Here is a 57,671-nt window from a genome sequence, read left to right on the forward strand (position 1 = left end):
CCCATGGGTCGAGCCGGCATCCGGGGCGCCGGTGAGTTTCGGCGCGTCGCCGGTGGCCTGGCCGAGTACCGCGGTCGCCTGGCCGAGTGCGGCGGACAGGGTGGTGGGCTCGTAGTTGGTGCCGCTGGCCACGGGCTGCCGCGCCGAAGGCGCCCGGACGACCCGTGGCGCGGACGCGCCCTCGGCGTTGCTGGCGCCACTGTCGTCGGTCGTCGAGGTCAGGCCGTCGAACCCACCCGCCAGGCGACCCACCAGCCCGACTCCGCCGAGCGCGGCGACCAGCGCGAGCGCCGCCAGCGGGCGGGGATCCCGGTACCACCGACGGCGAGCACGGTCGCGTCCCCGTGCCGGCGCGGTGGACGGGTCGGACCGGGTGGCCGGGCCGGTCACGCCGGACCCCGGATCGCGGCGTGACGTGGCTGGGCCGTGTACCGGGGGGTCGACATCCGGCCAGTGCGCCGACGCCGGAGTTGCCGGGTCGGTTTCGGCCGTCGTCGCCCGGCGCGGCGGCGGGACCGCGGCGAGGGCCGCGGCGAGCCGGTCGGCCACGTCGGTGGGCATCGGTTCCGGCTCGGCGGCCCAACCGGCCAGTTCGGCGCGTACGGCCTCGGTGGCCGGCGCCAACGCGGCGTACGCGTCGGACCAGGCCGGATCGTCCCGGACGAGGTCCCGTACCCGTGCCTCGTCCGGGGTGCCCGCGAGCGCGCCGCCGAGGTAGTCGGCCAGCAGGTCGAGATCCGCCTCGCTGAGCCCGCCCGCCGTCACAGTTCCTCCTGCCCGTCTGCCACACCCTGGGTCGACCCTGATCGGACGCCGTCCGTCGGGCCGGGGTTCCCTCGGGTGACCGGCGGCACGCCCTGCCGGGGGAACCCGTCGGGCGGGCCTGCCCCAGCGGTGGTCCGGATACCGGGCCGCAGGTAGCCGAGTCGCGCGGCCAGCCGGGCGCGGCCCCGGGCGCAGCGGCTCTTCACGGTGCCCTCGGCGACGCCCAGCAGTGCCGCGGCCTCGGCGACCGGATAGCCCTGCATGTCGACCAGGACCAGCGCCATCCGTTGCTCGGGCGGCAGGTCGGCGAGCGCCTGCCGGACCACCAGGGTGGTGTCATGATCCGGGGTGGGCGCCGCCGGTTCCACCCCGCCACCCCGCCGGCCGCCGGCCGGGGCGGAACCGTCCGGCAACGGAACGGTCGGGTGCGCGCGTCGGCGTCGGAGGCGGTCCAGGCAGGCGTTCACCACGATCCGGTGCAGCCAGGTGGTGACCGCCGAGTCGCCCCGGAACCGCGCCGCCGCCCGGTGCGCGGAGAGCAGCGCGTCCTGTAGGGCGTCGGCCGCCTCCTCGCGGTCGCCGACCGTACGGATCGCCACCGCCCAGAGCCGGTCCCGGTGCCGGCGGAAGAGTTCGCCGAAGGCGTCGGGATCACCCGCGACGTGCGCCCGAAGCAGTTCCGCGTCGGTCGGTTCGTCCGGGTCCGCCGCGTCACCGGGACCGCCGGCACGCGAGCCGGTCCCGGCCGTCCCACCGGTCACCTCGACCGCCGGTACGCGGGACCGGACCTGCCGGTCACAGCCCGTTGACCGTGATCTCCTGGACGCCGATCCGGTAGCGGCCGTCGTCGGTGCGCGGCAGATCGGTGATCCAGAACAACAGGTAGCGGTACTTCTGGTCCGGGTCGAAGGCCGAGAACGACATGGTGGGCGCCTCGTACTTCTCCAGCTTCTCGCCGATCCGCTTCGTGAAGGCGGAGATGACCTGCTGGTCGGCGGACTTGCTGCTCTCGGCCGGGGCCGAGTCGCCGGTCCGCAGTTCGGCACTGGCGCCCGGCGAGGAGAGCTGGACCTGCACCGAGGAGACCGTCCGGGCCTGGCCCAGATCGATCAGGATCCCCATGCCGTCCTTCAGGTTGCCGAAGTTGGATCGACTCCGGTATCCCTGCGTCTGCCAGCCCTCGTTCGGATCACCATCGACGACCTTCTCGACGTCCCGCAGCTCGGTGCGGTCGCCCTGCGGATCGATGACCCGTACCTGGTTGCCCTTCAGCGCGATCGGCTTGGGCTTCTCCTGCGCCGCCACGGAAGGGTCGGCGCTGACGCCCGGCTGGCTCGACGGGCTTGTCCCGCCGCCCCCGCCGTCGGCCGTACCACCGCCGGTCAGCGCGTTGATGCCGAAGATCAGCCCGACCAGGGCGATCACCAGGAGGCCGGCCACGCCCACCGCGATCTTCCGCCGGCCGCCCGGGTTCGACACCGAACCGTCGTCGTCCCGCCCGGCGAACCGGAGCGGTCCGCTGTCGTCGAGGTACGGGTCGTCGACCACGTCGAGCCGGCCGAGTTCCGCCGCGAGGACATCCGACGACGGTGGTTCGAGCGTCGGGTCGAGCAGGTCCATCGTCAGATCGTCCAGGTACGCGGGCACCCCGGCCCGGGCCTGGCGCGGCGCCACGAGCGTGCCGCTGGAGTCGCGTACCGCGTCCGGCAGGTTGGCCCGACCGCGGCCCTCGGTGCCGCCGGTCAGCGTCGCCTCGGCGTGCGGCCAGTGGCCGGTGAGGGCGAAGTAGAGGATCCCGCCGATCGCGCGTACGTCGGTCACCCGGGTGTCGTTGGCGTCCGCGCGGGCGTCGGCCAGCACCACCCGACCGTCGTCGGCCACCATGATCGTGCCGGGATGGATGTTGCCGTGCACCATGCCGGTGGCGTGTACCGCCGCGACCGCGCCCGCGATCGCGTGGGCGACGCTGGTGGCGCGGGCCGGATCCAGCAGGCCGTCGCGGTTCACCAGCTCGCGCAGGGACCGCCCGTCCACCCACTCGCGCACCACGTACGCCCGGGACTGCTCGTCGATGGCGTCGTAGACGCCCACCAGGTTGGGGTGGATCACCCGGCTCGCCGTGACGGCCGCCTGGAGCATCTCGGTGGCCGAATCCCCACCGGGATAGCGCAGCACGACGGCGACGGGGCGGCGCAGGATGACGTCGATGCCGCGCCAGACCTGGCGCCCGGCGCTGTCGTCGTTGATGTGCTCGGACAGCTCATACCGCTCGGCGAGGACCTCACCGGCGGTCGGCGCACCCACGGAGGTGTCGACGGGAGCGGCTTCTTCCGCCTCCCGACCCTCGCCGACCTGGGTCACCCGTCCTCCCTTGGTGATGGTGCCGATCGATGGATTCCCCTGCTCGGCCATCGGCCTTCCGCTCCGCCGTCCCACACTGTCGCGCCAACGAGTGTCAGCTCGTAGCCTAGGCGCTGTCGGCACTCGCCGAGAGCGACCTTACCCGGCTCAGCCGGATCCCCGACATCTCAACCGGCGTTGCGCCGATCCACTCCACCTGACGGTTCGTTGCCGGACCCGCTCGCCCGTTCTCGCCCGCCCGTTCCCGTCCGCGCCGACGACGCGGGCCAGCGCCAAATCTATCGGTTGGTTTCGGCTGGTTGTTCACCGGGTGTCCGGACGGGTACGCAGCGCTGTCGATTTTCGGAGGTTGGGTGGCGTCCTTCGTTAAGCGGGGGCCCTTCCTATACAAAAAGCGATAACAAGGTGCCCTTCCTTTCACCGGCCGAGGCGGCGGCGGACCATCCCGACCACCTCGGTGATCTCGGTGATCCGCAGCACCGTGGCCAGCGCGAGGTAGGTCACGCCGATCACCCCGCCCCCGATGACCAGCCGGACCAGCGCGGCCAGCCGGCTCAGCTCGGCAGGGTCGCCGGGCAGCACCTTGAGCACCAGCCAGCCCACCAGGGCGGCGCCGAGCGAGGCCACCAGCACCCTGCCGAGGGTCCGCATGATCCGACCGAGCCCGATCAGGCCGACCCGGGGACGCAGCAGCATCGCCGAGACGACGGCCGCCGCCACGTACGACACGGCGTTGCCGAGCATCATGCCGGCCGCCGCGAAGGTGGCCGAGAAGGCGAGGTAGACCCCGATCTGGATGAGCACCCGAAGCACCACCACCGGGATGTTGATCAGCGCCGGCATCCGGGTGTCCGGTAGTGCGTAGAACGCGAAGGTGAAGAGCTGGCTGATCGAGAAGGGGACCAGCCCCACGGCGGCGACCAGCAGCACCGTCGAGGTGGCCGTGGCGTTGGCCCCGGTGAAGGCGCCGTACCGGAACACCACCACGGAGATCGGGCCAGCCAGCACGGCGTAGCAGACGGCGATCGGGGCGAGCACGGCGCTGACCATCCGGGTGCCCCGGGACAGGTCGGCGGTGAGGTCGCGGTACCGACCATCGGCCGCGGCGGCGCTCATCCGGGGCATCAGGGCCGTGATGATCGAGACGGCGATGATCCCGTTCGCCATCATCAGCAGCAGGAACACGTTGTTGTAGATGAACAGGCCGGCCTTGTCGTCACCGCCGGCCCGGGTGAGCAGGTTCACCACCACGAACAGGCCGAGCTGGTTGACCCCGACGTAGCAGAGCATCCAGGCGCTGAGCCGGCCCAGCTCGCTCAGCCCCAGCGCCCGGAAGTCGAACCGCCACCGCCACCGGAAGCCCACCTTGCGCAGTGCCGGCAACAGGCCGGCGGCCTGCACCGCCACCCCGAGCAGGGTCCCGCCGCCGATCAGCAGGATGCGGCCACCACCCATCTGACCGGGCTGGACCGCCTTGGCGCCGAAGACGGCGATGTAGAGGGCACAGACCGCGATGACGACCAGGTTGTTCAGGATCGGCGCCCACATCGGGGCCGCGAAGTGCCCCCGGGTGTTCAGCACGGCGGCCACCAGGGCGCTGATGCCGGTGAAGAACAGCATCGGCAGCATCAGATAGGACAGCGCGGTGACCAGATGCCGGTAGTCCCCGGACTTGCCACCGGCGTACAGGGCGGTCAGCACCGGAGCGCCGAGCAACGCGATCGCGACGGCGACGCCGAGGGCGAGCACGGCGAGCGTGAGCAGCCGCTGGGCGTACGCCTCGCCCCGGTCCGGGTCGGCCTTGCGGCGCCGTACCAAGACCGGGATGAGCACGCTGGTCAGCACGCCGCCGAGCAGGAACTCGTACACCTGGTTGGGCAGGAACTGGGCGGTGGTGTAGGCGTTACCCACCAGCCCGGCGCCGAGTGCGGCGCCGATCATGAGGTTCCGGACGAAGCCGGTGCCCCGGCTGACCAGGCTGCCGATCGCCATGACCGTGCTGTTCGCCGCGGCGCTGCTCTCGGCGACCTGCTCAGGCGGCGGGGCGGTGGCCTCGACGCCCGGTTGGTTGAGTGGCTCGGCCGCGATGAACGACCCGCCGTAGGGCTGGGACAGGCCGTCGTCGACCGGGCGTACGCCGTGGTGGTCGCCAGCGGCGTTCCCGCTCCGGTAGACCCGGCCGCTCATTCGTGCCTCCCGCTGGTGGCCCGGTGGTCCGTCCGACCGCCGGTGCTGCCCGAAATCCCGGTGCTGCCGGAAACCTTAGTTCCCCTTCCTTACCCGGGCCGGACGAGGCGGATCCCGGGCGGCCCCCGGCCTCCGGCGACCGATAGTCTGGCGGTCCCATGTCCGATTCATCCGTACCCTCGGCCGCCGGTTCCACCCCGGCCGCCCCCGCGTCCCTGACCGCCGCGCAGCGCACGGCGGTGGCCGAACTGCTCCGGGTCTCGCCGGTGGCCGACGAGCTGGGTCGGCGGTTCGCCGACGCCGGCCACGAACTGCACCTGGTGGGCGGTTCGGTCCGGGACGCGCTGCTCGGCCGACTCGGCGAGGACCTGGACTTCTGCACCGACGCCCATCCGGACGCCACCCTGCGGATCGTCAAGGGCTGGGCGGACGCGATCTGGGAGACCGGTCGGGAGTTCGGCACCATCGGGGTCCAGCGGGACGGCCTGCGGCTGGAGATCACCACGTTCCGCGCGGAGTCCTACGACCGGGTGACCCGGAACCCGACCGTCCGGTACGGCACGAACCTGGTCGACGACCTGGAACGCCGCGACTTCACCATCAACGCGATGGCGGTGAGTGTCCCGGGGCACCGGTTCACCGACCCGTACGGCGGGCTCGCCGACCTGGCCGCCCAGGTGATCCGTACCCCCGGAACGCCGCAGGAGTCGTTCGGCGACGACCCGCTGCGGATGCTGCGCGCGGCGCGGTTCGCCGCGCAACTGCGGTTCGCGGTCGCGCCGCCGGTCCGGGCCGCGATGGCCGCGATGGCCGCAGACCTCGACCGGATCACCGCCGAGCGGATCCGGGACGAGTTCACCAAGCTGCTCTGCGGCGCCGACCCGGTCACCGGGCTGCGGCTGCTGGTCGACACCGGTCTGGCCGAGCGGTTCCTGCCGGAACTGACCGGTCTGCGGCTGGAGATCGACGAGCACGCCCAGCACAAGGACGTCTACGAACACACCCTCACCGTGGTCAGCAACGCCGTCGGGTACGAGAAGGACGGCTGCGACTTCATCCTGCGGATGGCCGCGCTCCTGCACGACGTGGGCAAGCCGGCGACCAAGGCGGTCGGCCCGGACGGCCGGGTCAGCTTCCACCACCACGAGGTGGTCGGCGCGCGGCTGACCAAGCAGCGGATGAAGGCGCTGCGGTACCCGAAGGACGTGATCAACCAGGTCGTCTCGCTGGTCGCGCTGCACCTGCGGTTCTACGGGTACGGGCGGGGCGAGTGGACCGACTCGGCCGTCCGGCGGTACATCGCGGACGCCGGTGACCTGTTGCCGAGGCTGCACAGCCTCACCCGGTCCGACTGCACCACCCGCAACCGGCGCAAGGCCCGACAGCTGGCCGAGGACTACGACGCGCTGGAGGAGCGGATCGCCCGGCTGCGCGCCGAGGAGGACCTGGCCCGGGTCCGTCCCGACCTGGACGGCAACGCCATCATGGAACTGCTCGGCGTGCCACCGGGACCCGTGGTGGGTCGGGCCTGGAAACACCTCAAGGAACTGCGGCTGGAACGCGGCCCGCTGAGCCGGGACGAGGCCGAGGCCGAGCTGTGGCGCTGGGCCCGCGACCAGGGCATCGGCGGCTGAACCCTAACGCGCGAGCCGTGTACATCCCGGCATGCGCATGCTTCAGTGGACCCCGGCACGGATGCTGCCAGCGTCGCCCACCGCGCATCGTGGATGGACCCTGCGACGCGCTTTCGACACGGGGGTGTTGCGGATGGATCCAAAAAGGTCACGACGGACGGTCGCGGCCCTGGCCGCGGCCGTCACCGCTGGCGGAGTGGTCGCCCTGGGCGGCGGCACGGCGGTCGCGAACGGACGGCAGACCGATCCGCCGTCGTGGGGACTGGACCGGGTCGACCAGGTGAGCCCGGTGCTGTCCGGGACGTACGACTATCCGGCGACGGCCGGCAACGTCACCGTGTACGTGCTGGACAGCGGCGTCAACATCGCCCATCAGGACTTCGGCGGCCGGGCCAGCCACGGCTACGACTTCGTGGACGACGACGCGGTGGCGGAGGACTGCGCCGGCGGCACGGGTCAGGGCACGCACGTCGCCGGCACGATCGGCGGCACCCGGTACGGGGTGGCCAAGAACGTCAAGTTGGTCGCCGTCCGGGTGCTCGGCTGCGACGGGAGGGGCGACATCGCGGCGGTGATCGCCGGCCTGAACTGGGTGACGACCCACGCGACCGCACCGGCCGTGTTGAACCTGAACTTCGGGCTGACCTGTCAGTCCGCTCCCTGCAACCGGTCGGATCCGGCGCTCGACGCCGCCGTCGAGGGCGCCATCGCGGCCGGGATCACCGTGGTGGCCCCCGCCGGCGACTCGAACTCGGCCGCCTGCGACCAATCGCCGGGCCGGGTGCCGGCGGCGATCACGGTGGGCGCCACCGACAACGTCGACTACCAGGCGTACTTCTCGAACTACGGATCCTGCGTGGACCTCTACGCGCCGGGCGTACACATCGCATCCGACTCCATCGGAAGCCCCACCGCCACCGAGTGCCGGGACGGCACCTCGGTCGCGGCGGCGCACGTGACCGGGGCCGCCGCGCTGCTGCTGGCCGCACACCCGACCTGGAACCCGGCGCAGGTCCGGGACGCCCTGGTCCGCACGGGCCTGTCCGGCGGGGTACACGGCGGGGACGGGTTCCTGCCGCCCGAGGAGCGCGGGGTGAACCGGCTGCTGCATGTCGGTCCCGCGATCCTGGCCAGGAACTCGGTGGCGTTGCGATCGAGCGTCCACGGCGGCGAGTACGTGTCGGCGCAGGCCGCCGGGGCCGGGCCGCTGGTCGCCAACCGCAACACCGCCGGAGCGTGGGAGCGGTTCGACGTGCTGGACCTCGGCGGCGGGTACGTGGCGTTGCGAGCTCTGGTCAACGGCCGGTACGTCTCGGCGGACGGCGCGGGCGCCAAGCCGCTGATCGCGAACCGCACCAACGTGGGAGCCTGGGAGAGGTTCCAGATCGTCGACAACGTCGACGGCAGCTTCGCGGTGCGGGCCGCCATCAACGGCCGGTACGTCCGGGCCGACCTCGCCGGCGGTGCGCCACTGGTCGCGGACAGCACCTCGATCGGGCGGGCCGAGAGCTTCGGCTACCGGGCGCCGGATCCGACCGTCGCCATCAGGGCGGCGGTCAACGGCAGGTGGGTCACTGCGGAGAGCGCCGGGAGCAAGCCGCTGATCGCGCGGGCTACCGAGGTCGGCGCGTGGGAGCGGTTCGAGCTTGTCGACCTGGAACGGCACCTCGTCGGGCTGCGTGCCCGGACGAATGGCCGCTACGTCACCGTCCCGGCTGGTGGCGGATCGCTGGTGGCGAGCGCGTCGACGGCCGGCCTGAACGAACTGTTCTTCAACGCCGGTTACCACCCCAACGGCACTGTGTATCTCGGGGTGGATGGGACCGGGCGGGCCGTGACGGCCGAGTCTGCCGGCGCCAAGCCGCTGGTCGCCAACCGCCCGATCCCGTACGACAACAAGCTGGGCTCCTGGGAGGAGTTCTTTATCGTCCCAGTCTTATAGGGATGTGAACAGTTGACCGGGTTCAACCGAACGGGTGAGCCCGGAGCAGGGTGCTTGCCCCATTATTAGACAACCATCCCTCAGCCGCCGGCCTTGCTGCGCCGGGGCTGCGCAGTCTGCCGTCCATTCTGGACGAGCATCGAAACGGGGAGTTCCTGCATGAATCGTGGCGTATTGCGCCGCACTGCCGCGGCGGCTCTCGCCGTGGCCACCACAACCACCATCGTCGCCGCCGGGTCCGGGTCGCTCGCGATGGCCGCACCCGACCTGCCGCACCCGGTCGGTCCGCACTTCAACGCGCCAGCGCCGTCGGTACACCAGAACGCCACTCCGAGCGCGGCCGGCAAGTCGCTGGCGTCGCGCAAGCCGAGCGTGGTGAAGGACCAATACATCGTCACGCTGAAGGACAAGAAGGCCAGCCCGGCCAAGATCAAATCAACCGCCCAGGCGCTCGTCAAGACGCACGGCGGTACGGTCCGGAAAATCTACGGGCACGCCCTGAGCGGCTACTCCGCGCAGCTGACCGCAGCCCAGGCCAAGAAGCTCGTGGCCAGCCCGGACGTGGCATCGGTGGAGGCGGTCCGGGTGGCCGATCTCAACGACACCCAGAGTAACCCGCCATCGTGGGGGCTGGACCGACTCGACCAGACCACGCCGGTGCTCGACAAGTCGTACACGTACCCATCAACGAACGCCAGCAACGTCACGGCGTATGTCATCGACACCGGTATCAACCTGACACACACCGACTTCGGGGGCCGCGCGAGTTCCGGTTGGGACTTTGTAGACGATGATGCCGACGCTAGCGACCCGTGTATCGGGCATGGCACGCACGTCGCGGGCACCATCGGTGGTGCGAAGTACGGGGTAGCCAAGAACGTGAACCTGGTCGCAGTGCGGATATTCGGTTGCGATGACGAAACCCGTCCTACGAGCGAGCGGGTCGTCGCGGCCATTGACTGGGTCACGGCGCAAGCGGCCAAGCCGGCGGTGGTGAACCTGAGCATCGGCTGGAAGTGTGACCCTGTGCTGGATGCGGAGGGCCGCTTCGATCCCAACGCAGCATGCACAGACGGCCTCGTTCCGGCGGTCGACGAGGCAGTCAGACGCTCCACCGCCACCGGTCTGACGTATGTAATTGCCGCTGGCAACCAGGACGTCAAAGTGCAGTACACGTCGCCGGCGGACGTCTCCGAGGCAATTACTGTAGGCGCGACGGACAACCTGGACTCCAAGGCGATTTTCTCCAACCACGGCTCCGGGGTCGACGTCTTTGCACCGGGTGTGAATATCACCTCCGATTTCATCGGCAGCAACACGGCAACCGCGACGTGGGACGGCACGTCGATGGCTGCGCCCCACGTAGCCGGGGCTGCGGCCCTGGTGTTGGCAGCGCACCCGGCCTACACGCCGCAACAGGTACAGGACGCCATCGTGACCAGCGCCGTTCCCGGGGCCGTGCATGATGTTTATCCGGCCATTGATCCGAACTCGGTTCGGGATGCTGCTCATGGTGCCGCGAACCGGCTACTGCATCTCGGCTCCGTCGCCAACCGGTACTCGGTGGGCGTGCAGGCGTTCGCCAACGGGAAGTTCGTTTCAGCAGAAAGCGCCGGTGCCAAGCCACTGATTGCCCGCAGCGTGACTGCCGGTGCCTGGGAGAAGTTCGACGTGGTGGCACAGAGCGGCGGGTTCGTCGCGCTGAAGTCGAAGGCCAACGGCAAGTGGGTGAGCGCCGACGGCTCGGGCAGCAAGCCGCTGATCGCCAAGGCCAGCTCCGTCGGCGCCTGGGAGAAGTTCACTGTCGTCAACAACGCCGACGGCAGCATCGCCTTCAAGGCGAACGTCAACGGCAAGTACGTGACCGCGGAGAACGGCGGCAGCAAGGCGCTGATCGCCCGCAGCACCAGCATCGGGGCATGGGAGAGGTTCAACTACCTCGCCAAGGACCCGACCATCGCGATCAAGGCCAAGGCCAACGGCAAGTACGTCTCGGCGGACAGCGCCGGCGGCAAGCCGCTGATCGCCCGGGCCACCTCGGTGGGTGTCTGGGAGAAGTTCGACTACATCGACCAGGGCGATGGCTGGTACGGGCTGCGCGCCCAGGTCAACGGCAAGTACGTGACTGCAGAGAGCGGCGGCGCCAAGCCGCTGATCGCCCGGGGCACCTCGATCGGCGACTGGGAGTGGCTGTACAACTGGGACTACAACCCCGACGGGACCCGGTTCATCAGGGCCAACGCGAACTGGAAGGCTGTGACGGCGGAGAACGGTGGCAGCAAGCCGCTGATCGCCAGCCGGAACGTCGCCTGCACCTCGGGTGACTGCTACTGGCCGTACGGGCTTGGCGCCTGGGAGTCGTTCTACTTCGTGGCAGTCTGATCCGACCGTTCCAACCGGCGCCCGCCGAACCCAGCCCGGGTTCGGCGGGCGCCGTCGTCGTTTCAGTGGGTCTCGCGTTTCCGTAGGTTGACCATGATCCGCCGCTCTGTCCGGCCGATCAGCGTACGTCTTGGCCAGCGCGTTCTGTAACAGGTCCTCGACGCTGTGCCGGTCCCCAGCCAGCGCGCACGCCACCCGGAACAGCGCGTCGCCCCGCTCGGCCACGAACGCGGTGAACTCTCGGTCGACTGCCTGCCGCACAACTCCACCTCCCGGTAGTTCTGACGCCGGCCGGCGGGGATCCCTTGCCTGTCTGCCGAGAATTTTCGCGGCTCTGACACGGGTTAGATCCGCCCGGCGATGTGCGGGCCGGCCGTACCTCGAACCTGCCCGGTCGCACGGAACCCGGACCTGCCGGTCGCGTGCGGCCGGTCGACGGTTCGACGGTTCGTCAGACCGGCGGGGGACAATGGGGGGATGGACTGGGCCGTGCTCGACTCACCGATAGGGGAGTTCTCCATCGCCGCCGACGACGCGGGCGTACGCGCCGCGCACTTCGGCCGGGTGGACGGTGCCGTCACCGACCCGACCGATCCCGGGCTGCGCGCCGCGCTGGCCGAGTTGCGGGCGTACTTCGCGGGTGAGTTGACCGACTTCACCGTGCCGGTCGCGGTGTCCCAGGGTTCCGACTTCGAACGCGCGGTCTGGCGGGAGATGACGCTCATCCCGTACGGCGAGACCCGCACCTACGGCGCGGTGGCGGCCCGGGTCGGGGAGCCGGACGCGGCCCGCGCCGTCGGGGTGGCCTGTAACCGCAACCCGCTACCGGTGATCGTGCCCTGCCACCGGATCGTCGGGGCCGGCGGAAAACTGGTCGGGTTCGGCGGTGGCCTGGACCGCAAGCGTCGGCTGCTGGAATTGGAGGCGGGGGTGGCATTCCGGCTTGCCTGGACTTGACGGATCGTGAGTGGCGGGTGGATTGAGGAGCGTGCCCCTGCCCGGCACGCTTCGCCGGTCGGGCGAAAGGCCAGCCGGGAGAACTCCGGCGGCCAACAGTGCCGCAGCTCGGCTAAGTGTCACCAGCCGCAGCGCGGCGCGGGCAGGCCGGGCGCCGCGAGCAGTTTGGCCCGCAACGCGGCCGGTCGGATCCGGCGGATCGGCCGCCAGCGGAAGCCGGTCACCTCACCTGGCTGCGCGGTGAGGGCGACCGTCGCAGGCACCGTGAAGGCGAAGCAGGCGTCGAAGTGCCAGTGTCCGGGCTCGTTCCGAGCGGGATTGTCCGGGATCCGGTGTACGTCGAAGTCGAGCGGCAGCGCGTCCAGGGGCCTGGGTAGCTCGGCCGGTATCCCGGTCTCCTCAGCGACCTCCCGTAGGGCAGCGGCCGTCAGATTGGCGTCCGCCGGTTCCAGGTGTCCACCGGGCGGCAACCAGCGGTCCAGGGTGGCGTGCCGGATCAGGAGCACCCGTCGACGCGGGTCGACCAGTAGCGCCGAGCAGGTGAGGTGACCGGTGAAGGTGTTCCGCGCGGTGATGTCAGCGGGCCGATCCAGGGCGGCGAGTAGCGGTGCCAGCCGGGGCCGCTCGGCGGGATATCGGTCGAGATAGGCGGCCACGGTCCGGGACACCTCGGTTGGTGAGATCATCCCGTCCAGTGTGCCGACGGGCGGGTGCCGGACGTGCCGAGGGCCGGGTCCAGTCGGACCCGGCCCTCGGCGGTGGCTCAGCCGTGAATCAGCGGCGGTGGTTCAGCGCTCGATCTTGCCGGCGATGAAGTCCTCGACGGCCTGGTGGGCGTCGTGGTCGGCGTACTGCTCCGGCGGCGACTTCATGAAGTACGACGACGCGGAGAGGATCGGGCCGCCGATCTTGCGGTCCAGCGCGATCTTCGCGGCGCGCACGGCGTCGATGATGACACCGGCCGAGTTCGGCGAGTCCCACACCTCGAGCTTCAGCTCGGCGTTGAGCGGCGCGTCACCGAAGTTGCGACCCTCCAGGCGGATGTACGCCCACTTGCGGTCGTCCAGCCACGGCACGTGGTCCGACGGGCCGATGTGCACGTCGCCCTTGGCGATCTCGTGCGGGATCTGCGAGGTGACCGACTGGGTCTTCGAGATCTTCTTGGAGACCAGCCGGGTGCGCTCCAGCATGTTCATGAAGTCCATGTTGCCGCCGAAGTTGAGCTGGTACGTGCGCAGCAGCTCGACACCGCGGTCCTCGAACAGCTTCGCCAGCGCCCGGTGCACGATGGTGGCGCCGACCTGGCTCTTGATGTCGTCGCCGACGATCGGCAGGCCGGCGTCGGTGAACTTCTGCGCCCACACCGGGTCGGAGGCGATGAAGACCGGCAGGGCGTTGACGAACGCGCAGCCCGCGTCGATGGCGGCCTGGGCGTAGAACTTGTCCGCCTCCTCGGAGCCGACCGGGAGGTAGGAGACCACCACGTCGACCTGGGCGTCGCGCAGGGCCTGCGCCACGTCCACCGGCTCGGCGCCGGACTCCTCGATGATCTCGCGGTAGTACTGTCCGAGACCGTCGTGGGTCGGGCCGCGCTGCACGGTCACGCCGGTCGGCGGTACGTCGCACAGCTTGATGGTGTTGTTCTCGCTGGCGACGATGGCCTCGGCGAGGTCCATGCCGACCTTCTTGGCGTCCACGTCGAACGCCGCGACGAACTGCACGTCGGAGACGTGGTAGTCGCCGAACTTGACGTGCATCAAACCGGGGACGCGGTCGTTCGGATCGGCGTTGCGGTAGTACTCCACGCCCTGCACGAGGGACGAGGCGCAGTTTCCGACACCGACGATGGCGACGCGGACGGAGCCCATCGAGGTTGCCTCCTTCTTGTCAGTCACGGCCGCTCCTGCTCCTTCGCGCCTGCGCCGGGCGGAGTCGGGCTGTCTTCGTGGTGTTTTTCGCGGGCGTCCGGGGCCCGGCCGGAGCGCTCGTTGGCGATGAGCTCCTCCAGCCAGCGCACCTCGCGCTCGCAGGCATCCAGGCCATGCCGCTGCAACTCCAGCGTGTACGCGTCGAGCCGGGAAGCCGCCCGGCCCAGCACGTCCCGCAGTCCTTCGCGGCGTTCCTCGATCTTGCGGCGGCGACCCTCCAGGATGCGGAGGCGGGTCGCCTGATCGGTCCGGGCGAAGAACGCGAAGTGGACACCGAAACCGGCGTCGTCGTACGTCTCCGGACCGGCCTGGCCGAGCAGTTCGGCGAAGCGTTCCTTGCCCTCGGCTGTGATTTTGTAGACCACCCGACCGCGTCGGGTGGTGAGCACCGGCACCTCGTCCGGACTCGCCGGCGGGGTGTCGGTCGCCTCGGTTATCAGACCGTCCGACTGGAGCCGGCGCAGTGTGGGGTAGAGCGACCCGTAGCTGATCGCCGCCCGGATGGCACCGAGCTTGGCGGTCAGCTCCTTGCGCAGCTCATAGCCGTGCATCGGCGACTCCTGGAGGAGTCCGAGGATGGCGAGCTCCAGCATCGCTCTCCCTCCTCCACCGTCCGGAATACCCCTGATGCTGCCGTGGTAACCCGGGCGATGTATCGGCCCGATACATCGCACCGTAACGGGGATCGCCGCCCAGGGCAAATCCCATCTCCGCATGGAAGTGGCCACGCACTGTGACGATGGTCGCCTCGCTCGGCCGGACCGCGTACCCTGGCGCGCATGCGTACGCAGCGCCAGGTGGTGGACTACTCGCTTCAGAAGCGAGCGCTGCTGCGTGCCGTGCTGTCCGGGCGGGTCGGGACGTACGAGGTGTGCGACGCCTCGCCGTACCTGAAGAATGCTGCTCGCTTCCACGGTGAGTCCACCGAGAAGCTCTGTCCGATCTGCCAGCGGGAGAACCTGACCCACGTCCACTACATCTATGGCGACGAACTCAAGCAGTCGGCCGGGCAGGCCCGCACGCTGGCCGAGCTGTCGGCCCTGGCGATGACGCTGCGTGAGTTCCAGGTCTTCGTGGTGGAGGTGTGCCGCGCGTGTGACTGGAACCATCTCGTCGAGCAGTACCTGCTCGGCCGGGACGGTCTGGGCGCGGATCCCGCGGACGAACCACTGGCCGACGCCGCGGGTGGCGGCGCTCCGGTGCGGAACGGTACGGCTTCCCGGCGACGACGTGAGGCACAACGGTGACCAACGGTTTCCCGGTTGAGCCCGTCGGGCTGCACAGGCCAGGAGATCATGGTCCGCAACTTGGCGGACATGTCCGGAAAATTGGTATTGCTCCACGCCATCGCCAAATCGGCGGCGGTGTTCGGCGTGGTCCAACTCACGGCAACCCGGTGGCGGTTTCTCCATTCGCCACCGCGACCGGCAGGGTGTGAAGAATGAACTCGTACGGCGATCCCGGTTCCGCGCGCGGTTGGGGCCACGACGGCTCCGACGGTGAGTCTCCTCCGGCCGACGCGCGGTGGCTCTCCACCGGCGACCCGGGAAATGACGCCGGTGGTTCGGCGCGGCATGGCGGTGGCGCGGGCTCCGCACCCAGCGGCCGGGCCTCGGTCGGCGGTGCCAGCGGATCGGCTTCGGTCGGCGGCTCCCCGGCCGGCTCGGCGTCGGCCGGTCGGGCCCGGGTGGGCCGGGCGTCGGTACCCGGTCCCGTCTCGCCGGCTCCCGGCTCCGTCTCGCCGGCTCCCAGCGGTGGCGCGGGCTACGGCGGCTCGGGCTACGGGTCCGACCGTGGCGGTGCCGGCGGCTACGGCGGCAGCGGGTCCGGTCGGGCCAGTGCGGGCCGGGCCTCGGTTGGCTCAGCCTCGGTTGGCTCAGCCTCGGTTGGCTCGGCTTCGGTCGGTGGGTCAGCGGGCCGTGCCTCGGTCAGCGGAGCCCCTGCCGGCGCGGGTCGCGCGACGGTCGCCCGAGCCTCGGCCCGGCCGGTCTCCCCGGCGGGCTACGGGCCGGCCGGGGCGGGCCCGGGCGGACCGAACGGTCCCGACGGCCCAGGTGGCCCCGGATCCGACGGCCCCGGGCGGGGCGGCCGGAACAGCGCAGCGGCGCTGCGGGCCCGTAAGCGCAAGCGGCTCAACTGGATCATCGCGTCGTTCGCCGTCTTCATCATGCTGGCCGGGCTCGGCGTGGTGGTCGGCACCTACTACTCCACCACCGTGGTGCTGCCGCAGGACGTCAAGATCCCGCTGCCCACCACGGTGCTGGCCTCGGACAACAAGACGGTCCTCGCCCGGCTGGGCGAGGAGAACCGGGTGATCGTCCCGATCAGCCAGATCCCGCCGTTCGTTCAGCACGAGGTCGCCTCGGCCGAGGACCGGAAGTTCTACGAGCACTCCGGGGTGGACTACGTCGGCATCGCCCGGGCCGCCTGGAACAACTTCACCGGTGGCGACAAGCAGGGTGCCTCCACGATCACCCAGCAGTACGCCCGGAACGCCTACAAGGGGCTCCAGGACGACACGTACACCCGGAAGGTCAAGGAGGCGATCATGGCCTCCAAGCTGAACGACAAGTACAGCAAAGACGAAATCATGCAGCACTACCTGAACACGATCTACTTCGGTCGGGGTGCGTACGGGATCGAGGCCGCCGCGCAGGCGTACTTCCAGAAGCCGGTCAGCAAGCTCAACATCGCCGAGGGTGCCGTGCTGGCCGCGGTCATCAAACAGCCGACCGTGAGTCCCACGCACAAGGGCTTCGACCCGGCGAACAACCCGCAGGACGCCCTTGACCGCTGGAACTACGTGCTTGACGGCATGATCGAGAAGAATTGGATGAAGCCCGAGGAGCGGCCCACCAAGTACCCGGCGGTCAAGAAGCCGAGGAACGCGGACGGGCTGGTGGGGCTGAACACCCCGCGCGGCAACGTGGTCAACTACGTGGTGGCCGAGTTGAAGCAGATGGGCATCTGCGTGGACAAGGACGACGGCTCCGGCAAGATGACCTGCAAGGATGCCCTCGACAATGGTGGCCTCAAGATCAAGACCACCATCGACCCGAAGCTGCAGCAGGACGCCGAGGACACCGCACGCCGGGCGAACAAGGGCTCCGAGGTCGCCAACGAGCGCAAGAACATCATGGCGGCGCTGGTCTCGATCGACCCGCGCAACGGGCGGGTGCTGGCCTACTACGGCGGCGACGACGGGACCGGGACCGACTTCGCCGGCATCAACCACGAAGCCGACGGCTCGCTGTCGGGTGGTCATCCACCCGGTTCGTCGTTCAAGATCTACACGCTGGCCGCGGCGATCGACAACGGCATCTCCACGGACTCGCACTGGGACGCCACCGACTACAAGCCGGCGGGCTCGAAGTTCGCGATCCGTAATGGCACCGCCGGCAACAAGCCGAGCTGCCCGAACGGTGGCAAGTACTGCACCCTGGAATACGCGACGCTGAAGTCGTACAACGTGCCGTTCTACAAGATCTCCGAGAAGGTCGGCGCGGACAAGGTGCTCGGGATGGCCAAGGCCGCCGGTATCGGAACCATGTGGGCGGTGGACAGCAAGAATCGGCAGCAGATGATCGATGTCACCAAGACCGACCCGAAGCAGGCGGCCACCACCAAGTCGGGCTGCGAGGGCGACCACGGCTGCCTGCTCGACAACCACATCGGTTTCGGCCAGTACCCGATCACGGTGCTCGACCATGCCAACGGGGTCGCCACCATCGCCAACCGGGGCAAGTACAACAAGGCGCACTTCGTGATCTCGGTGGACCGGCAGGACCCGGACACCGGCGAGTGGTCGAAGGTCGGCGGCGAGCAGTTGAAGCCGCGGCAGGTGATCCGGCCCGAGGTCACCGACGACGTCACGAAGGTGCTGCAGAAGTACCCGGCATCCGTGCACCACACCCTGGCGAACGGCCGGCCGGCCGCGTCCAAGACCGGCACCTGGGAACTCAACGAGACGAGCCGGCACAACGCGCACGCCTGGATGATCGGTTACACCCCGCAACTCGCAACGGCGGTCTGGGTCGGCAACGGCGGCAAGACGCAGACGGCCCTGATCAACGAGCGCGGTAGCGACATGTACGGCGCCGACCTTCCCGGCGACATCTGGGAGCGGTACATGGACACCGCGCTCAAGGGCACCGAGGAAGTGTCGTTCCACGCCCCGGCCAACCTGGGTGAGGACAAGGGCGACGGCGTCAAGCCGGTGGAGCCACCGCCGCCGCCGGTCTGCCCGGACCCGACTCACCCGGACCCGACCAACCCGGCCTGCCTGCCGTTCATCAACCCGGGCAATCAGTTCCCGAACAATCCCAACGGCGGGAACGGCGGTCCGGGCGGTCCCGGTGGCGGTCCCGGCGGTCCCAACGGCGGTGCCGGCGGCGGGGTGCTGCCCGGCGAGACACAGCGGCCCGCTGGATAGCGGAGCAGCTGGGCGACGCTGACGTCGGGCCGGTCACCTCGGTGACCGGCCCGACGTTTCGGTGGGTCGGCACCCGGAACCTTCGCGGTGCGAACCCGCCGTCGGGCTCCGCGATCGGTCCACTCAGCGAACTTGAGCCGTCCGGATGCGGACGAACCACCATCCGATGAGGCAGGATTCCTGTCTATGAGTCCGCTGTCCGAGGCCGACGTCGAGCGGCCAGACCACGTCGACCACCCGTCCCGGTCCGACGGCTTCGTCCGTGGCCTCTCCCAGGCGCTCGGTGGGCCGCTCGGCGAACACGCCAAACCGCCCGCCGGTCGCAAGGTCGACCGGTTCTGGACCGCCGCCCGCATCGTGCTGGCGCTGGCCTGTCTCGTCCTGGCGCTGCACTGGGTGCAGAAGTCGCCGTGCCAGAACGGTGCGTGGCAGAACAACGTCCAGTACAAGTCGTTCTGCTACACGGACGTGCTGGCGCTGTACTACGCCGAGGGCCTGAACGAGGGCAAGGTGCCCTACCGGGACCACCCGGTCGAGTACCCGGTCGTCACCGGATACTTCATGGGTGCGCTCGGCCTGCCGGTACACGCCCTCGGGGTGGACCGGCCGTCGATCAACCAGGGCCAGTGGTTCTACAACCTGAACGCCCTGGTCCTGTGCGCCCTGGCGGTGGGCACCGTGGGGGTGATCCTCGCCCTGCGCCGCCGCCGACCCTGGGACGCGGCGATGTTCGCGCTCTCCCCTGCGCTGCTGGTCACCGCGACCGTCAACTGGGACCTGCTGGCGATCGGGCTCTGCGCGTTCGGCCTGTACGCCTGGGCCAAGCGACGACCGGTGACCGCCGGCATCCTGCTCGGGTTGGCCGGGGCGGCGAAACTCTGGCCGATCTTCCTGATCGGACCCATCGTGGTGCTCGCGGTGCGCGCGGCCCGGCTGCGGCCCGCCCTGATCACCGCGGGCGCGGCGGTGGTGACCGCGGTGGCGGTCAACCTGCCGATCTACGTCCTCTACCACGAGAACTGGCGGCGGTTCTTCGACCTGAGCCAGGAGCGGGCGGTGGACTGGGGCACCTTCTGGTACATCGGCCGGTACCTGGACGGGAAGTGGCGCACCGGCCAGCCCGGCAACCAGGGGCCGTTCCAGTGGCTCAGCGGACACATCCCGAACCTCAACACCGTGTCGTACGCGCTGTTCGGCGCGGCCTGCGTGGGCGTCGTGGTGCTGACTTTCGCCGCGCCGCGCCGGCCCCGGCTCGGCCAGGTGGCCTTCCTGGTGGTGGCCGCCTTCCTGATCTTCAGCAAGGTCTGGTCGCAGCAGTTCAACCTCTGGCTGCTGCCGCTGGCGGTGCTGGCCCGGCCACGCTGGGGAGCGTTCCTCGCCTGGCAGGCCGCCGAGGTCTGCTACTTCGTGGCCTTCTACGGCGAGCTGCTGGGCACCTCGACCGGCACCCCGGTGTTCCCGGAGGGCGTCTTCGTGCTGGCCTCGGCGCTGCGCCTGATCACCGTGGTCGTGCTGTGCGGGTACGTGATCCGGGATGTCCTGCACCCCGAGCAGGACGCGGTCCGGGAAACCTACGAGGACGATCCGGACGGCGGTGTCCTGGACGGCGCCCCGGACGCGACCTGGTTGTCCAACCGCGACGAGGCTCAGCCCGCCACCTTGGCGCCGACCCCGGCCTGACGGGCTGCGACTCCGGACTGCGGTGAAACCTTCGCGCGTCGGAGCCGGCCCGGTTTGGCCGTGGTGTGGTCACCGGGCCGGATCCGGCGGACGAGTGCTGTTCGGGTTCATGGCTGGTGGGTAGCTTGGTGGTGTGCGAAGAAGCTGGAGTCTGAGCTGGCTGCTGCTGGCGTGCGGCGTGGTCGTGGCGACCACGCTGAGCGCTACCGGTTCCCCCATGTTCGGCGGTGTTGAGCTCCTGGTCTTCGTGCTGCTCGCGGGCCTGATGTCGCCGCTGCTCTTTCCGCGCTCTGTGGGGACCGCCGAGGCACAGCGCCGAAGTGTGGCCGAAGGCCGTCCGGTCGTCTACTGGCGGCCCGGCTGCAACTACTGCCTGCGCCTGCGGTTCCGCCTTGGTCGGGACGCGCGGCGCGCGTACTGGATCAACATCTGGACCGACCCGGCCGGCGCGGCGACGGTGCGAGCGGCGGCCGGGGGGAACGAGACCGTGCCGACCGTCGTGGTGAACGGCACGCCGCATGTCAATCCCGACCCGGGCTGGGTGCGTGAGCGGTTACGGTCAGGGACCGAGTGAGGTGGTACCGAGATTGACGAGCTCGACTCCTTCGCCGGGCGGCGGGACTTCGGCCGATGGGTGGCCTGCTCAGAAGCGGTAGACGACGACTTCGCCCACGTCCTCGCGCTGGATGCCGAGGGAGTCCACCGGCAGGTCGATGGTGGCCTGCCACGGCGTGCCGCCGACCCGGTCGCGGAGCATCACCACGGTGTGTACCCCCATGCCACGCAGGTAGTTGACGCTGTTCGGGTCGGGGAAGGTGGCGGTCACCTGCCGGACCTCGGCCACGGTCTGCGGAACGAAGCCACTGCTCCCGTTGACCACGTCCTGGAACTTGGTGGTCGACCACAGCATCACGTGCTGGTCGTTCGACTGGTCACTGGGCAGCACCAGCATCGGCCCGTCCAGGGTGCGGAACGCGGCCGGCTGGGTCGGGACGAGCGGATGCGGCGTGACGTTCAGCCCTTCGACCAGGACCAGCGCCAGCGGCACCAGCGTGACCAGCCGCAGCCACGGACCCGGCCACGGCGGGATCCGCTTGGACGCCAGCTCCCAGACCCGTACGGACAGCGCGCTCACCGCACCGGCGGAGAGGATGCCCAGTAGCAGGGTGGTCCACAGCGCCAGCCGGCCGGGCGTACGCAGCCCGTCCCAGCCGGGCAGGTGCTCGAACAGCGGTACGTAGGTGTACTTGCCGCCCTCGAACTTCGTGCCCATCGACAGGAGCATCGCCAGAATCGTGCCGGCGGCCAGCAGCAGCCGCTGGCGCAGCGTCCAGATCGAGAACACCAGACCGGCCAGGGCCAGCCCGTACAGCATGAAGCCCGGCAGCAGCGTCATCTCCGGATGCCACGGCAGCGCGGCCCGGGCCTGCTCGTGGGCCGTGCCCCAGATCCGCGACTCGGCGGGGGCCACGAAGAACCCGTCCGCCGGTGGTGAGAAGAAGTCCACCTCGGCCAGCGACCGCTTCGCGTACGGGTGCAGCTCGGCGACCTTGAAGAACGGGACGGACATGAGCGCGCCGGTGGCCGCGAAGACCAGGCCGCCGCCCAGGTCGGCCAGCAGCAGTCGCCAACCGAACGGCCGCCGGCCCGCGCCGGTGAAGCGCCGCACGTACCAGACGACGACCGTGACCAGCGCGATCGCCCCCAGAAGGTACGCGAACGGCAGGCCGACGCCGAAGCCGATGGTGATCTGCCAGCTCGCCACCAGCCACCCGGTCAATGCCCACCCGGCGTGCCGGCGTTCCGGCCGGTAGCCGTACCGCAGCGACCAGCCGTGGCCCCGGGCCAACAGCGCCAGGGCCAGCGGGATGCCACCGTTGGAGATGATGTGCAGGTGGCCGGTCTGCGCCAGCAGCCACGGGGCGTAGGTGTAGCTGACCCCGGCCACCGCCGAACCGACCCGGCCGGCGCCCAGTTGACGGGCCAGCGCGTACGCCCCGAACGTCGCCAGCGCGTGGGCGAACACGAAGACGATGTTGTAGCGCAGGACGGCGGCGACCGGTCCGGTGCCGAGCATGCCCGCCGGGGCGTACCCGAGAAGGGTGTCGGAGAAGGCGAAGCTCCACGGCTCCGGATAGAACGTGTTCGAGTGCCAGAGCTGCCCCGGGTTGGTCAGCAGGGCATGCCCCGACCACGCCATCTGCCAGGCCTGGAGGGTCGGGTCCCAGACGTCCTGCGGGATGGTGTGCATCGGGTAGCGCAGGGTCGGCCAGGTCATCAGCACCGCGAGCACCGCGCTGGCGAGTGCGGCCAGGGTCCACTCGTGACCGAGGAAGCGCACCACCGCCCGCCCGACCCGCTGGGCCCGACCCGGTGTCGACTCGCCGGCCGGGGCGAAGGCCGTCCACCGGTCCGAGCCGTCCCCGTCGGCCGACTCGGCCTTGCTCGTGGTGTCCGGGGCCTTGTCCCCGGTGGCCGTCTCGGCGGGCTCGGCGCTCTCCGGACCGGTGGCGGTCCCTTCGCCGGTCGGCTCGTCGGCCGCGGCCGGGCTCTCTGGGTCGGTCGCCGGGCTCTCCGGGCCGGCCGCGGCCGGGCTCTCCGGGTCGGTCGTGGGGCCCTTGGGGTCGGCGGCCGTCGCGCCGGTTGTCACAGGGGTGACCGCCTCGGTGTCCGGCGTCGGGGGCGTACCCCCGGTGGTGCCGTGGGGGTCGGTGGCCGCGGGTTGCGATGGCGTGCCGCCGGTCGCGGGTTGCGACGGCGTGTTGCTGGCCGCCGTGGGTTGCGATGGTGTGCCGCCGGTCGTGGGCTGCGATCCCGGCGTGCCGCTCTGGGCGTTCGACTGGTCGGTGCTCATGTCGCCCTACCGACCGGCTCGCGCGCGCAGCAGGGCGATGTCGGCGCGTTGCCCCTCGACGCCGCCCGGCGTCTCCACCACCACGGGGGCGTCGGCGGCCCGGATCGCGGCCACCACCAGATCCGGGTCGATCTTGCCGTTGCCGAAGTTGTCGTGTCGGTCGCGCCCGGAGTCGAACCCGTCCTTCGAGTCGTTGGCGTGGATGAGGTCGATGCGACCGGTGATCGCCTTGACCCGGTCGACGATGCCGAGCAGTTCCTCACCCCCGGCGTGCGCGTGACAGGTGTCGAGGCAGAAACCCACGTCGTACTCGCCCACGGCGTCCCACAACCGGGCCAGGTTGTCGAACCGCCGGGCGCAGGCGTTGTCGCCGCCGGCCGTGTTCTCGATCAGTACCGGGGTGGCGAAACCACCGGACTCGGCCGCGTACGCGAAGGTCTTGCGCCAGTTGTCGATGCCGGTGGCCAGGTCGTCACCCGCGTTGACGTGACCGCCGTGCACGATCAGCCCCTTGGCTCCCACCGTGGCCGCGGCCGTCGCGTGGGTCACCAGCAGCTTGCGGCTCGGGATCCGGATCCGGTTGTTCAGGGTCGCCACGTTGATCACGTAGGGCGCGTGCACATAGACGTCGATGTCAGCGGCCCGCAGCCGATCCGCGTCGGGGTGCGGCTGGGGCGCCTTCCAGCCCTGGGGATCAGCCAGGAAGAACTGGACCGTCTCGGCCTCGCGGGCCGCGGCTGCGGCCAGCGGGTCGGTCGCGTCGACGTGAGCTCCGATACGCATGGAGGCGAGCCTACGTCCCGGGACCGACGAGCGGGATGCGGCAGCCGGGGTGGATTTGCGCGCCGCACAGCGTCACTGGCGTGCCGAAGTGTCGTTGACCGAGGTGAGATGGCATCGAGGACCATCCGTACGGTTCGCCGTCGACCCGTCGGTCGAAAGCGGAAGCCCAACCAAAAATTCGGGCGATTGCCACTCAAGCCCTAAATCATGCTATCTTGGCCATAGATAAGTAAACACCAGCTCCGCGGGGCGCCGACCGTCCAACCTCATCGGTGTGGTCGTTCCTCCCCAGGTCCCACCCAAGGAATGCGGATGGGGGCGCCCCGCGGCCCAGCGCCGTCCGCCGCCGCGGATCGGTCGCCCGGACCCCCTTCCGCGCCCGCGGGAGGGGGTCCGTCGTGCCGGAGGACCGCGCCCCAGCGCGACCGGACGGTCGCGAGAGCGGATCCGTCCCCGCTCCCGTCGGTCACGAATCGGGACTCGTCACGCCAGGACCGCACCTGCGGCTGGCGTCCGGCGCCGGGCCGGCTATCCTGGTCAGGTTGTCCACGTGCCGGCGCGAATCGTCGGCCTGGCCAACGACGCACGACCTCCTGCCACGGAAGGACCGTGGCCGCATAGCCCACAGGAGGTGAGAAAGTCTTGCGTCACTACGAGATCATGGTGATCCTCGACCCCAGCCTCGAGGAACGCACCGTCGCCCCGTCGCTCGACACGTACCTGAACGTGATCCGGACCGCGGGTGGCTCGGTGGAGAAGCTCGACGTGTGGGGCCGCCGGCGCCTCGCGTACGAGATCGAAAAGAAGGCCGAGGGCATCTACGCCGTCATCGACCTCCAGGCATCGCCGGAGGCGGTGGCCGAGCTGGACCGGCAGCTGCGACTCAACGAGTCGGTGCTGCGTACCAAGGTCATCCGTCCGGAGACGCGCTGAGCGCGTAGCCCGGGTCCGCCCGGATCAAACCGCGTCCTCTCTGTCACAGGGCTCTGGCAGCCTTGCTGACGAGACAGATGCGTGCGCGAGGAGATGGTCATGGCAGGAGACACCACCATCACGGTCATCGGCAACCTGACCGACGACCCCGAGTTGCGTTTCACCCCCTCCGGCGCGGCCGTCGCCAAGTTCCGGGTCGCGTCGACGCCCCGGTTCATGGACAAGGCCTCCGGGGAGTGGAAGGACGGCGAGCCGCTCTTCCTCGCCTGCACCGTCTGGCGGCAGGCGGCCGAACACGTGGCCGAGTCGCTCCAGCGGGGCGCCCGGGTGATCGTGTCGGGCCGGCTGCGTCAGCGGTCGTACGAGACCCGCGAGGGTGAGAAGCGTACGGTCATCGAGCTTGAGGTCGACGAGATCGGCCCGTCGCTGCGGTACGCCACCGCCAAGGTGCAGAAGATGTCGCGCTCCGGCGGGGGCGGTGGCGGATTCGGTGCCTCCAACGGTGGCGGTGGTGGCGGTGGTGGTGGTCAGAGCCGCGGCGGCGGGAACTTCGACGACCCGTGGGCCACGGCCGCACCCTCCTCCTCGGGCTCCGGCGGCAACTTCGACGAAGAGCCCCCGTTCTGATGGCGCCGCCGAGGCGTCGAGATCTCAAACCAGGAGCAAGAGCAATGGCAAAGGCTGCGGCACTTCGCAAGCCGAAGAAGAAGGTGAACCCGCTCGACAAGGACGGGATCACCTACATCGACTACAAGGACACCGCGCTGCTGCGCAAGTTCATCTCCGACCGCGGCAAGATCCGCGCTCGGCGGGTGACCGGGGTTACCTCCCAGCAGCAGCGGCAGATCGCCCGCGCGGTCAAGAACGCCCGCGAGATGGCGCTGCTGCCGTACACGGCCACGGCACGCTGAGAGGGGGCACCGCGATGAAGATCATCCTTACCCAGGAGGTGTCCGGCCTCGGTGAGCCGGGCGACGTCGTCGAGGTCAAGAACGGCTACGGCCGTAACTACCTGCTGCCGCAGGGCTTCGCGATCGGCTGGACCAAGGGCGCCGAGAAGCAGGTCAGCGTGATCAAGCGGGCCCGCTCGGCCCGTGAGGTGCGCAACCTCGACCACGCGAACGAGCTCAAGGGCCAGATCGAGGGCCTGAAGGTCAACCTCTCCGCCCGGGCGGGCGACGGCGGTCGGCTCTTCGGCTCGGTCACTCCGGCCGAGGTCGTGGCCGCGGTGAAGGCCGCCGGAGGTCCGGTCCTGGACCGTCGTCGGCTGGAGATGCCCAGCCACATCAAGGCGGTCGGGTCGTACGCCGTGCGGGTCCGGCTGCACCCGGAGGTCAGCGCGCGTTTCGACCTCAACGTGGTGCCGGGCAAGTAGGCACTCGGCAACCCGAGCGGGGGTGTCGCGCCGACCGGCGCGGCGCCCCCGCTTCGCTGTCTCGGGGCGGGTCAGCCGGTGCCGCTGAGTGCCGTGAACAACACCGTGGACAGTCCGCCGCCCAGGACGGCGGCGGCCAGCCCCACCGTGACCGAGCGCCAGGCGCCACTGGCCCGGCGCAGCAGGATGGCCACCACCAGGCTGGCCAGCAGCGCCGCCCCGAACTGCGGCACACCGTCGACCAGCGAGAGCAGAGCGTGCGTCCGGGGTGACTGGCAGCCGCCCCCGGTCACGTCGGTCACGCAGCCCGTCGGCACCCGCCCGTCGAGCGTCGCCAACCAGCCCAGCAGCACCAGGACCGGCAGCGCGTACCAGGCCGTCGTGTAGAGCAGCGCGGCCGGCAGGGTGCCACGGTCGACCTCCAGGAACAGATCGCGATCCAGCCGGGCCGCGGGCAGTTGGCTCAGGCCACCGGGCGCGGTGCGCCAGCGGTCCGCCGGAGCCTCGCCGTACCGCATCGGGGTGGCCCCCGGGCCGCGTCCGGCGCCGGTTCGCCGGGCCGACGCGCCGGTCGTCGCCCGCCGGGAAGCGGTGCCGGCCGTCCCGCCCTGGCGAGTGGTGCCGGCCGTCCCGCGTCGAGCCGGGACCTCGATGATGCCGGTGTCGGCCGAAGCGAAGGTCCGGGGTTCGACCACCGGCGGGGATCCCAGGCCGGGGCGGGGATAGCCCACAACGGGGGAACTCGGCGCCGAGGCCGGGGTGTCCATCCAGCGCGGATCGTCACCGGCGAGACGGGTGCCGGACCAGAAGGTCTCCCGCCGGCCGTACCGCTGACCGGCCGCACCGTCCGCGGTACCGCCGGCCGCCGTACCGCGTTCCGATGTCCCGGTGGATGTCCCGGTGGAGGGCTCGTCGGAGCGCACCACGGCCCGCCCTCGGGCGGGCGGATCGTCCCGCTGGACGGTATCGGCGAAGCCACCGGCGTCCCGATCCCAGCGGCCGATGCTGGTCGAGGTGTCGTCGGGCCGCGCCCACGGATCGACCGGCGGCGTCCGTTCCCAGTCCGGCGCGGCCTCGCGGTCCGGCCCGGACCTGGTGGACCGCTGCCAACCCGACCCGCCGGTCGAGCGCCCCCAGGCACCGGTGTCGGTGGAAGTCGAGCGCCCCCAGGCGCCGGCGTCGGTGGAACGGGCCGACCAACCGCCGGTGTTGGTGTTCTCCTCCCAGTGGGGGCCGCCCGCCCGCCCCCACCCCCCGGTGCTGGTCGGGTCGTCCCAACTCGCCGGTTCGGCCGCCGGCTGCGGCCGGTTCTCCGGGGCCGCCGGCAGGGCACGGTGCGCGCCACCCTGGTCGTCGTCGTCGCGGGCCCGGCGGCGCCCGACGCTCCGATCGGCCGGCCGGACCTCCTGGTACGACCAGCCGGGCCCACCCGGCGACGTCGGTTCCCGCCCGGTCGTCCGGCGCCGCTCCCCGTCGTCCCAGCCACCGGCCTCGGTGACCCGGCTCTCGGTGACCCGGCGCCAACCGGTGGTGGTCTCGGTGACCTGCCAGCGGGCGCGGGAACCCGGTGCCGGATCCTCGGTCGGCTCCTGCCGGTGACGCCCGGCGCCACGCGGTGGGGCGCTCTGAGTGGTCTCGGTGGTTTCCCTGGCCCAGGCCGGGACGTACCGGTCGGCGGGGTGGACGCCCCGCCGGGACGCCGGGTGGCCGTCGTCATCGCCGGTGCCCGCGTACGATCCACCGTCCCAGGCGTCGCTGCGCCGGCGCACCCGCCGGGCGAGTTCGCCGCTCCCCCAGTCCCGGTTGTCCACGGCCGGAGAATTCCCTTTCCGGGATCGTCACTGTGCAATCAACTGTCGGCCAGAGTTCTCGGCGTCGATGGTACGGCACACCCGGGGCAACCTGCCGAGGGTACTTTTCTCATCCACAGGCTGGGGATTGCATAAGCCCAGCTCAGAGCGTTATCTGGCGCGAATCCCCAAGAGATATCCACAAGCTGTGCACAGGCTGCGCACACCGCCGGGCGCATTGTCCACAGGTTGTCCCGAGGCTCGTCCACCGGATCGTTTGGGGCGTTGACCGGCTCGTACGTATCGTTGCTGCGGCGCCGGCGGCACGACGGTTCCGATCGAGATCCGACGGAGGGGTCCGAGGAGAAGATGTCAGACCCCGGGGACAGGCTCGTTGGAGCAGTCACCGGCGCGGCGGAGGGGGGAAGCGGTGTCGATCACCGATGACGCGCGGGCGAACACCCGCCCGCCAGGTCCGCCCAGTGGCCCGCCCCCGCCCCGGGACGGCGGCTTCGAGAAGACCCCGCCCCAGGACATCGCGGCCGAGCAGTGCGTGCTGGGTGGCATGCTGCTGTCCAAGGACGCCGTCGCCGACGTCGTCGAGATCTTGAAGCCGGGCGACTTCTACCGGCCGGTACACGCCACCATCTTCGACACGGTCCTCGACCTGTACGGCCGGGGCGAGCCGGCCGACGCCATCACCGTGGCCGCCGCGCTGGCCGACGCCGGCGACCTCAACCGGATCGGCGGCGCCCCCTACCTGCACACCTGCATGTCCGCCGTACCGACCGCCGCCAACGCCGCGTACTACGCGCGGATCGTGAGTGAGCGGGCGGTGCTGCGCCGGCTGGTCGAAGCCGGCACCCGCATCGTGCAACTGGGCTACGGTTCGGGCACCGGCGGTGGACGCGACGTCGACGACATAGTGGACCTGGCCCAGCAGGCGGTCTACGAGGTCACCGAACGCCGGGTCAGCGAGGACTTCGCCGTGCTCGCCGACATGCTCCAACCAACCCTCGACGAGATCGAGGCGGTCGGCGCCCAGGGCGGGGTGATGAGCGGCGTACCGACCGGGTTCACCGACCTGGACCGGTTGCTCAACGGACTCCACCCCGGCCAGCTCATCATCGTCGCCGGCCGGCCGGGTCTGGGAAAGGCGCTCGCCCTCGACACCCCGCTGCCCACCCCGGACGGCTGGACGACGATGGGCGAGGTCCGGGTCGGCGACCGGCTGCTCGACGCCGACGGCCGGCCGACCACCGTGACCGACGCCTTCGAGGTCCGGCACGGCCGCCCGTGCTACGAGGTCGAGTTCTCCGACGGGTCGGTCATCGTCGCCGACGCCGAGCACCTGTGGAAGACCACCGGGGTCGCGACCACCGCGCCGGTTGAGGGGATCCACACCACCACGCAAATCCGGGACGACCTGACCGTCCGGCCCGGCCGCCGGCACGCCGTCGAGAACACCGCGCCACTCGACCTGCCCGAGCGCGACCTGCCGGTGCCGCCGTACGTCCTGGGTGGATCCATCGGCGCCGGCTACGCCCCGGCCGGAGTTCCGCTCGACCTGCCGACGGTTGCAGCCGTCCGCCCAGGCAGGTTGGCGGTTGCAGCCGTCCGCCCAGGCGGGCTGGCGGTTGAAGCTGGCGTCACCCCAGCCGGCGCCCGCATCCCGCAGCCGTACCTGCGGGCCGCCGAGGCACAGCGCCGCGCGCTGCTGGCCGGCCTGCTCGACGCCGTCGGAACCGTCGGTCCCGACGGCGACATCCGGTACGAGACCACGTGCGCGCGGCTGGCCGATGACGTCCACGAACTGGTGGTGAGCCTCGGTTACCGCTGCTCGGTGTCGCGGCGGCCCGCCCGGACCGGACCGGACGCGCCGGTCAACCACCGGTTGGCGTTCCCAGCCGGCGATGACGTGTTCCACCGGTCGCCGCAGGGGATCGTCCACCGGCAGCGCCGACAGGACCCGGTCACGACCGGATCGCGGGCCATCGTCGCGGTGCGGCCGGTGGCCAGCGTGCCCGTGCGGTGCGTGACGGTGGACAACGACGGTCACCTCTACCTCGCCGGCCGGGCCATGATTCCGACCCACAACAGCACGGCGAGCATGGACTTCGCCCGCAACGCCGCCATCCGGGCCAACCACGCCGCGGCGATCTTCTCGCTGGAAATGAGCAAGGTCGAGATCGTCATGCGGCTGCTCTCGGCGGAGGCCCGGGTGCCGTTGCACGTGCTGCGCAGCGGCCAGCTCTCCGATGACGACTGGACGAAGCTGGCCCGGTGCATGGGCGAGATCAGCGAGGCGCCGCTGTTCGTCGACGACACACCCAACATGAACCTCATGGAGATCCGTGCCAAGGCGCGGCGACTCAAGCAGCGGCACGACCTGAAGATGATCGTGGTCGACTATCTCCAGCTGATGAGCTCACCGAAGCGCACCGAGAGCCGGCAGCAGGAGGTCGCCGAGCTGTCCCGAGGGCTCAAGCTGCTCGCCAAGGAGGTCGAGTGCCCGGTGATCGCGGTCAGTCAGCTGAACCGTGGCCCGGAGCAGCGTACCGACAAGCGACCACAGTTGTCCGATCTGCGCGAGAGCGGATGCCTGACGGCGGGCACCCGCATCCTGCGGGCGGACACGGGGGCGGAGACGACCATCGGTGAGCTTCTGGCCAGCGGGGCGACGAACGTCCCGGTGTGGTCGGCGGACGAGAAACTTCGATACACGGCCAAGCCCATGACGCACGCCTTCCCGAGCGGGACGAAGGAGGCGTTCACCCTGCGCCTTGCGTCGGGTCGCACGGTGGAGGCAACCGCGAACCACCCGTTCCTCACCTTCGACGGCTGGAAGCCACTCGGCGAGCTGACACCCGGGGCGCGGATCGCCTGTCCCCGGCACGTCCCGGCGCCGATGGTCACGACCGAGTGGCCCGAAGCCGAGGTGGTCATGCTGGCGCACCTGCTCGGGGATGGGTCGTTTGTGCGTCGCCAGCCGATCCGGTACGCGAGCACCGACGAGCGGAACCTCCAAGCCGTTGGCGAAGCCGCTACTCATTTCGGCATCACCGCTATTCGGGACGATTACGCGGCGGCGCGTTGTAAGACGCTCAGGCTCCCAGCACCGTTTCGGCTCGCCCGCGGGAAGCGAAACCCGATCGCGGCATGGCTCGACGGGCTTGGGCTGTTCGGCCTGCGAAGCCACGAGAAGTTCCTTCCGGATAGGGTTTTCTCGCTGCCCAAGCGTCAGATCGCTGCTTTTCTCCACCACATCTGGGCCACCGACGGCTCGGTGTGGTGGGACGCCAGAGGCGAGCAGGCACGGATCTACTACGCATCAACCAGCCGCCGGCTCGTTGATCAGTTGGCCCTCCTGTTACTCCGGTTCGGGATTCAGACACACATCAAGACGGTGCGCAAGGCGGGGTACCGCGATGGCTACCATCTGGTGATTTCCGGCGGCGACGACCAGATCCGGTTCCTCCGTGAGATCGGCGTGTACGGCGAGCGGTCGAGGCAGGCCGAGGTGTGCCTGGCCGAGTTGGCTGGCCGGAAGCGGAACACCAACCGAGACACGGTGCCAAAGGAGGTGTGGACACGGGTGCGCGCTGTCCTCAGCGAGCAGGGAGTGACGCACCGGGAGTTTGCCTCCGCCATGAACATCCAGTTCTGTGGCAGCACGCTGTGGAAGCACTCACCGAGCCGGGGGAGACTGGCAAGAGTGGCAGAGGTGTTGGACGATGCTGGTTTGGAGATGCACGCCACCAACGACATGTACTGGGACGAGGTGATCGGCGTCGAGTCCCTCGGCATGCAGCCGGTGTACGACGCGACCGTCCTCGGCACCCACAACTTCATCGCCAACGGCATCGCCGTACACAACTCGATCGAGCAGGATGCCGACGTTGTCATTCTTTTGCACCGGGATGACTACTACGACAAGGAGTCCCCGCGGGCGGGAGAAGCGGACTTCATTGTTGCCAAGCATAGAAATGGACCGACCGACACCGTGACAGTCGCGGCTCAGCTCCACCTGTCGCGCTTCGTCGACATGGCCATCGTCTGACCGATTGCGGGACCAGACCGCGTCCCACAGCTCGGCGGCCCTCGGCCCACAGCCCCGCCACCGCTATACGACTCGTGGCCCCGACGATCATGGCTTTACCGCGACGATCGGCTCGGAAGGTCGCAGTGCAGCCATGATCAACGAACGGGTGCTCGGCCTGTCAGAGCGAAGTGCCGCGGCTGGCGCACCTCGCGCGGCGGGCCGAGCCGGTCAGTCGAACAGTTCGCCGAGGAAACCCTTGTGCCGCTTCCGCCGGTAGTGGCCGTGGTAGCCGCCCTGCCGGTAGTGGCCGTGGTAGCCGTGTTGCTGCCCGTAGCCCGGTGCCGGCGGGTAGGCCGGCGGCGGGGGCGGCATCTGGTGCCCCGTGGCGCCGTACCCGGGCTGGGCGTGCGGCGCCGGTGGCGGGGGCGCGTACCCGCCGGGTGTCGCCGCCGGGCCGGCGTGCTGACGGTTCCACTGGGCCTCGGCCTCGAAGAGCTTCTCCAGTTCACCACGGTCCAGGAAGATGCCCCGGCACTCGTCGCACTGGTCGACGGTCACCCCGCTGCGCTCGTACTGGCGCATTGCGCCGTGACACTTCGGGCACGTCAAGGTCTGCATCATTCGACCGTACCGAACCGGCGCACATGCCGCCGTCGACGAGTCGCGAGTTGGGTCCGTCGCGGCGGATCGGCGTCATCGAATCGTGGGTCGGGTCCGGTCGAGGCGGATCGCGGCCGCCCAACCGAGCAGCGTGACCGGGTACAGCAGGTAGCCGAACCGGGTGCTGGGCATCAGCAACATCGCGGCGAGCAGGCCGTACCCGCTGAGGGCGGCGACGGCCGCGGCGGTCCGGGGCGGGCGGCGGAGCAGACGTACGGCGATCACCAGGGCCGCCAACCCGAGCAGACCGGCGGCGATCAGCCGGCCGCCGGGCAGACCTACCGCGATCAGGTGGCCGGGCAGCGGTGACTGGGCGGGGCTGGTCACCAGGCCGTGGCCGAGCGGAAAGCGGACGACGTTCTCGGTGAGGGCTGCGGGGTCGACCAGTCCGGCGGGCAGCAGCGCCAGGATGGGCAGGCCGAGGGCGCCGACGGCGAGCCGCAGGGTGACCCGCCGGCCGCGGGTGGCGGCGTACCCGATCAGGACGGCCGCGACCGGCCAGGCGAACAGTTTGAGTGCTCCGGCGAGGCCGATCGCGAGCCCAGCCCACCCCGGCCGGCGCGCGACGCAGAGCGCTGTCGCGAGCAGGCAGAGGGCGAGCACCGGCAGGTCGTCCCCGCCGGTCGCCAGGGTCAGCGCTGACAGCGGCAGCACGGTGGCCAGTTGCACCGCCCGCAGCAGCGCGGCGTCGGCGGTCGCCGTGGACCGGGCGACGCCGTCCGGCCCGGGACCGGATCGGCTGACCGACGGGACCGCGCCGGCGTCGCCGGTCGGTTCCGGGCCCGCCACGCCGGGGTCGCCGGTCCGGGTGGGGCCGCCGGTCGGTGCGGTGTCCGCCGGGGTCGCGCCGGTCCGGCCGGCGCGTACGGCGGCGACCGCGAGCAGCAGGGCGAGCGCGGTGACGACGGCGAACCAGACCCGGGCGTCGGTCCACCAGGCGTCACCGGCAAGGGCGCGAGGCAGGCCGAACAGGGCCATTCCTGGTTGGTACGGCAGGTAGCCCAGCAGCCGTTCGTCGCTCGGCAGCGCCGCGATGGCGTGTTGGGAGAGGTACGGGGTGCCGTGGTCGAGCAGCCGCTGGCCGCCCCGCTCGACCACGAGCACCTCCTCCTGCGCCCGGTCGACCCGGCCCGCCGTGCGCTGGACCGCCTCGACGATCAGCGGTACGAGCGTGGTGGCCGACCAGACCAGCAGGGTCACCGCGGTCCGGGCCGCCGTCGTGCCGAGACGGGGGGCGCGTTGGCGGGCACCGAGCTGCACCAGGACCACCAGTGCGCCGAGCAGGTATCCGGGGGTGGCGAGGGCGCCCCAGGCGCGGTGCGGGAGCAGGGTGGAGGAGACGGCGGTGAAGATCGCGAAGCCGGCCGACAGGAGGTAGAGCAGGAGGTCGCCGCGCAGCCCGCCGATCGCGCGTCGGAGGCGTACCCGGGCCGGTGGGCGGGCCGTCGACGGCGGCCGGACCGCCGGCGCGGACCGGGCCTGGGACGGCGGCGGGTCGGTTCGGTCGGCGGTGGAGCTCACGCGGCCAGTCTGACAGGTGCTCCTTCAGCCGCCGGCGGTGTCACGCCCCCAGGTGCGGCAACCGGTCCGGCCGGCGGGTCGCGGGCCGCCGGCCCGGGGCCAGTCGGATCACCGAGCCGGTGTCGTGCAGCGGGGGTGCCAGGGTGCCGGGGCGCCCGTCGGCACCCTGCTGGAGGGCCACGAGCAGCCGGTTGGCCGGCATGGGCCGGGCGAACAGGTGGCCCTGGCCGGCGACGCAGCCGAGCTCCCACAGCGCCTGTCGCTGTGGTTCGCTCTCCACGCCCTCCGCCACGACCATCAGCCCGAGGCTGCGGCCGAGATCGACGGTCGAGCGGATGACCGCCATGGCCTCGGCCGAGTTCTCCATGGCCATCACGAACTCGCGGTCGATCTTCAGCTCGTGGACCGGGATGCGGGACAGCATGGACAGCGACGAGTAGCCGGTGCCGAAGTCGTCCAGGGCCAGTCGGACGCCTTCGCTCCGCAGTTGGGTGAGGACCTGGTCCACGACCTCCAGCTGGCTGAGCGCGAGAGTTTCGGTGAGTTCCAGGATGAGGCCGTCCGGCGGCAGGTCGTGGGCGCGTAGCCGGGCGAGGACCGCGCCGGGGAAGCGGGCGTCGAGCAGGCTGCGCGGGGAGACGTTGACCGCGACCGGCAGCTCGAAGCCGGCCTCCCGCCAGGATCTGGCCGCGATCAGTGACTGGTCGAGTACGGCCTCGGTGAACGCCGGTAGCAGGCCGGACCGTTCGACGGCGTCGATGAACCGCAGTGGATCCATCATCCCGTGTACGGGGTGCTGCCAGCGAGCCAGTGCCTCGGCGGCCATCACCTCGCCGGTGTCCAGTTCCACGATCGGCTGGAAGGTCACCGTGAACTCGTCGTCGGCCACCGCCCGGGGCAGGTCGCCACCGAGCACGAGCCGGCCCAGGTCGGCGGTGTCCTGGGTGGGTATGTAGGTGGTCATCCGGCGTCCGGTGCGTTTGGCCTGGTACATCGCGACGTCGGCGCGGCGCAGCAACTCCGCCATCCCGCCGGTGTTGGCGGCGCTGGCGATGCCGCCGCTGGCCTCCACGCTCAGCCGCATGCCGTCCAGGTCGAACGGCTGGTGCAGGACGGCGAACAGCGTCTCGGACCGGTGCGCGGCGACCGCCGGGGCGGGCAGGCCGCGGTACAGCACCGCGAACTCATCGCCGCCCAGCCGGGCCACCAGGTCCTCCCCGCGTACGGCGGAACGCAGCCGGTCGGCCACCTGGATCAGCACCCGGTCGCCGGCCGCGTGCCCGAGGGTGTCGTTGATCTCCTTGAAGTGGTTGAGGTCGATCAGCAGCAGCGCCACCACGCCCGTCGCGTGCTGCTCCTGGAGCCGGGCGTTGCCGACGTCCATCAGATGTCGCCGGTTCGGTAGGCCGGTCAGGGCGTCGTGGGTGGCCGCGTGGGCCTGTTCCCGGGCCACCCGGTCGAGTTCGGCGTACGCCGCGGCGTTGCGGATCGCGGTGCAGAGCGCGGACGCGAAGGTGCGCAGCGTGTAGTGCTCCCGTTCGGAGAGTTTGACCGGTCCGTGGAAACGCAGCCGCACCTCACCGACCGGCTCGTGGTCGTCGTGCCGGGTGAGCGCGGCCGGGATGACCACCTGGGCGGTCCGGGGTGCGTCGGTGGCCGGCCCGTCGTAACTGATCGATTCGGTGCCGCCCCGGACCAGCCGGCCGGACCTGGTCAACTCGACCTCGACCTCGTCGGCCGAGAAGAGTTCCGCGGCGCGCGCGACGGCGGTCCGCAGCACGAGGTCGGGATCGACCACGTTGAGGGCATCGGTGGTCCGGGCCAGCCGTTGCCACGCCTGGCGTTCCTCCCGGGAGCGCAGCCGTCCCGCGTACGCGAGGTGCAGGCTCACCACCAGTGGTGGGATGGCGAGCAGCAGCCGGTTGTCCAGTTCGAGGATGAGGACGGTCCCGACGATCAGCGACAGCCGGGCCGCGGCGCTGAACAGTCGCAGGCCCGTGTCGGCCCGAAACAGTTGCCGTATCCGGGTGCCGGTGTCCAGCGCGATGACCGGCAGCATCACCACCTCGTCGAGGACGACGAGCAGACAGAAGGCGGCGATTAGTGGCACCAGTGTTTCGCGGAGTGTTCGAGTTGATTGCGTGTTCCAGCCCAGTGTGTGCAGCAGTATCCAGGCTGCCCCGGCAAGCACCGTTTCCTTGGCCACGTTGAAGGCCGATTTGACGAGGGCCCGGCGACGGAACAGATAAGCGAGTGTCACACCGACCGCGGTGCAGATAACCACGATGGGTGGTGGCGCGACCGCGAGACCGATGATGATCGCGACGTCGCACCACTGGATCGCCTGGGTGGTCGAACGGATGCGGATCCGGATCGCCGTCGTCATTCCGAGGATGACCAGAAGGGTCAGGATCGTCGTGGTCTGCCAGGACTGGCCGGCCACCGGCAGGTTGACCGTGGCGTCCGCGGCCGCCGCCAGGACGAGGACGGCGAGAACGACGACGAGACCGACAGGCAACGCGAGTCGCCGATCGGTCTCATGAGTTCGTCGTGGCTGTCCGACCATGTCTCTCCAGCGCAAGAGGCGTATCGGGCAGCCTACGCCCTGTCACGGGGCGTCGGTAGCCTCTCTCATTCCCAGCTGCTGCCGCGCATGGCTGCTCCTCTGTGTGACCCCTTGGTGGTGGCCCTTCGCGGTGGCCGATCACCATTCCGATGGCCATGACGCTAAGCGAAGTTGGGTCCGTTTGCACCCAAGAGATGTCGTATTGCGCATAATCCGATGATTGGGCCGGTTATCGTCACCGAGTGCGCCCGAACCGAAACGGTGAGTCCTTTTCCCTGGCCATTGAAGCGTCTAGAAGTCGGTGAATAGGTCGCTTACTCAGCGACCCTTCGCCGATACGTTCCGCAAAACGGCACGAACCTGCGCTGCCGCCCATTATGAAGGGCCAACCACCCCACGTCGTGGGGCCGATCGGCCCGACCTGGCGGCCCGCTCGATAGGCTGCGGCGGTGACGGAATCGGAAACCGGGCTGAGCCACGTCGACGCCGCCGGCGCGGCCCGCATGGTGGACGTGTCGGCCAAGGAACCCAGCGGTCGTCGCGCGGTGGCCGCCGGGCGGTTGGTCACCACACCGGAGGTCGTCGACCTGCTGCGCCGCGACGGGCTCCCCAAGGGCGACGCGCTGGCCGTGGCCCGGGTCGCCGGCATCATGGGCGCCAAACGAACCCCCGACCTCATCCCGCTGTGCCACCCCATCGCGTTGCACGGGGTGACCCTGGACCTGGACCTCACCGAGCGGACCGTCGAGATCACCGCCACGGTGCGTACCGCCGACCGCACCGGGGTCGAGATGGAGGCGTTGACCGCGGTCGCGACGGCGGGCCTGACGCTGGTGGACATGGTGAAGGCCGTCGACCCGGCGGCCGCCGTCGAGTCGATCCGGGTGCTGCGCAAGCAGGGCGGCAAGACCGGCGACTGGCAGCGACCGGCGGACCGGCCGTGATCAGCGCACGGGTGGTGGTGGCCTCCAACCGGGCGGCGGCCGGCACCTACCGGGACACCAGCGGACCGCTGCTGGCCTCCGGGCTGCGGGCCCTCGGCTGTGAGGTGGCGGACCCGGTGGTCGTGCCGGACGGTGACCCCGTGGGGCAGGCGTTGCTGGCGGCGCACGCCGACGGGATCGACGTGGTGGTCACCAGCGGCGGCACCGGGATCAGCCCCACCGACCGGACACCCGAGGTGACCAGGGCGGTCATCGACTACGAGATACCGGGCATCGCGGAGGCGATCCGCGGGTACAGCCGGGAGACGGTGCCGGCGGCAGCCCTGTCCCGGGGCGTGGCCGGGGTGCTCGGCCGGATGTTGGTGGTCAACCTCCCGGGCTCGACCGGCGGGGCCCGAGACGGTCTGGCGGTCCTCGGCCCGCTGCTGGCACACGCCGTCGACCAACTGCGCGGCGGCGACCACCCGAGGTAAGGAAGGGCACCTTGTTATCGCTTTTTGTATAGGAAGGGCCCCCGGTTAACGCCTCCGCACCGGCGGCACCGGAACGTCGGGGCCGGACGATAGGCTCGCCAGGTGATCGCAGCCAACCTCGCCGCCGGCTCCACCCAGGAGCCCGCACCGGATCCGGCCTCCTGGCCGGAGGCGCGGCGCCGGGTGTACGAGGCGGGTGCGGCGGCGGCGCTGCCGGTCGTCGAGGTGGCCCTGGCGGAGGCCGACGGGCTGACGCTGGCCCAGCCGCTCGCCCCGCTCACCGACCTGCCGGCGTTCCCGACCTCCAGCGTGGACGGCTGGGCGGTGCGCGGCCCGGGCGACTGGCGCGTCGTCGGGCGGGTCCTGGCCGGCGCCGTGCCACCGCCGCTCACCGAGGACGGCACGGCAGTCGAGATAGCCACCGGCGCCATGCTGCCGGACGGCGCCGACGGGGTGCTCCGCGTCGAGGAATCCACCCCGACCGCCGACGGGATCTCCGGCCGACTCCGCGCGACGCCCGAGTGGCGGGCCACCGGCGAGGAGGCCCGGGCCGGCGAACAGTTGCTGCCCGCCGGGTCGCCGGTGGATCCCGCGCTGATCGGCCTGGCCGCCTCCTGCGGCTACGACCGGTTGCCGGTGCGCCGGACACCCCGCGCCGCCCTGCTGGTCTTCGGCGACGAACTGCTGACCGCCGGGCCGCCGGGCGCCGGTCGGGTCCGGGACGCGCTCGGGCCCGCGGTGCCGGCCTGGCTGCGCCGGTACGGTTGCGCCATCGGACCGGACGATGTCACCGGACCGGTCGCCGACACCCTGCCGGCTCACGTCGCGGCACTGCGGACCGCCCTCGCGGAGGCCGACCTCGTCTGTACCACCGGCGGCACGATGCACGGACCGGTGGATCACCTGCATCCCGCGCTGCGCGAACTGGGCGCCGAGTACGTGGTGAACACCGTGGCCGTCCGGCCGGGCTTTCCGATGCTGGTGGCCCGGATCCCGGGCCCGGACGGGCGGGACCGGTTCGTCGCCGGCCTCCCGGGGAACCCGCAGTCCGCGATCGTCGCCCTGGTCTCCCTGGTGGCTCCGCTGCTGGCCGGGATGCAGGGCCGGCAGCCGCCCGAGCTGCCCTCGGTGACGCTGGCCGAACCCGTCCCCGGTCGGGGTGACCACACCCACCTCGCGCTGGTCCGGGTGGACCCACGGGACAACACCGCCCGTCCGCTCCGGCACGTCGGATCGGCGATGCTCCGCGGGCTGGCCGCCGCCGACGGGTTCGCCGTGATCGCCCCCGGCACAGCGGGTACGCCGGGCGCGAGCGTGCCGCTCGTACCGTTGCCGCCCCGTCAGGCGGTGATCCGATGAGCGGGGATACGGGTACGACGCCCAGCGGCGCCTCGGTGACGCTGATCGGGGTCGGCAGCGAACCGCTCGACCTCGCGGCACACGAGCGGGCGGTCGGCGGCGACCGTTCGGGAGCTGTCGTGTCGTTCCAGGGTGTCGTACGGGACCACGACCACGGCCGGCCGGTGCTCCGGCTCGAGTACGAGGGACACCCGTCGGCCGTGTCCGTGCTGCGCGAGGTGGCCGAGGAGATCGCGAGCGATCCGGACGTACACTCCGTCGCCGTCTCACACCGGCTCGGCCCGCTGGAGATCGGCGATGTGGCCCTGGTCGCGGCGGTCGCGACCGCGCACCGGGCGGCGGCCTTCGCCGCCTGTGCCCGCCTGGTCGACGAGGTGAAGGCGCGGCTGCCGGTGTGGAAACACCAGATCTTCGCCGACGGTACGGACGAGTGGGTCAACTGTCCCTGAGCGCGTGCGACCGGCCCCGCTCCGCCGACGGTCGGGAACCTGGCCGCGCGGGATCGCCGAGCGCCGGGAAACTCGGCCGCGCGGATCGCCGAGAACCCGTTGCGCGGGATCGCCGGCCGCCTGAAACCTGGCCGGCCGCCGGGAAACTAGCCGCGCAGGATCGCCGGCCGACGGTCCTGCCGTTGGTGCTCGGCGTAGAAGACCGGCTCGGCACCCGGCCGCCAGGGCAGCGCCGCCACCAGGATGATGAGCGCGATCGCCAGCGAGTTCTCCATCAGGGCGCCGAACAGGCCGTCCTGGTAGTGGGAGACCGCGGGTAGCTGGTGTTCGTAGGGCCAGATGGGCGAGATCAGGAACAGGGCGTAGAGCGCGACGGCCGCGATGGCGTGCCGCAGCCCGGTGAGGGTCGGGTACCAGATCGGCGGCCGCAGCCCAGCGATCCCGGTCAGCCCGCTGGGCACGCCCGAAGTGCGACGCATTCCCCGGCTGGCGGCGCGACGGCGGCTGGCGGCGTCGGCGAGCACGATGATCGCGGGCACCACGAAAACCAGGTGGTGGGTCCAGGAGATCGGGCTGATCACGTTCGCCGTGAGACCGATGATGGTGAAGGCGGTCAGCTCGTCGCCGTCGGCGTGCGCGCTGGCGGCCCGGGACAGTCCGACCGCGAGCAGCAGCACCGCGAACGCCAGGTAGAGCAGGCCCGGCGTCTCCATCGAGTCGTACAGTCGGGCCAGTACCCCGGCAAGTGACTGGTTGGGGGTCATGTCCGTCGCCCCGACCCGGCCGGTGTCCCAGATCACCTCGGTGAAGTAGGTGGTGGAGGCGCGACTGGCGACCAGGAAGGTGGCCACCGTGACACCGGCGGCCGTGGCCATCGCGGTCAGTGCGGTGCGCCACTGCCGGGTCAGCAGCAGGTGAACGATGAACAGCGCCGGGGTCAGCTTGATCGCCGTGGCCAGGCCGATGCCCACACCGGCCCAGGCGCCACTGGACAAGAATCGCCGAACGGCGCCCCCCGGGGGGACTCCGCGCAGCGTCCGGCGGGCCCGCCAGCGCAGCGCGATCAGGTCGGCCATGATGAGCGCGAACAGCAGCAGGTTGACCTGGCCGTAGCCGAGGGTCTCCCGGACCGGTTCGATGGCCGCGGCCAGCGGCACCGCGAGGGCGACGCCGAACCACAGGGGCCAACGCATCCGCTCGGAGATCGGCTTCAGCAGCGCCACCAGCACGACCGCGAGAACGGCGAGGCTGGCGATCACGTTGATCAGTCCGGCCAGCCCGATCGGCATCGGCACCATGGGCAGCATGGCGAGCGCCGCGAACGGCGGATAGGTGAACCCCAGGGTGGTCCGGGGGGCGATGAAGGCGTACAGGTCGTTGCCGTGCGCCCACCACACCACGGCCCCGTGGTAGATCTTCATGTCGAAGAAGTCGTACGGCCGGCCGAACGTGCGGATGGCCAGCCAGGAAAGGTACGCCACGAGGGCTACGGCGCCGAGCCGCAGCGCGGTGCGACCGTCCAGGCTGGGGAGGGTACGCCGAGCCGGGCTGTCCGTGTCGGTCCGTCCATCGACGGTCGCCGGCATGGCGTCGTCACCCCCGTACCGAAGTTGTCCATCTCGTCCAGGTCCTGCACGCAGCAGCCTAGAACCGCGCAACACTGACCCGCCCCCTGCGTTATCCGACCGTGTCCGGTCCCACACTAGTTCGCGACATTTCTGTCGCGTTGCCACAGGGCGGTAATTCCTGGTTAATACTGCCCAGAAAGCGGTGCCGTGCCGCCGGGTATCCGGTCAGCGCGTCGCGGCGTCGCGTACCCGGTCCGGTCGGCGCGTCGCGGCGTCGCGTACCCCATCGGAACGCCGCGGCGTCGCGTACCGGGTCAGCCCGGCAGTCGACGGGCCGCCGCCGCGGACCGGACCGCGATCCGGGCGTCCCGCCGCGCTCCCTTGACCGCCCGACGGACCGACCGGCCGCCGCGCCGCACCGACCGACGGCCGTCGAGCACCGCGTGGCTGGTCCGCCAGCGCAGCCCGGGTCGACCCTCGGTGTCCGCCGCGGCGAGCAGCAGCCCACCCAGCATGCCCAGGTTCTTCAAAAAGTCGATCTTGTGCTTCATCCGCTCCGTCGGATCGTTCTGCGCCCAGTACGGATGCCCCGCCAGCGTCGTCGGGACCAGGCTTCCGGCCAGCGCGGCGGCTGCTGGACGGGTCAGGTGACCGGAGGCGAGCAGGAGACCCGCGGTGAACTGGACCGCCCCGTTGATCCGGACCAGGCTCTCGGCATCGGACGGCAGCCGGGGATTGACCCGCTGGAGCACCGGACCCACCCGGTCCGTGACGTTCCGGGCCCGCTCCACGAACGGCTGTGGGTTGGCCACGGCACGTGCCCCGTTGATGACGAAGATGCCACTCAGCATGGCGCGGGCGGCGGCGCGTACGGGCTTCATGGGTCAGTCATACCCCGCCACCGTCCCGTTTATCCCCGCAACCGCGCCATCCCGCCGTCCGCGTCTCTTTCGCCAGCGCGCCGTGATTTTCCCCACCCCATCCCGGCGCGGCCCGGTAGCGTCGCCTGCCATGACAGGTGTACGGCTCCGGCCCGAGCAGCCGTCTGACGTACCCGCGATCCGGCGGTTGCTGGCGGTCGCGTTCGCCCGCCCCGACACCTCGGTGCCCGCCGAGGTGCGGCTGGTCGACGCGCTGCGCGCGGACGATGCCTGGTTGCCCGAGCTGTCCGTCGTGGCCGAGGCGGGTGGGGAGATCGTCGGGTACGCCCTGCTGACCCGGGTACGGGTCGACCCGGCCGGCTTCCCGGCGCTGTGCCTCGGCCCGGTGGCGGTCCGGCCGAATCGGCAGCGTGCCGGATACGGCACCGACGTCGTGCAGGCCGCGCTCGACGCCGCCACCGAGCTGGGCGAGCGGCTGGTCGTGGTGCTCGGCAGCCCGGCCTACTACCGCCGGTTCGGGTTCTTCCCCGCCTCCCGGCTGCGGCTGACCAGCCCCTGGTCCGGGCTCGGCGACCCGTGGCAGGCGCTGCTGCTGCCGGCGACCGCCGGGGACCTGCCGGCCCCGGGCGGGGACCTGCCGGCCCCGGGCGGGGACGGGCCGACGACGCCCGGCAGGGATGGACCGGCGCCCGTCGTGAATCGGCCGGCGGGGTTCGCGAGCGGACGGGCGGCGGGCGCGGACATGCCGGCCGTTGTTGTGGGATCGCCGGCGGGGCGTCCCGACGAGCAACCGGTGCCGCCGTCCGGCGAGGTGACCTTCCCGGCGCCCTGGGCGCTGGTCTGAGGGGACAGGTCGGCCGGCGCAGGCGGCGCTCCGCCCGTCGGGACCGCGTCGGTTGGTGGCCGGCTGCGACCGTGCGCCGTCGGTCAGACCGGTTGGGTTCGCAGGTAACGGCCGAAGTGCGGGACGGTGAAGGCCACGGTGCCGCGCTCGCCCGAGTAGATCAACCCCTTCTTGATCAGCGCGTCCCGGGCCGGTGACAGGCTCGCCGGCTTACGACCGAGCGACCGGGCGATCTCGGCGGTTGGCACCGCGGCGTCCATGTCGTCACCCACCTGCCCACCGGCGGCGTCACCCGCGACGTACGACAGCGCCGCCATCGCCCGCATGTACTCCCGCTCGGCCGGGGTGGCCCGTTCGAAACGCGAACCGAAGAACCCCACCGCGAGTTCGGCCTCCGCCTCCGGCGCGGCCACCCGGACGTCGGCCGGGGTGATCGGCGACCGGGGCGCGTGGTCCCAGGTGGCCTTGCCGTACGCCTGCACGAAGTACGGATAGCCGCCGGACTTCTCGTACAGCAGATCGAGCGCCTTGGGCTCGTACTCCACCTGCTCGCGCTCGGCCGGCGCGCAGAGGGCCCGGTCGGCGGCGATCCGGTCCAGCCGGTCGATCCGCTGGTACCGGAACAGCCGTTCGGAGTACGACTTGGCCGCCGAGAGCACCGCCGGCAGGTGCGGCAGGCCGGCGCCCACCACGATCAGCGGGGCGCCCGACTGCGACAGCTCGTGACAGGCGGCGCAGAGCCCGGAGACATCCTCCGGACCCAGGTCCTGCATCTCGTCGATGAACACCGCCACGCCGGTGCCGACGTCGGTGGCGACGCTCGCCGCGTCGGTCAGCAACTCCACCAGGTCGATCTCGATGTCGCCCGAGTCCGCCCGCCCGACAGTCGCCGGTACGTCGATCCCCGGCTGCCACCGGTCCCGCAGGCGCGGCGCGGCCTTCCGGCCCACCACCGGCTCGGTACGCAGCGCGAACGCCTTGAGTACGCCGAGGAACTCCTCGATCCGCTCGGGTGCCCGGTGGCGGGGAGCCAGCTCACGGATGGCCATGTGCAGCGCGGCGGCCACCGGTCGGCGCAGGGACTGGTCGGGACGAGCCTCGATCTTCCCGGTGCCCCAGAGCCGCCCGATGGCCTGGGAACGCAGCGTGTTGAGCAACACCGTCTTGCCCACCCCGCGCAGGCCGGTGAGCATCAGGCTGCGCTCGGGTCGACCCCGCGCGATCCGTTCGAGGACGACGTCGAAAACCTCCAGCTCCCGGCCACGACCGGCCAGTTCGGGGGGACGCTGGCCGGCGCCGGGGGCGTACGGGTTCCGCACGGGGTCCATGCTCGTACCGTATCGGCGGATCTAGCTGGATCGGTAGATTGGCGTAGAGGAGGCGATCGCGTGTCGCGGGTGTCCCCGGGCAGGAGTTCGAGCGAGGGGCCTCGCGTGTCGCGGGCTTCCCGGGCAGGAGTTCGAGCGAAGACTAGGGTCGTCTAGCTCACGGGCTAGACGGCCCTAGTTTCAGCTATCGAGGTCTCCGGGGCTCAGCGTGTCTTGAGGCAGAGCACGAAGTCCAGCGTGTCGAGTTCGCTGTTGAAGAAGTACCAGTCGGTGTAGCCGGTCACGTTCGAGCACTTGGTCAGCGCGTCGCTCTTGCCGTTCGTGGCGCCGTCGAACCGGCGCAGCACCTCGTACGTCTTCGGGGCGCAGGTCGTGATGGTCAGCCTCGGCTTGTCGCCGGTCGCGCCCTCGTTGCGGACACACTGCCCAGCCTTCACGAACCGCGCGTCGTTCGACGACTCCGGAGCCGGAGTGCTCGGATTGGCGTCCGACGCGGGCGCGGATGTCTCGATCGGCGCGGCGGAGGCCGAACCGGATGCCGCCACCGTGCCACCGCCGTTGTGCCGGCCGATGAAGTAGTACCCGGCGCCGCCGATGACAAGCAGCGCCAGTACGGTCACCAGGATCACGACGGGCGCGCGGCTCTTCGGCGGTGTCGGCTCACTCGCCGCGCTGGCCCAGTCCGGCAGGCTCGCCGGACGGCCCGGCTCGTACCGCTGGGCCGAGCCGTAACCGGACGCCGCCCCGCGACCGGACCGCGGATACTGCGGTACGTCCGTGGTCTCGTACCCCGACGCGGGGTATCGCGGTGCGTCCGTGGTCTCGTACCCCGGCTGGTACCGGTTCGGATCCGGGAACCCCATCGCCTCGCCCGGCCGGTCGGAGCCGTATCCGGTGGGGCCGGCCGGCGGCGCACCCGGCTCATACCGCCGGACGGAGCCGTATCCGGCGGCTCCCCGGTCGTAACCGGCCTCGTCCCGGTCGTAACCGGTCGCCTGGTCCCGGTCGTAACTGGTCGCCTGGTCCCGGTCGTAACCGGCCTCGTTCCGGTCGTAACCGGCCTCGTTCCGCTCGCGGCCGGCGGACTCGTGTGGTCCTCGGCCCGGCCACGGGTCCGACCCGGGATAGCGGCTGTCCGGCGGCCCGTAGTTCGACATGACGCGCGCTCCTGGTGGTCGATCGAGGCGCCTCAGGTCAGAGGTCGATCAGCCCCCAGTGTGTGACGCCCACGACACCGTAGCCTGGTTGGCCGATCGAGGGCACCAACCGGGACCGTTAAGAGGGGGCCCTTCATCTACAAAAGGCGATAACAGGGGGCCCTTCCTTTCACGGGGTTCACAGCAGGCGGAGCTGGCGGTCGCGGGGGCGGCGGGGTTGTTCGGTGCCGAACCGTTCGAGCAGGCCGGGGTCCACGGCGTCGAGGAACGGGGTGGGCGCGCACTCCCGCTCCCGCCCGTGCCGGGTACGTCGACGTACCGAACTGAGGTAGAGCCGATCCTGGGCCCGGGTCATCCCCACGAAGAACAGCCGGCGTTCCTCGGCGAGGTCCTCGTCGGTGGGCGGGCGCCCGGGCAGCCGCAGCGGCAGCAGCCCGTCCTCGCAGCCGACCAGGAAGACCACGGGGAACTCCAGCCCCTTCGCCGCGTGCAGGGTGAGCAGGGTGACCGCCTCGGCCCGCGGGTCCAGGGCGTCCACCTCCGCGCCGGTGTCCAGGGCGGACAGGAACGTCGGCAGGTCGTCGCAGCGCTGGGCGAGCGGGTTCAGCAGTTCGACGGCGGCCCAGATGTCCTCGGGGCCCGCCCCGCCGCGCAGGTCGAGGGTCGGCGCGGCGAACCGCTCGGCCAGCACCTGCCCGACGCGGCGTACCCGGGTCACCAGCGGCTCATCCCCGTCGGTGTGCCGCAGCTCGGCCGCGATGGCGGCCACGCCGGTCCGGTCCCGCAACCGGTTGTGGGACCGCTTCTGCACGGGTACGCCGGCCCGGTGCAGCGCGTCGACCACCGGCGCGGCCTGAGCGTCGGTCCGGTACAGCACGGCGATGTCGGCGAACGAGACCGAGCCGGTCCGACCGTCCGCCCGCCCGGAGTCCAGGGACCGGTGGGAGAGCCCGCCGACCAGATCGTCGATGGTGCGGACCACGAAGTCGGCCTCGTCGGCGACGGACGCGGCCGGATACCGGCCGACCAGCGGCGCCTCCGGGTCGAGGCGGGCCGGGTCGAGCCGGCGGCCCTTGACCAGCGAGGTGGGGGCGATGGCCTGCACGGCGGCGGCCAGGATCGGCGCCGAGGAGCGGTAGTTGCGGGTCAGCCGGACCAGCCGGGCGTCGGTGAAGTCCTGCGAGAAGCGCAGGAAGTAGCCGACGTCGGCGCCCCGGAACGAGTAGATCGCCTGATCCGGGTCGCCGATCGCGCACAGGTTGCCGTCGGCGGGACTGAGCAGCCGCAACAGCTCGTACTGGGTGGCGTCGACATCCTGGTACTCGTCCACGAAGATCCACGACCAGCGTTCCCGGTAGTGCCGGACCAGCCCCGGATCGTCGCGTAGCAGCCGTACCGGCAGCTCCACCAGTTCGTCGAGATCCACCAGGTCACGGGCCCGCAGCAGCTTCACGTACGCGGCCTCGTCGTCGCCCGCCTCGGCGCGCAGCTCGGTCCGCTCGGCGTCGTCGGCGATCCGGAACCCGGTCGGCAGGCCGGCGGCCGGCGCGTTCTCGCGCAGGATCCGCAGCCCCAGCGAGTGGAAGGTGGCCACCGTGATGTCCTCGGCCACCGGTCCGAGCAGTCCGTCCAGCCGGGCCCCCAGCTCCTCGGCGGCCCGCCGGGTGAAGGTGATCGCCAGGCAGCGTTCGGGGAACACGTTCAGCTCCGCGCAGAGGTACGCGATGCGGTGGGTGAGCGTACGGGTCTTGCCGGTACCCGGCCCCGCGACGATCAGCATCGGCCCGCCGGGTGCGGACGCGGCCACCCGCTGCATCGCGTCCAACCGGTCCAGCAGCCCGGTGCCGACCTCCTCCATCCCGGCCAGCATCGGCTCGAACGGCTCGTGTGGGGACGGGCGTGACGCGATCGGCGGAGCCGGCACGGGCGCGGGGGCCGACCGGGTCCGGCGACGCTGCGCGGGAACGGCGGGGGCCGCGGGTCGGGCCCGGCGTACCGGTGCCGGCTCCGGCATCGGTACGTCGAACAGCGCCTCGGGCTGCGCGGTGGCGCCACCGCCCAGCTCGCCCGGCTCGAACAGCCGGATCACCCCGTACTCGCCGTCGTATCCGGGCACCCGGTGGACCTGGCCGCGGCGGAGCCGGCCGATCGCCTCGGCCAACCGTGCCCCGCCGGCGGTGCGGATGTCGTCCAGCGGCGCCCGGGTGAGGATCTCCAGTTCCGGCCCGAGCGCCGCGACCAGCGCGTTGAGCTGGCCGGTGACGGTCTTCGACTTCGCCCCGACGCCCTCGATCTCGCCGACCACCTCGGCCAGCGGCACCAGGTGGGTGACCGCGGGGGCGCCCTCGGGCCGGTGCCCGACCGGCCGGTCCGCGAGGTCCTCGACCCGGCTCAGCACGCCGACGGTGAGCGGCTTGCCGCACTCCGGGCAGCGCCCGCCGGCCTCCCGGGTCCGCTCGGGGGACCAGTTCACCCCGCAGGCCCGGTGCCCGTCGGCGTGGTACTTCCCCTCTTCCGGGAAGAACTCGATGGTCGAGTGCAGCCCCGTTCCGGTGCGCAGCGCCTCCCGGACGGCGAAGTAGTTCAGTTCGGTGTCCAGCACGGTGGCCTCCCGGGCCAGCGCGGCCGGCGAGTGGGCGTCCGAGTTGGACACCAGCCGGTAGGCGTCCAGCCCGGAGACCCGCCAGTTCATCGCCGGGTCCGACGACAGCCCGGTCTCCACCGCGAAGATGTGCTCGGCCAGGTCGGCGTAGCAGTCGGCGATGGCGTCGAAGCCGGACTTGGAGCCGAGCGCCGAGAACCACGGCGTCCAGATGTGCGCGGGTACGAGGTAGCCGTCGGGACTCGCCGTCAGGGTGATCTCCAGCAGATCCCGGGAGTCCAGTCCCAGGATCGGCCGGCCGTCCGAGGCGAGGTTGCCGAGCCGGCCCAGAGCCGTGTTGAACCGCTCGACGGCGTCGAGGTCGGGCAGGTAGATCAGGTGGTGGACCTTGCGGGTGCGGTCGTCCCGCTTGTAGATCGTGGATATCTCGACGCTGAGCGCGAAGCGCACCGGCGTGGACTCGACGGTGCTGGCCAACCGGGGCGGCAGGCGGCGGGCGATGTCGCGGTCGGTCTCGTCGTCCAGCCGGTACAGGCCCGGCTCGGCGGGCACCAGGGTCTCGCGCAGGTGCGCCAGCCAGGCCGGGTGGGTGAAGTCGCCGGTGCCGAGCAGCGTGATGCCCTTGCGTCGGGCCCACCAGCCGAGGGTGGGCAGCGAGAGGTCCTTGCTGCACGCGCGGGAGTATCGGGAGTGGATGTGCAGGTCGGCGACGTACGGGGTGCCCACGGAGGAGCCGCGACCGGCGGCGGCTGGGAACGGAAGCACGCCGCATCCTGTCATGGGCCGCTCCGTCGGCGTGTTCCGCCACGCTGCCGGGTGAACTGCGCTATGTGCCGCACGACTCCAGCTACGTGTGGCGCAGCTCGACGAGGGTCACCTGTGGCGGGGCGCCCACCCGGACCGGCGGTCCCCAGAACCCGGCGCCGTTGGTGACGTACAGCTGGGTGCCGTCGATGGTGGCGTGGCCGGAGACGACGGGTTGGGCCATCCGGACCACGTAGTCGAACGGCCAGATCTGCCCGCCGTGGGTGTGGCCGGACAACTGAAGGTCGACGCCCCGCTTGGCCGCCTCGTGTACCGCGACCGGCTGGTGGGCGAGCAGCACGACCGGCCGGTTCGGGTCCCGGTCGCCGAGTGCGGCGTCGAAGTCGGGGCCGGCCGCGACGCCGGTGCCGGTGGCCGACACGTCGTTGATGCCGGCCAGATCCAGCACGCCACCGGGGGTGACGATCTCGCGTCTGGTGTTCTGCAACACGCGGAGGCCGAGCCGGTCCACCTCGGCGACCCACTCGGCGACCCCGGAGTAGTACTCGTGGTTTCCGGTGACGAAGTAGCTGCCGTACCGGGACCGCAGGTCACGCAGGGGTGCCGCGGCCGGGCCGAGTTCGGCAACCGAGCCGTCGACCAGGTCGCCGACCACGGCGACCAGATCCGGGTCCAGCCGGTTGACCATCGCGACGATCCGCTCGGCGTGTGCCCGGCCGGCCAGCGGGCCCAGGTGGATGTCGGACACGGTGGCGATGCGCAGGCCGTCCATCCGGCGAGGCAGTTTGGCCAGCCCGATCCGGACCCGGTCGAGCCGGGGCGGACCGGTCGCCACCCGTACGCCGTACCCGGTGACGCCGGCGGCGGTGAGCCCGGCGAAGATGGCCGCGCCGCGAGCCAGCAGCAGCCGGCGGCTGGGATCGTGGCCGGAGTCGGCACCTGCCTGGTCCGATTCCTCATCCCTCGGCGCCGGACCTGGGCCCTCCGCTGTCGCGACGGCGGGCGTCCGTGCGGGCGCCGGGGCACTTGACGGAGTGGGCGTCTGTGCGGCCGACGAGGCGAGCGGGGCCCGCGCGGCCGACGGGGCGGGCGTCCGCGCGCTCGACAGTTCGGGTTTCCGGGCACTCGACGGGATCGGCGCGGGCCGACCACGCCGGTCCAGCGCGATCCGGGCGGCCAGTCGCGGCAGTTCCAGTGCGGCCAGCACCAGCACCAGGTAGAACATCAACGCCAGCCACAGGTAGCCCGGCCAGGCGAGCCAGTAGAGGCCCCTGCTGGCTCCGACCATCGCCCCGAGCACGGCCAACGCCAGCAGCACCGCGAGCCCGGCACCGATCCGCCGCCACCGGCGGGACCGGGTGGTGTCACGTACCAGCCGCCGCCACAGGTAGAGGTGACTCAGCCCCAGCACGAGTACGAGCACCAGCAGAAGGAGCGCGATCGCCATGGTCGCTCAGCCTCCGGCGAACGGCGGTAGGACATCGATGGTCGCCCCGGACGGGACCACCGCCCGGCGGTCGTGCCAGGCCAGGCCGTCGACCAGGAAGCTGGCCACCGCCAGTACGGCACCGAGTCGCTCACCATGCCGGTCCAGCAACTCGGCGACCAGCTCGTCCAGGCACCGGACCGCCGGTAGCGACTCCTCGGTGAGCCCGGCCGCCGCGCGGGCAGCCGCGAAGTAGCGCACCGTTACCGACACGGTGTCAGCCTCCGATCGCCGACATGGGCCGGGCGGGTTGCAGGAACGTCGGATCGTCGATGCCGTGCCCGGCCCGCTTGACCCACATCGCGGTACGCCAGCGGTCGGCCAACTCGGCGTCGTCGGCCCCGCCGCGCAGTGCCGCCCGCAGGTCGGACTCCTCGGTGGCGAACAGGCAGTTGCGGACCTGTCCGTCGGCGGTCAGCCGGGTGCGGTCGCAGTCGCCGCAGAACGGTCGGGTGACACTGCCGATCACACCCACCCGGGCCGGCTGCCCGGCGGCGTCCACGTACCCGTCGACCAGCCAGGTTTCGGCGGGCGCACCGGCCCGGTCCACCGGGTCGGGCAACAGGGTCACCGACGACCGCAGGGCGGACAGGATCTCCTCGGCCGTGACCATGGTCCGGCGGTCCCAACCGTGCTGGGCGTCCAACGGCATCTGCTCGATGAACCGCAGTTGATAGCCGTGTTCCAGGGCGAAGCGCAGCAACCCGGGGGCCTCGTCGTCGTTCACGCCACGGATCAGCACTGAGTTGATCTTCACTGGACGCAGCCCCGCGTCGTTCGCCGCGGCCAACCCGGCCAGCACGTCGGGCAGCCGGCTGCGGCGGGTCAGCTCGGCGAACCGGGCGGGATCCGTCGTGTCCAGTGAGACGTTCACCCGGTCCAGCCCAGCCGCTCGCAGCGGTGCGGCCAGCCGGTCCAGACCAATTCCGTTGGTGGTCAGCGAAAGCCGGGGCCGGGGCCGCAACCCGGCCACCTGGCCGACGATGTCCACCAGGCCGGGCCGGATCAGCGGCTCTCCGCCGGTGAAACGCACCTCGGTCACGCCCAGCCGGACGACCGCGATCCGGACCAGTCGGACCACCTCGTCGTCGGAGAGCACCTCGGACCTGGGCAGCCAGGGCAGTCCCTCGGCCGGCATGCAGTAGGAGCAGCGCAGGTTGCATCGATCGGTCAGCGAGACCCGCAGGTCCGTCGCCGTCCGTCCGTACCGGTCGCCGAGGCCGGCGCCGGGCGGGCGGACGGTCGGGTCCGGTCGGTCGTCCCCCGCGTGCCCGATGACCGGAGTGCTCATCGGTCGACCGTAGCGCGTCAGTCCGACAGCGCGGCACGCGCAGTCGAAGCCACCGAATCGCGGTACGCGCCACCGAAGAGGGCGGTGTGCACCAGCATCAGGTGCAGTTGGTGTACCGGCACCCGCCGCCGCCAACCGTCGGCCAGCGGCCAGAACTCCCGGTACGCGGCCAGGGTGCGGTCGAGGTGGGGGGTGCCACCGAAGAGAGCCAGTTGCGCGAGATCGGTCTCCCGGTGCCCGCCGTGCGCGGCCGGATCGACCAGGAAGGCCCGCCCGGAGGCGGACCAGAGCACATTCCCCGGCCACAGATCACCGTGTACCCGGGCGGGCGGCTCGGCACCGCCGTACCCGTCGATCCGGGACACCACCGCTTCGACCAGGGCCGCGTCCGCCGGGTCGAGGGCGCCGTTGTCCACCGAACGGCGCAGGTACGGCAGCAGCCGGGTCCGGGCGAACCAGTCGGCCCACGGACCGGTCGCCGGGGTGTTGTCCTGAGGGAGCGCGCCGATGAATCCCGGCCAGTCGGCGCCGAACGCCGGCGCGCCGGCCCGGTGCAGCGCGGCCAGGTCCCGACCGAGGCGTTCGGCGGCCGCCGGCTCGGCCGGGCCCGGCTCGATCCACTCCAGCGCCAGCATCCCGGGAAGGGCGACCAGGACCTCGGGCACCGGCACGGCACCGGCCTCGGCGAGCCAGCGCAGGCCGGCGGCCTCGGCGGCGAAGAATCCCGCCGGCACCGGCGATTCCGCCTGCTCCGGCCAGGTCTTGGTGAACAGCGAGGTGCCGTCGTCGAGGGTCAGCCGGGACGCCGCGCAGATGTCGCCGCCGGGGACCGGTGTCTCCCGGATGCGCTGGTGGGTGAGAAAGGCGGGCAGTTGCCCCGGGTGCGCGCGCAGGTACGCCAGGTCCATCCGGGAACGGTAACCCGGGGATCAAGGTCCGGAAGCGCCTTGAACTGGACGGATACGCAGAGTGTCTGTGGATAACCCGCGTGTCATCCACAGGTGCTCGATCTCGATGTCGCGCCGCGCCGGACCTGTTGGCCAGGCTGCTCACATGGTCTCCTGCGAACCTTCCCGGCTCATGGTCCGCTCACCCGCCGACCTGGTCGCGGCCGTGCCCTACCTGCTCGGTTTCCACCCGTCCGACAGCGTCGTCGCGATCGCCCTGCGCGGCACGCAGGTGGCGTTCGCCGCCCGGGGTGACCTGCCGGCGTCCCCGTCCGACCCGCCCGACTCCGGCCGGCTGCCGGCCGATCAACTGGCGGCGATGGCCCAGCAGATCGCCGAGGTGGTCGGGCGGCAGCAGGCGGACGCGGTCACCGTGGTGGGCTACGGCCCGCCGGAACGGGTCACCCCGATGATCGACGCCGTCGGCGCGGCGGTACGTCGGAACGGTCTGCTGGTGCTCGATCTGCTCCGGGTCACCGGTGACCGGTACTGGTCCTACCTCTGCGACAACCCGGAGTGCTGCCCGCCCGAGGGCATGCCGTTCGACGCGTACGCCAGCCCGGTCGCCGCCGCGGCGATCTTCGCCGGCCAGGTCGCGCTGCCGGACCGGCAGGCCCTTCAGCGGCAGGTGGCGCCGGTCGGTGGCGCCGAGCGGGTGGCGCTGCGCCGGGCCGCGGATCGGGCCAGCCGCCGACTGTCAACGCTGCTCCTGGACGCGGCGGCGGCCGCACTGCCCGGGCGGACCGGCCCCGGCGGCGGGGGCGACGCCGGGGGCGGGGGCGGGGCGTCCTCGGCGACGAAGGGCGCCGGCTCGGGCCCGGCCGCGGCGTCGACGACGGACGGTGTGGGGCCGGGGTCGGCTCCGACGGCGGGCGACGCCGGATCGGGTGTGGCTCCGACGGCGGGCGGCGTCGGGTCGGGCACCGCTCCGGCGGCGGGCGGTATCAGGATGACTCGGGCGGCCCTGGACCGGGCCGGCCGATCGGCTCGGGATCGGGCGATCCGGGCGGCCGGGGTGGCGGCGCTGCGTGTCGCCCGGGAGCGGCACCGGGCCGGTACGCGGCTCACCGACGACGAGGTGGCCTGGTTGGGCGTGCTGCTCAGCCGGGTACCGGTCCGGGACCATGCGTGGCGCCGGATCGACTCGGGTGAGGACCAGGTGGCGCTGTGGATGGATGTCGTGCGCCGCGTGTCGACCCGGCTCGCCGCCCCGCCCGCGAGCCTGCTGGCCTACGCCGCCTGGCGGGCCGGGCAGGGTGCGCTGGCCGCGGTCGCCGTCGAACGCGCCCTGGCGGCCGATCCCGGCTACTCGATGGCGCTCCTGATGGACGAGGCGCTGCGGGCCGGACTGCCGCCGTCGGCCCTCGACGAGCTACGGGCCGCCCGCCGTCGCCGGCGGCGCGGTCCAACCCAAGGTCGGTGAAATTGGGGCCTTACCGCGCTCGGACCCCCCGACATCGCCGACCTTGGGTCGATCATGCGTGGTGTCCCGGCGGGAGGACGCGGCGCTGTCGGGCGGGCCCGTTTCGCCGGTCGAGTCGGGCTCGGCCGGCCGAGCGGGCACTTCAGCGAGCGGGCACCTCAGGTGGTGATCCGGTGGGTGCCGGTGTAGACGTTCATGGTCGGTCCGCGCAGAAAACCGACGAGCGTCATCCCCGCCTCCTCGGCGAGATCGGCCGCCAACGTGCTGGGCGCGGACACTGCCGCCAGCATCGGCAGGCCGGCCATCCACGCCTTCTGGGTCAACTCGAAACTGGCTCGCCCGGACACCATCAGGACCTGGCCGGTCAGCGGCAACCGATCCTGCCGAGCGGCCCAGCCGATCAACTTGTCCACCGCGTTGTGCCGTCCGACGTCCTCCCGGACCGCTACCAGCGAGCCGTCCGAGTCGAACAGACCCGCCGCGTGGAGACCACCGGTCCGCTCGAAGGTCCGCTGCGCGGCCCGCAGCCGGTCCGGCAGCGCGGCCAGGGTGGCGGCGGCCATCGTCAGCGGATCGGTGGCCACCGGGTACGGCGAGCGGGTTCGCACCGCGTCGATGCTGGCCTTGCCGCAGACCCCGCACGAACTGGTGGTGTAGAAGGCCCGTGCGGCGTCGTCGGTCGGCTCGGGTACCCCGGCGGCGAGCACGACATCAACCACGTTGTACGTGTTGGCGGCGTTGTCCCCGGCGCACAGTCGCGCGGTCGAGACGTCCTGAGCCGATCGGATCAGGCCCTCGGTCAACAGGAATCCGATGGCCAGGTCCAACTCGTCACCGGGAGTACGCATGGTGACCGCCAGCGGGCGCCGCCGCCCCGGCCCGGCCCGGCCGACCCGGATCTCCAGCGGTTCCTCGCCGGCGAGCGTGTCGGGGCGACGGACGGCCACGGGTGCCGCCCGATCCGGCGCCCCGAGGTCGATCCGCAGCACGTTCCGTCGGTCGCTGGCACGCCCCATGCCGCCATCCTGCCTCGCCCGGCCGGCAGACGCCGGGCGGGCTACGGTGGCCGCGTGGGCGACTACGAGGCGGGCCGCGGGACTGGGGACGGGGCTGGCCGGGTGGGCGGGTACGGGGCGGTGTTGCTGGCCGGTGGGGCCGCGCGGCGGATGGGTGGGGTGGACAAGCCGTCCGTCCGGGTGGGCGGACGCTCGATGCTGGACCGGGTGCTGGCCGCGGTGGCTGACGCTGCGCCCCGGGTCGTGGTGGGTCCCGGCGTCGGCCTACCCACCGGCGTGCTGAGCGCCCGGGAGGAGCCGCCGGGCGGCGGCCCGGTGGCGGCCCTCGCGGCCGGTCTGGCGCTGCCGGAACTGGCCACTGTCGCCGAGGTCGCCGTGCTGGCGACCGACCTGCCGTTGCTCACCCCGGCGGCGGTGGCGCTGCTCCGAGGTGAACTCCGGACCGGTGGTTCCGATGGCGCCTGTTACCTCGACGCGACCGGCCGGCGGCAGCCACTGTGCGGAGTGTGGTGGACCGCCGCGCTGCGCCGGGCCGTTGACACGCTGGCCGCGACCCGGGACGGCTCGGTGGCGGGTGCCTCGGTACGCGCCCTGCTCGCCGGCCTGACCGTCCGTGAGGTGGCCTGGCCGGCGGCCGGCCCGCCGCCCTGGTTCGACTGCGACACTGACGCGGACGTCCGGAGTGCGGAGGAGTGGGCCGATGACAACCATGGATGACTGGGTGGCGGCGGCCAGTGCGGAACTCGGCCTCGAACCGGCCGACGTCTCCCCGCCGCTCATCCTCGATCTGGCCCGGGACGTGGCCCACCAGGTGCTCCGCCCAGGGGCGCCCGTCACGGCGTACCTGCTCGGCCTGGCCGTGGGTCGCGGCGCGGATCCGGCCGCGGCGGCCAGGCGGCTTGGCGAACTGGCCCGGCGGTGGGACGCGACGGCGGTCGGAGACGCGTAGCTGGTGGCGCACATGCCGGCCGCCCGGTCTCCCAATGAGGCGGGGCATATCCGAGTGAGCGGCCCACGGACCGGGTAGAGCAGATCCCGACTGTCCGGATCCGCGGACTCGGGCAGGGCCACCCCGGGCGCGGCCCGGACAGCTGTCGGCTTCGGGTCCGGGACGTCCCGCCCGACCACGCCATCGCCTAGGGTGTGCCAGACGGACGGAGGCGATCATGACGGAAGACCACCCCTCGCCCCCCAGCCACGACGTGCCATGGGCGGACGCGACCGCCGCGCTCGACCCGGTGCTGCTGGACGAGCCCACCACGGCCGACCTGCGGCTGAAGGTGACCGAGGCCTGGCAGGACTTCGCCCGGTCGCTGGCGACGGCGCTGCGCGCGCTGCCGGCCGGGGCGCAACTCGAACTCACCCTCGACCCGACCGCCTCCGGCACCGGTGAGGCTGTCTACTCGGTGGCGGTCGACGTGGGTGAGGGGGACCGGCTCGGCGCACGGGCGGTCGGCAACGCCACGCTGCCCGACGGCTACCGGCTGGACCGGGCTGCCGTCGCGGCGATGGTGGCGCTCGGCTGGTCTCCGCCGGGCGTCGTCGAGGGGTCCGGCGACCAGTTCGGGCTGGGCGGCAGCCGGGCCGAGGCCGGCCGGATCTCCACGATCGTGGCCCGGACACTGCGCGACGTGTACGGGGCACCGCACCCGGCCTTCCTGGTCTACCTGGCCCGGGATGTCGACGACGAGCCGGTGCCGATCGAACCGCTCGGTCCCGCTCGCGCGGCGGCGGCCATCGAGCTGCCCGTCGAGGTCGACCTCGACGCCGCGATCGCCGCCGCCCGGGAGGAGGGGGCCCGGGACACAGACGAGGACGAGGTGCTCGGTCTCGACGACCGGGTCCGTACGGTGATCTCCACGATGCTCCGCGCGAACCCCGAGCACCTCCAGGTCGACTCGGACGGTGACATCAGCATCCGGGCCGGCTCCGCGATGGTCTTCGTCCGGGTCCGGGACAACCCGCCGCTGGTGGACGTCTTCTCGCCGGTGCTGACCGAGGTGGAACCCACCGAGCGGCTGTACGTGAAGCTGTCCGAGCTGACCAACCGGATGCCGATCGGGCGGTTGTACTGCGCCAACGACACCGTCTGGGCCTCGATCCCGGTCTTCGGCCGGAACTTCCAGCCGACCCACCTGATGCTGGCCGTCCAGGTGATGACGGGGCTGGCCGACGAGTTGGACGACCGGTTGCTGGGCGAGTTCGGTGGGAAGCGGTTCTTCGGCGAGGGCGACAAGCCGGCCGAGCGGGAGCTCGGCCACCGTACCGGCATGTATCTCTGATCGCTGGGTTGGCCACCCGGCGGACGGGCCGACGCGCGGTGCCCTGTCCACGGCGCGATGCGCC

Annotated in this window: 43 protein-coding genes and 2 pseudogenes (1 of these 45 only partly in view); 22 read left to right on the forward strand and 23 right to left on the reverse strand. The window is 71.6% G+C overall.

What is annotated here, in order from left to right; all coding sequences use genetic code 11:
• From ACXN5W_RS10505 to murJ, 4 genes are all read right to left on the reverse strand, one after another.
• Nucleotides 1-765: the 5' portion of a hypothetical protein gene (locus tag ACXN5W_RS10505; RefSeq protein ID WP_473158004.1), read on the reverse strand. It extends 375 nt beyond the left edge of the window; only the first 765 of its 1,140 coding nucleotides appear in the window; it begins with the start codon at nt 763-765; its stop codon lies beyond the left edge, outside the window.
• Nucleotides 762-1,526 carry an RNA polymerase sigma factor SigM gene (gene sigM, locus ACXN5W_RS10510; protein WP_473158005.1) on the reverse strand — a complete coding sequence of 255 codons (765 nt, stop codon included), beginning with the start codon at nt 1,524-1,526 and terminating at the stop codon, nt 762-764. Before sigM ends, ACXN5W_RS10505 begins: the two co-directional genes overlap by 4 nt.
• A gap of 34 nt (nt 1,527-1,560) precedes the next feature.
• Entirely contained in the window at nt 1,561-3,177 is a 1,617-nt protein-coding gene (locus ACXN5W_RS10515; protein WP_473158006.1) for a protein kinase family protein, read from the reverse strand.
• A 366-nt stretch (nt 3,178-3,543) separates the two neighbouring features.
• Nucleotides 3,544-5,313 carry a murein biosynthesis integral membrane protein MurJ gene (gene murJ / locus ACXN5W_RS10520; RefSeq protein WP_473158007.1) on the reverse strand — a complete coding sequence of 590 codons (1,770 nt, stop codon included), beginning with the start codon at nt 5,311-5,313 and terminating at the stop codon, nt 3,544-3,546.
• A gap of 158 nt (nt 5,314-5,471) precedes the next feature.
• Between murJ and ACXN5W_RS10525 the strand changes: the two genes are divergently transcribed.
• The 4 genes from ACXN5W_RS10525 (at nt 5,472) to ACXN5W_RS10540 (ending at nt 12,228) form a co-directional block, all read left to right on the forward strand.
• A complete protein-coding gene (locus ACXN5W_RS10525; RefSeq protein ID WP_473158008.1) occupies nt 5,472-6,947 on the forward strand; it encodes a CCA tRNA nucleotidyltransferase in 1,476 nt (491 codons plus the stop codon).
• Between the two features lie 133 nt (nt 6,948-7,080).
• The gene (locus ACXN5W_RS10530; RefSeq protein WP_473158009.1) at nt 7,081-8,889 is read left to right on the forward strand and encodes a S8 family serine peptidase; all 1,809 of its coding nucleotides are present in this window, start codon (nt 7,081-7,083) and stop codon (nt 8,887-8,889) included.
• Nucleotides 8,890-9,048: 159 nt separating this feature from the next.
• Nucleotides 9,049-11,271: a S8 family serine peptidase gene (locus ACXN5W_RS10535; protein WP_473158010.1), complete on the forward strand. Its 2,223-nt coding sequence runs from the start codon at nt 9,049-9,051 to the stop codon at nt 11,269-11,271.
• 477 nt (nt 11,272-11,748) lie between these two features.
• The gene (locus ACXN5W_RS10540) at nt 11,749-12,228 is read left to right on the forward strand and encodes a methylated-DNA--[protein]-cysteine S-methyltransferase (RefSeq protein ID WP_473158011.1); all 480 of its coding nucleotides are present in this window, start codon (nt 11,749-11,751) and stop codon (nt 12,226-12,228) included.
• A 119-nt stretch (nt 12,229-12,347) separates the two neighbouring features.
• Here the strand turns inward: ACXN5W_RS10540 and ACXN5W_RS10545 are convergent, their stop codons facing one another.
• The 3 genes from ACXN5W_RS10545 to ACXN5W_RS10555 all read right to left on the reverse strand — a co-directional run bounded on the left by ACXN5W_RS10545 (nt 12,348) and on the right by ACXN5W_RS10555 (nt 14,749).
• A complete protein-coding gene (locus tag ACXN5W_RS10545; protein ID WP_473158012.1) occupies nt 12,348-12,914 on the reverse strand; it encodes an NUDIX hydrolase in 567 nt (188 codons plus the stop codon).
• A gap of 102 nt (nt 12,915-13,016) precedes the next feature.
• Nucleotides 13,017-14,096 carry an inositol-3-phosphate synthase gene (locus ACXN5W_RS10550; protein ID WP_473158057.1) on the reverse strand — a complete coding sequence of 360 codons (1,080 nt, stop codon included), beginning with the start codon at nt 14,094-14,096 and terminating at the stop codon, nt 13,017-13,019.
• A gap of 23 nt (nt 14,097-14,119) precedes the next feature.
• Nucleotides 14,120-14,749 carry a PadR family transcriptional regulator gene (locus ACXN5W_RS10555; protein WP_473158013.1) on the reverse strand — a complete coding sequence of 210 codons (630 nt, stop codon included), beginning with the start codon at nt 14,747-14,749 and terminating at the stop codon, nt 14,120-14,122.
• A gap of 186 nt (nt 14,750-14,935) precedes the next feature.
• Here ACXN5W_RS10555 and ACXN5W_RS10560 point away from each other — a divergent pair, with 186 nt between their 5' ends.
• The 4 genes from ACXN5W_RS10560 to ACXN5W_RS10575 all read left to right on the forward strand — a co-directional run bounded on the left by ACXN5W_RS10560 (nt 14,936) and on the right by ACXN5W_RS10575 (nt 20,842).
• The gene (locus ACXN5W_RS10560) at nt 14,936-15,403 is read left to right on the forward strand and encodes a DUF5318 domain-containing protein (protein WP_473158014.1); all 468 of its coding nucleotides are present in this window, start codon (nt 14,936-14,938) and stop codon (nt 15,401-15,403) included.
• A 194-nt stretch (nt 15,404-15,597) separates the two neighbouring features.
• Entirely contained in the window at nt 15,598-18,588 is a 2,991-nt protein-coding gene (locus tag ACXN5W_RS10565; RefSeq protein ID WP_473158015.1) for a transglycosylase domain-containing protein, read from the forward strand.
• A 186-nt stretch (nt 18,589-18,774) separates the two neighbouring features.
• On the forward strand, nt 18,775-20,268 hold the full coding sequence (locus ACXN5W_RS10570; RefSeq protein ID WP_473158016.1) for a glycosyltransferase family 87 protein: 1,494 nt from the start codon (nt 18,775-18,777) through the stop codon (nt 20,266-20,268).
• Nucleotides 20,269-20,401: 133 nt separating this feature from the next.
• The gene (locus ACXN5W_RS10575; protein ID WP_473158017.1) at nt 20,402-20,842 is read left to right on the forward strand and encodes a glutaredoxin domain-containing protein; all 441 of its coding nucleotides are present in this window, start codon (nt 20,402-20,404) and stop codon (nt 20,840-20,842) included.
• A 69-nt stretch (nt 20,843-20,911) separates the two neighbouring features.
• Here ACXN5W_RS10575 and ACXN5W_RS10580 read toward each other — a convergent pair whose 3' ends face one another.
• Both ACXN5W_RS10580 and ACXN5W_RS10585 read right to left on the reverse strand, forming a co-directional pair.
• The gene (locus tag ACXN5W_RS10580; protein ID WP_473158018.1) at nt 20,912-23,122 is read right to left on the reverse strand and encodes a hypothetical protein; all 2,211 of its coding nucleotides are present in this window, start codon (nt 23,120-23,122) and stop codon (nt 20,912-20,914) included.
• Nucleotides 23,123-23,128: 6 nt separating this feature from the next.
• Nucleotides 23,129-23,905, reverse strand: coding sequence for a deoxyribonuclease IV (locus tag ACXN5W_RS10585; protein ID WP_473158019.1), 777 nt, complete (start codon nt 23,903-23,905; stop codon nt 23,129-23,131).
• A gap of 642 nt (nt 23,906-24,547) precedes the next feature.
• Between ACXN5W_RS10585 and rpsF the strand changes: the two genes are divergently transcribed.
• From rpsF to rplI, 4 genes are all read left to right on the forward strand, one after another.
• Complete coding sequence (rpsF, locus tag ACXN5W_RS10590) at nt 24,548-24,838, forward strand: 30S ribosomal protein S6 (protein ID WP_473158020.1); 291 nt, start codon at nt 24,548-24,550, stop codon at nt 24,836-24,838.
• An 81-nt stretch (nt 24,839-24,919) separates the two neighbouring features.
• Nucleotides 24,920-25,465, forward strand: a complete 546-nt coding sequence (locus ACXN5W_RS10595; RefSeq protein ID WP_473158021.1) for a single-stranded DNA-binding protein — start codon at nt 24,920-24,922, stop codon at nt 25,463-25,465.
• Between the two features lie 44 nt (nt 25,466-25,509).
• On the forward strand, nt 25,510-25,749 hold the full coding sequence (gene rpsR, locus ACXN5W_RS10600; RefSeq protein ID WP_007073789.1) for a 30S ribosomal protein S18: 240 nt from the start codon (nt 25,510-25,512) through the stop codon (nt 25,747-25,749).
• A 14-nt stretch (nt 25,750-25,763) separates the two neighbouring features.
• Nucleotides 25,764-26,213: a 50S ribosomal protein L9 gene (rplI, locus tag ACXN5W_RS10605; protein ID WP_473158022.1), complete on the forward strand. Its 450-nt coding sequence runs from the start codon at nt 25,764-25,766 to the stop codon at nt 26,211-26,213.
• Nucleotides 26,214-26,284: 71 nt separating this feature from the next.
• Here the strand turns inward: rplI and ACXN5W_RS10610 are convergent, their stop codons facing one another.
• Nucleotides 26,285-28,024, reverse strand: coding sequence for a hypothetical protein (locus tag ACXN5W_RS10610; RefSeq protein ID WP_473158023.1), 1,740 nt, complete (start codon nt 28,022-28,024; stop codon nt 26,285-26,287).
• 409 nt (nt 28,025-28,433) lie between these two features.
• On the opposite strand from ACXN5W_RS10610, the gene ACXN5W_RS10615 reads away from it, so the two are divergent.
• A complete protein-coding gene (locus tag ACXN5W_RS10615) occupies nt 28,434-32,063 on the forward strand; it encodes a replicative DNA helicase (protein WP_473158024.1) in 3,630 nt (1,209 codons plus the stop codon).
• Nucleotides 32,064-32,273: 210 nt separating this feature from the next.
• Here the strand turns inward: ACXN5W_RS10615 and ACXN5W_RS10620 are convergent, their stop codons facing one another.
• The 3 genes from ACXN5W_RS10620 to ACXN5W_RS10630 form a co-directional block, all read right to left on the reverse strand.
• Nucleotides 32,274-32,663 (reverse strand): TFIIB-type zinc ribbon-containing protein, encoded by a 390-nt coding sequence (locus ACXN5W_RS10620; RefSeq protein WP_473158025.1) that lies wholly within the window; start codon nt 32,661-32,663, stop codon nt 32,274-32,276.
• A 75-nt stretch (nt 32,664-32,738) separates the two neighbouring features.
• Nucleotides 32,739-34,112 (reverse strand): glycosyltransferase 87 family protein, encoded by a 1,374-nt coding sequence (locus ACXN5W_RS10625; RefSeq protein ID WP_473158058.1) that lies wholly within the window; start codon nt 34,110-34,112, stop codon nt 32,739-32,741.
• A gap of 154 nt (nt 34,113-34,266) precedes the next feature.
• Nucleotides 34,267-36,792 carry a putative bifunctional diguanylate cyclase/phosphodiesterase gene (locus ACXN5W_RS10630; protein WP_473158026.1) on the reverse strand — a complete coding sequence of 842 codons (2,526 nt, stop codon included), beginning with the start codon at nt 36,790-36,792 and terminating at the stop codon, nt 34,267-34,269.
• A 449-nt stretch (nt 36,793-37,241) separates the two neighbouring features.
• Between ACXN5W_RS10630 and moaC the strand changes: the two genes are divergently transcribed.
• The 4 genes from moaC (at nt 37,242) to ACXN5W_RS10650 (ending at nt 40,017) form a co-directional block, all read left to right on the forward strand.
• On the forward strand, nt 37,242-37,736 hold the full coding sequence (gene moaC / locus ACXN5W_RS10635) for a cyclic pyranopterin monophosphate synthase MoaC (RefSeq protein WP_473158027.1): 495 nt from the start codon (nt 37,242-37,244) through the stop codon (nt 37,734-37,736).
• A complete protein-coding gene (locus ACXN5W_RS10640) occupies nt 37,733-38,209 on the forward strand; it encodes a MogA/MoaB family molybdenum cofactor biosynthesis protein (protein ID WP_473158028.1) in 477 nt (158 codons plus the stop codon). The genes moaC and ACXN5W_RS10640 overlap by 4 nt, the downstream gene beginning before the upstream one ends.
• 105 nt (nt 38,210-38,314) lie before the next feature.
• Nucleotides 38,315-39,568 carry a molybdopterin molybdotransferase MoeA gene (locus ACXN5W_RS10645; protein ID WP_473158059.1) on the forward strand — a complete coding sequence of 418 codons (1,254 nt, stop codon included), beginning with the start codon at nt 38,315-38,317 and terminating at the stop codon, nt 39,566-39,568.
• On the forward strand, nt 39,565-40,017 hold the full coding sequence (locus ACXN5W_RS10650; RefSeq protein ID WP_473158029.1) for a molybdenum cofactor biosynthesis protein MoaE: 453 nt from the start codon (nt 39,565-39,567) through the stop codon (nt 40,015-40,017). The genes ACXN5W_RS10645 and ACXN5W_RS10650 overlap by 4 nt, the downstream gene beginning before the upstream one ends.
• A gap of 146 nt (nt 40,018-40,163) precedes the next feature.
• Here the strand turns inward: ACXN5W_RS10650 and ACXN5W_RS10655 are convergent, their stop codons facing one another.
• Together ACXN5W_RS10655 and ACXN5W_RS10660 are read right to left on the reverse strand one after the other, a co-directional pair.
• Nucleotides 40,164-41,603: a glycosyltransferase 87 family protein gene (locus ACXN5W_RS10655; protein WP_473158030.1), complete on the reverse strand. Its 1,440-nt coding sequence runs from the start codon at nt 41,601-41,603 to the stop codon at nt 40,164-40,166.
• A gap of 296 nt (nt 41,604-41,899) precedes the next feature.
• Nucleotides 41,900-42,466 carry a DoxX family protein gene (locus tag ACXN5W_RS10660; RefSeq protein ID WP_473158031.1) on the reverse strand — a complete coding sequence of 189 codons (567 nt, stop codon included), beginning with the start codon at nt 42,464-42,466 and terminating at the stop codon, nt 41,900-41,902.
• A gap of 130 nt (nt 42,467-42,596) precedes the next feature.
• On the opposite strand from ACXN5W_RS10660, the pseudogene ACXN5W_RS10665 reads away from it, so the two are divergent.
• Nucleotides 42,597-43,094 (forward strand): annotated as a pseudogene (locus tag ACXN5W_RS10665) (GNAT family N-acetyltransferase); the annotation flags it as partial.
• A 299-nt stretch (nt 43,095-43,393) separates the two neighbouring features.
• Here ACXN5W_RS10665 and ACXN5W_RS10670 read toward each other — a convergent pair.
• The 7 genes and pseudogenes from ACXN5W_RS10670 to ACXN5W_RS10700 form a co-directional block, all read right to left on the reverse strand.
• Nucleotides 43,394-44,638: an ATP-binding protein gene (locus ACXN5W_RS10670; protein WP_473158032.1), complete on the reverse strand. Its 1,245-nt coding sequence runs from the start codon at nt 44,636-44,638 to the stop codon at nt 43,394-43,396.
• A 203-nt stretch (nt 44,639-44,841) separates the two neighbouring features.
• Nucleotides 44,842-45,795: an LppU/SCO3897 family protein gene (locus ACXN5W_RS10675; protein WP_473158033.1), complete on the reverse strand. Its 954-nt coding sequence runs from the start codon at nt 45,793-45,795 to the stop codon at nt 44,842-44,844.
• A 178-nt stretch (nt 45,796-45,973) separates the two neighbouring features.
• Nucleotides 45,974-49,146 (reverse strand): annotated as a pseudogene (locus ACXN5W_RS10680) (UvrD-helicase domain-containing protein); the annotation flags it as partial.
• A 98-nt stretch (nt 49,147-49,244) separates the two neighbouring features.
• Nucleotides 49,245-50,609: a metallophosphoesterase gene (locus ACXN5W_RS10685; protein WP_473158034.1), complete on the reverse strand. Its 1,365-nt coding sequence runs from the start codon at nt 50,607-50,609 to the stop codon at nt 49,245-49,247.
• 6 nt (nt 50,610-50,615) lie between these two features.
• Entirely contained in the window at nt 50,616-50,861 is a 246-nt protein-coding gene (locus ACXN5W_RS10690; RefSeq protein WP_473158035.1) for a MoaD/ThiS family protein, read from the reverse strand.
• Nucleotides 50,862-50,865: 4 nt separating this feature from the next.
• Nucleotides 50,866-51,939, reverse strand: a complete 1,074-nt coding sequence (gene moaA / locus ACXN5W_RS10695; protein WP_473158036.1) for a GTP 3',8-cyclase MoaA — start codon at nt 51,937-51,939, stop codon at nt 50,866-50,868.
• A 17-nt stretch (nt 51,940-51,956) separates the two neighbouring features.
• Nucleotides 51,957-52,847, reverse strand: coding sequence for a fructosamine kinase family protein (locus tag ACXN5W_RS10700; protein ID WP_473158037.1), 891 nt, complete (start codon nt 52,845-52,847; stop codon nt 51,957-51,959).
• Between the two features lie 145 nt (nt 52,848-52,992).
• Between ACXN5W_RS10700 and ACXN5W_RS10705 the strand changes: the two genes are divergently transcribed.
• Complete coding sequence (locus tag ACXN5W_RS10705; RefSeq protein WP_473158038.1) at nt 52,993-54,309, forward strand: DUF4192 domain-containing protein; 1,317 nt, start codon at nt 52,993-52,995, stop codon at nt 54,307-54,309.
• 158 nt (nt 54,310-54,467) lie between these two features.
• Here the strand turns inward: ACXN5W_RS10705 and fdhD are convergent, their stop codons facing one another.
• Nucleotides 54,468-55,325, reverse strand: a complete 858-nt coding sequence (gene fdhD, locus ACXN5W_RS10710) for a formate dehydrogenase accessory sulfurtransferase FdhD (RefSeq protein WP_473158039.1) — start codon at nt 55,323-55,325, stop codon at nt 54,468-54,470.
• A 150-nt stretch (nt 55,326-55,475) separates the two neighbouring features.
• Between fdhD and mobA the strand changes: the two genes are divergently transcribed.
• The 3 genes from mobA (at nt 55,476) to ACXN5W_RS10725 (ending at nt 57,607) form a co-directional block, all read left to right on the forward strand.
• Nucleotides 55,476-56,042, forward strand: a complete 567-nt coding sequence (mobA, locus tag ACXN5W_RS10715) for a molybdenum cofactor guanylyltransferase (RefSeq protein WP_473158060.1) — start codon at nt 55,476-55,478, stop codon at nt 56,040-56,042.
• Nucleotides 56,026-56,274, forward strand: coding sequence for a DUF6457 domain-containing protein (locus ACXN5W_RS10720; protein WP_473158040.1), 249 nt, complete (start codon nt 56,026-56,028; stop codon nt 56,272-56,274). Before mobA ends, ACXN5W_RS10720 begins: the two co-directional genes overlap by 17 nt.
• A 217-nt stretch (nt 56,275-56,491) precedes the next feature.
• Complete coding sequence (locus ACXN5W_RS10725) at nt 56,492-57,607, forward strand: T3SS (YopN, CesT) and YbjN peptide-binding chaperone 1 (protein WP_473158041.1); 1,116 nt, start codon at nt 56,492-56,494, stop codon at nt 57,605-57,607.
• The last annotated feature ends 64 nt before the right edge of the window (nt 57,608-57,671 follow it).

The organism is Plantactinospora sp. A48, assembly GCF_055793945.1.

Coding starts and splice junctions, on each gene's coding strand:
- ACXN5W_RS10515 (WP_473158006.1), bottom strand. CDS start 3,177: ATGGCCGAGCAGGGGAATCCATCGATCGGCACCATCACCAAGGGAGGA.
- murJ (WP_473158007.1), bottom strand. CDS start 5,313: ATGAGCGGCCGGGTCTACCGGAGCGGGAACGCCGCTGGCGACCACCAC.
- ACXN5W_RS10525 (WP_473158008.1), top strand. CDS start 5,472: ATGTCCGATTCATCCGTACCCTCGGCCGCCGGTTCCACCCCGGCCGCC.
- ACXN5W_RS10530 (WP_473158009.1), top strand. CDS start 7,081: ATGGATCCAAAAAGGTCACGACGGACGGTCGCGGCCCTGGCCGCGGCC.
- ACXN5W_RS10535 (WP_473158010.1), top strand. CDS start 9,049: ATGAATCGTGGCGTATTGCGCCGCACTGCCGCGGCGGCTCTCGCCGTG.
- ACXN5W_RS10540 (WP_473158011.1), top strand. CDS start 11,749: ATGGACTGGGCCGTGCTCGACTCACCGATAGGGGAGTTCTCCATCGCC.
- ACXN5W_RS10545 (WP_473158012.1), bottom strand. CDS start 12,914: ATGATCTCACCAACCGAGGTGTCCCGGACCGTGGCCGCCTATCTCGAC.
- ACXN5W_RS10550 (WP_473158057.1), bottom strand. CDS start 14,096: ATGGGCTCCGTCCGCGTCGCCATCGTCGGTGTCGGAAACTGCGCCTCG.
- ACXN5W_RS10555 (WP_473158013.1), bottom strand. CDS start 14,749: ATGCTGGAGCTCGCCATCCTCGGACTCCTCCAGGAGTCGCCGATGCAC.
- ACXN5W_RS10560 (WP_473158014.1), top strand. CDS start 14,936: ATGCGTACGCAGCGCCAGGTGGTGGACTACTCGCTTCAGAAGCGAGCG.
- ACXN5W_RS10565 (WP_473158015.1), top strand. CDS start 15,598: ATGAACTCGTACGGCGATCCCGGTTCCGCGCGCGGTTGGGGCCACGAC.
- ACXN5W_RS10570 (WP_473158016.1), top strand. CDS start 18,775: ATGAGTCCGCTGTCCGAGGCCGACGTCGAGCGGCCAGACCACGTCGAC.
- ACXN5W_RS10580 (WP_473158018.1), bottom strand. CDS start 23,122: ATGAGCACCGACCAGTCGAACGCCCAGAGCGGCACGCCGGGATCGCAG.
- ACXN5W_RS10585 (WP_473158019.1), bottom strand. CDS start 23,905: ATGCGTATCGGAGCTCACGTCGACGCGACCGACCCGCTGGCCGCAGCC.
- rpsR (WP_007073789.1), top strand. CDS start 25,510: ATGGCAAAGGCTGCGGCACTTCGCAAGCCGAAGAAGAAGGTGAACCCG.
- rplI (WP_473158022.1), top strand. CDS start 25,764: ATGAAGATCATCCTTACCCAGGAGGTGTCCGGCCTCGGTGAGCCGGGC.
- ACXN5W_RS10620 (WP_473158025.1), bottom strand. CDS start 32,663: ATGCAGACCTTGACGTGCCCGAAGTGTCACGGCGCAATGCGCCAGTAC.
- ACXN5W_RS10630 (WP_473158026.1), bottom strand. CDS start 36,792: ATGGTCGGACAGCCACGACGAACTCATGAGACCGATCGGCGACTCGCG.
- ACXN5W_RS10650 (WP_473158029.1), top strand. CDS start 39,565: ATGAGCGGGGATACGGGTACGACGCCCAGCGGCGCCTCGGTGACGCTG.
- ACXN5W_RS10655 (WP_473158030.1), bottom strand. CDS start 41,603: ATGCCGGCGACCGTCGATGGACGGACCGACACGGACAGCCCGGCTCGG.
- ACXN5W_RS10660 (WP_473158031.1), bottom strand. CDS start 42,466: ATGAAGCCCGTACGCGCCGCCGCCCGCGCCATGCTGAGTGGCATCTTC.
- ACXN5W_RS10670 (WP_473158032.1), bottom strand. CDS start 44,638: ATGGACCCCGTGCGGAACCCGTACGCCCCCGGCGCCGGCCAGCGTCCC.
- ACXN5W_RS10675 (WP_473158033.1), bottom strand. CDS start 45,795: ATGTCGAACTACGGGCCGCCGGACAGCCGCTATCCCGGGTCGGACCCG.
- ACXN5W_RS10685 (WP_473158034.1), bottom strand. CDS start 50,609: ATGGCGATCGCGCTCCTTCTGCTGGTGCTCGTACTCGTGCTGGGGCTG.
- moaA (WP_473158036.1), bottom strand. CDS start 51,939: ATGAGCACTCCGGTCATCGGGCACGCGGGGGACGACCGACCGGACCCG.
- ACXN5W_RS10700 (WP_473158037.1), bottom strand. CDS start 52,847: ATGGACCTGGCGTACCTGCGCGCGCACCCGGGGCAACTGCCCGCCTTT.
- ACXN5W_RS10705 (WP_473158038.1), top strand. CDS start 52,993: ATGGTCTCCTGCGAACCTTCCCGGCTCATGGTCCGCTCACCCGCCGAC.
- fdhD (WP_473158039.1), bottom strand. CDS start 55,325: ATGGGGCGTGCCAGCGACCGACGGAACGTGCTGCGGATCGACCTCGGG.
- mobA (WP_473158060.1), top strand. CDS start 55,476: ATGGGTGGGGTGGACAAGCCGTCCGTCCGGGTGGGCGGACGCTCGATG.
- ACXN5W_RS10720 (WP_473158040.1), top strand. CDS start 56,026: ATGACAACCATGGATGACTGGGTGGCGGCGGCCAGTGCGGAACTCGGC.
- ACXN5W_RS10725 (WP_473158041.1), top strand. CDS start 56,492: ATGACGGAAGACCACCCCTCGCCCCCCAGCCACGACGTGCCATGGGCG.